Annotated in this window: 49 protein-coding genes and 1 tRNA gene; 22 read left to right on the top strand and 28 right to left on the bottom strand. The window is 69.4% G+C overall.

The window, feature by feature from the left end; genetic code table 11:
* Window positions 1-252: 252 nt before the first annotated feature.
* A complete protein-coding gene (locus tag DJ019_RS16175; RefSeq protein WP_111277110.1) occupies window positions 253-1260 on the bottom strand; it encodes a ligase-associated DNA damage response exonuclease in 1008 nt (335 codons plus the stop codon).
* Between the two features lie 93 nt (window positions 1261-1353).
* Between DJ019_RS16175 and DJ019_RS16180 the strand changes: the two genes are divergently transcribed.
* A complete protein-coding gene (locus DJ019_RS16180) occupies window positions 1354-1785 on the top strand; it encodes a PaaI family thioesterase (RefSeq protein WP_240606518.1) in 432 nt (143 codons plus the stop codon).
* Window positions 1786-1787: 2 nt separating this feature from the next.
* Window positions 1788-2204, top strand: coding sequence for a PaaI family thioesterase (locus DJ019_RS16185; protein WP_111277111.1), 417 nt, complete (start codon window positions 1788-1790; stop codon window positions 2202-2204).
* A gap of 1 nt (window position 2205) precedes the next feature.
* On the opposite strand, the gene phnD is transcribed toward DJ019_RS16185, so the two are convergent.
* Genes phnD through DJ019_RS16205 form a run of 4 tightly spaced genes read right to left on the bottom strand, consistent with a single transcriptional unit; the run spans window position 2206 to window position 8024 of the window.
* Window positions 2206-3195, bottom strand: a complete 990-nt coding sequence (gene phnD, locus DJ019_RS16190; RefSeq protein ID WP_111277112.1) for a phosphate/phosphite/phosphonate ABC transporter substrate-binding protein — start codon at window positions 3193-3195, stop codon at window positions 2206-2208.
* A complete protein-coding gene (locus DJ019_RS16195) occupies window positions 3192-3959 on the bottom strand; it encodes a YncE family protein (protein WP_111277113.1) in 768 nt (255 codons plus the stop codon). Before DJ019_RS16195 ends, phnD begins: the two co-directional genes overlap by 4 nt.
* Window positions 3952-5490: an alkaline phosphatase D family protein gene (locus tag DJ019_RS16200; protein WP_111277114.1), complete on the bottom strand. Its 1539-nt coding sequence runs from the start codon at window positions 5488-5490 to the stop codon at window positions 3952-3954. The genes DJ019_RS16195 and DJ019_RS16200 overlap by 8 nt, the downstream gene beginning before the upstream one ends.
* On the bottom strand, window positions 5484-8024 hold the full coding sequence (locus DJ019_RS16205) for a TonB-dependent receptor (RefSeq protein WP_111277115.1): 2541 nt from the start codon (window positions 8022-8024) through the stop codon (window positions 5484-5486). The genes DJ019_RS16200 and DJ019_RS16205 overlap by 7 nt, the downstream gene beginning before the upstream one ends.
* A gap of 143 nt (window positions 8025-8167) precedes the next feature.
* Here DJ019_RS16205 and DJ019_RS16210 point away from each other — a divergent pair, with 143 nt between their 5' ends.
* Window positions 8168-9865 carry a lysine--tRNA ligase gene (locus tag DJ019_RS16210; protein WP_111277116.1) on the top strand — a complete coding sequence of 566 codons (1698 nt, stop codon included), beginning with the start codon at window positions 8168-8170 and terminating at the stop codon, window positions 9863-9865.
* 10 nt (window positions 9866-9875) lie between these two features.
* Here DJ019_RS16210 and DJ019_RS16215 read toward each other — a convergent pair whose 3' ends face one another.
* Window positions 9876-12305, bottom strand: a complete 2430-nt coding sequence (locus tag DJ019_RS16215) for a zinc-dependent metalloprotease (protein ID WP_111277117.1) — start codon at window positions 12303-12305, stop codon at window positions 9876-9878.
* 210 nt (window positions 12306-12515) lie between these two features.
* Here DJ019_RS16215 and DJ019_RS16220 point away from each other — a divergent pair, with 210 nt between their 5' ends.
* The 3 genes from DJ019_RS16220 (at window position 12516) to DJ019_RS16230 (ending at window position 15327) form a co-directional block, all read left to right on the top strand.
* Window positions 12516-12980: a MerR family transcriptional regulator gene (locus DJ019_RS16220; RefSeq protein WP_111277118.1), complete on the top strand. Its 465-nt coding sequence runs from the start codon at window positions 12516-12518 to the stop codon at window positions 12978-12980.
* A 77-nt stretch (window positions 12981-13057) separates the two neighbouring features.
* Window positions 13058-14842, top strand: coding sequence for an acyl-CoA dehydrogenase C-terminal domain-containing protein (locus DJ019_RS16225; RefSeq protein WP_111277119.1), 1785 nt, complete (start codon window positions 13058-13060; stop codon window positions 14840-14842).
* 11 nt (window positions 14843-14853) lie between these two features.
* Window positions 14854-15327 carry an OsmC family protein gene (locus DJ019_RS16230; RefSeq protein WP_111277120.1) on the top strand — a complete coding sequence of 158 codons (474 nt, stop codon included), beginning with the start codon at window positions 14854-14856 and terminating at the stop codon, window positions 15325-15327.
* A 383-nt stretch (window positions 15328-15710) separates the two neighbouring features.
* Here DJ019_RS16230 and DJ019_RS16235 read toward each other — a convergent pair whose 3' ends face one another.
* From DJ019_RS16235 to DJ019_RS21575, 6 genes are all read right to left on the bottom strand, one after another.
* Window positions 15711-16211, bottom strand: coding sequence for a GNAT family N-acetyltransferase (locus tag DJ019_RS16235; protein ID WP_111277121.1), 501 nt, complete (start codon window positions 16209-16211; stop codon window positions 15711-15713).
* Window positions 16208-16774 (bottom strand): helix-turn-helix domain-containing protein, encoded by a 567-nt coding sequence (locus DJ019_RS16240; protein WP_111277122.1) that lies wholly within the window; start codon window positions 16772-16774, stop codon window positions 16208-16210. Before DJ019_RS16240 ends, DJ019_RS16235 begins: the two co-directional genes overlap by 4 nt.
* 31 nt (window positions 16775-16805) lie before the next feature.
* Window positions 16806-17240, bottom strand: coding sequence for a very short patch repair endonuclease (locus DJ019_RS16245; protein ID WP_276310021.1), 435 nt, complete (start codon window positions 17238-17240; stop codon window positions 16806-16808).
* Window positions 17237-18226 (bottom strand): cysteine synthase A, encoded by a 990-nt coding sequence (cysK, locus tag DJ019_RS16250; RefSeq protein ID WP_111277123.1) that lies wholly within the window; start codon window positions 18224-18226, stop codon window positions 17237-17239. Before cysK ends, DJ019_RS16245 begins: the two co-directional genes overlap by 4 nt.
* 89 nt (window positions 18227-18315) lie before the next feature.
* Window positions 18316-19440: a DNA cytosine methyltransferase gene (locus tag DJ019_RS16255; protein WP_111277124.1), complete on the bottom strand. Its 1125-nt coding sequence runs from the start codon at window positions 19438-19440 to the stop codon at window positions 18316-18318.
* Between the two features lie 73 nt (window positions 19441-19513).
* Window positions 19514-20305, bottom strand: a complete 792-nt coding sequence (locus DJ019_RS21575) for a calcium-binding protein (protein WP_111277125.1) — start codon at window positions 20303-20305, stop codon at window positions 19514-19516.
* Between the two features lie 121 nt (window positions 20306-20426).
* Here DJ019_RS21575 and DJ019_RS16265 point away from each other — a divergent pair, with 121 nt between their 5' ends.
* Window positions 20427-20855 (top strand): COG3650 family protein, encoded by a 429-nt coding sequence (locus tag DJ019_RS16265; protein ID WP_111277126.1) that lies wholly within the window; start codon window positions 20427-20429, stop codon window positions 20853-20855.
* Here DJ019_RS16265 and DJ019_RS21580 read toward each other — a convergent pair.
* The gene (locus DJ019_RS21580) at window positions 20852-20980 is read right to left on the bottom strand and encodes a hypothetical protein (protein ID WP_276310022.1); all 129 of its coding nucleotides are present in this window, start codon (window positions 20978-20980) and stop codon (window positions 20852-20854) included. The genes DJ019_RS16265 and DJ019_RS21580 overlap by 4 nt on opposite strands.
* Before the next feature lie 167 nt (window positions 20981-21147).
* Here DJ019_RS21580 and DJ019_RS16270 point away from each other — a divergent pair, with 167 nt between their 5' ends.
* From DJ019_RS16270 to recQ, 3 genes are all read left to right on the top strand, one after another.
* Window positions 21148-22887, top strand: coding sequence for an N-acyl-D-amino-acid deacylase family protein (locus DJ019_RS16270; RefSeq protein ID WP_111277127.1), 1740 nt, complete (start codon window positions 21148-21150; stop codon window positions 22885-22887).
* Window positions 22884-23639 carry an enoyl-CoA hydratase/isomerase family protein gene (locus DJ019_RS16275; RefSeq protein ID WP_111277128.1) on the top strand — a complete coding sequence of 252 codons (756 nt, stop codon included), beginning with the start codon at window positions 22884-22886 and terminating at the stop codon, window positions 23637-23639. Before DJ019_RS16270 ends, DJ019_RS16275 begins: the two co-directional genes overlap by 4 nt.
* Before the next feature lie 63 nt (window positions 23640-23702).
* A complete protein-coding gene (gene recQ / locus DJ019_RS16280; RefSeq protein ID WP_111277129.1) occupies window positions 23703-25550 on the top strand; it encodes a DNA helicase RecQ in 1848 nt (615 codons plus the stop codon).
* A gap of 55 nt (window positions 25551-25605) precedes the next feature.
* Here recQ and DJ019_RS16285 read toward each other — a convergent pair whose 3' ends face one another.
* A complete protein-coding gene (locus DJ019_RS16285; protein ID WP_165844044.1) occupies window positions 25606-26760 on the bottom strand; it encodes an acyl-CoA dehydrogenase family protein in 1155 nt (384 codons plus the stop codon).
* A 160-nt stretch (window positions 26761-26920) separates the two neighbouring features.
* Between DJ019_RS16285 and DJ019_RS16290 the strand changes: the two genes are divergently transcribed.
* Window positions 26921-27613 carry a winged helix-turn-helix transcriptional regulator gene (locus tag DJ019_RS16290; protein ID WP_111277131.1) on the top strand — a complete coding sequence of 231 codons (693 nt, stop codon included), beginning with the start codon at window positions 26921-26923 and terminating at the stop codon, window positions 27611-27613.
* A gap of 71 nt (window positions 27614-27684) precedes the next feature.
* On the opposite strand, the gene DJ019_RS16295 is transcribed toward DJ019_RS16290, so the two are convergent.
* A complete protein-coding gene (locus DJ019_RS16295) occupies window positions 27685-28227 on the bottom strand; it encodes a PEPxxWA-CTERM sorting domain-containing protein (RefSeq protein ID WP_205854187.1) in 543 nt (180 codons plus the stop codon).
* 151 nt (window positions 28228-28378) lie between these two features.
* Entirely contained in the window at window positions 28379-30805 is a 2427-nt protein-coding gene (gene gyrB / locus DJ019_RS16300; protein ID WP_111277132.1) for a DNA topoisomerase (ATP-hydrolyzing) subunit B, read from the bottom strand.
* A 251-nt stretch (window positions 30806-31056) separates the two neighbouring features.
* On the opposite strand from gyrB, the gene DJ019_RS16305 reads away from it, so the two are divergent.
* Window positions 31057-32658, top strand: coding sequence for a TonB family protein (locus DJ019_RS16305; protein WP_133255319.1), 1602 nt, complete (start codon window positions 31057-31059; stop codon window positions 32656-32658).
* Between the two features lie 31 nt (window positions 32659-32689).
* Here the strand turns inward: DJ019_RS16305 and DJ019_RS16310 are convergent, their stop codons facing one another.
* The 4 genes from DJ019_RS16310 to recF form a co-directional block, all read right to left on the bottom strand.
* On the bottom strand, window positions 32690-33007 hold the full coding sequence (locus DJ019_RS16310) for an antibiotic biosynthesis monooxygenase family protein (protein ID WP_111277134.1): 318 nt from the start codon (window positions 33005-33007) through the stop codon (window positions 32690-32692).
* Complete coding sequence (locus DJ019_RS16315) at window positions 33004-34248, bottom strand: metal-dependent hydrolase family protein (RefSeq protein WP_111277135.1); 1245 nt, start codon at window positions 34246-34248, stop codon at window positions 33004-33006. The genes DJ019_RS16310 and DJ019_RS16315 overlap by 4 nt, the downstream gene beginning before the upstream one ends.
* A gap of 113 nt (window positions 34249-34361) precedes the next feature.
* On the bottom strand, window positions 34362-34883 hold the full coding sequence (locus DJ019_RS16320; RefSeq protein ID WP_133255320.1) for a DUF3617 domain-containing protein: 522 nt from the start codon (window positions 34881-34883) through the stop codon (window positions 34362-34364).
* A gap of 128 nt (window positions 34884-35011) precedes the next feature.
* Entirely contained in the window at window positions 35012-36151 is a 1140-nt protein-coding gene (gene recF, locus DJ019_RS16325; RefSeq protein WP_111277137.1) for a DNA replication/repair protein RecF, read from the bottom strand.
* 124 nt (window positions 36152-36275) lie between these two features.
* On the opposite strand from recF, the gene DJ019_RS16330 reads away from it, so the two are divergent.
* Both DJ019_RS16330 and polA read left to right on the top strand, forming a co-directional pair.
* Window positions 36276-37094 (top strand): isocitrate lyase/PEP mutase family protein, encoded by an 819-nt coding sequence (locus tag DJ019_RS16330; RefSeq protein WP_111277138.1) that lies wholly within the window; start codon window positions 36276-36278, stop codon window positions 37092-37094.
* A gap of 50 nt (window positions 37095-37144) precedes the next feature.
* On the top strand, window positions 37145-40021 hold the full coding sequence (gene polA, locus DJ019_RS16335) for a DNA polymerase I (RefSeq protein WP_111277139.1): 2877 nt from the start codon (window positions 37145-37147) through the stop codon (window positions 40019-40021).
* A 21-nt stretch (window positions 40022-40042) separates the two neighbouring features.
* Here polA and DJ019_RS16340 read toward each other — a convergent pair whose 3' ends face one another.
* Together DJ019_RS16340 and DJ019_RS16345 are read right to left on the bottom strand one after the other, a co-directional pair.
* Complete coding sequence (locus tag DJ019_RS16340; RefSeq protein WP_111277140.1) at window positions 40043-40450, bottom strand: OsmC family protein; 408 nt, start codon at window positions 40448-40450, stop codon at window positions 40043-40045.
* A 99-nt stretch (window positions 40451-40549) separates the two neighbouring features.
* Window positions 40550-40625 (bottom strand) — tRNA-Ala (locus DJ019_RS16345).
* A gap of 95 nt (window positions 40626-40720) precedes the next feature.
* Between DJ019_RS16345 and DJ019_RS16350 the strand changes: the two genes are divergently transcribed.
* The 4 genes from DJ019_RS16350 to DJ019_RS16365 all read left to right on the top strand — a co-directional run bounded on the left by DJ019_RS16350 (window position 40721) and on the right by DJ019_RS16365 (window position 42732).
* Window positions 40721-41026, top strand: coding sequence for a YggT family protein (locus tag DJ019_RS16350; protein ID WP_111277141.1), 306 nt, complete (start codon window positions 40721-40723; stop codon window positions 41024-41026).
* A 7-nt stretch (window positions 41027-41033) separates the two neighbouring features.
* Window positions 41034-41318, top strand: a complete 285-nt coding sequence (locus tag DJ019_RS16355) for a DUF167 family protein (protein ID WP_111277142.1) — start codon at window positions 41034-41036, stop codon at window positions 41316-41318.
* A 178-nt stretch (window positions 41319-41496) separates the two neighbouring features.
* Window positions 41497-42243 (top strand): SIR2 family NAD-dependent protein deacylase, encoded by a 747-nt coding sequence (locus tag DJ019_RS16360; protein WP_111277143.1) that lies wholly within the window; start codon window positions 41497-41499, stop codon window positions 42241-42243.
* 81 nt (window positions 42244-42324) lie between these two features.
* Complete coding sequence (locus DJ019_RS16365) at window positions 42325-42732, top strand: hypothetical protein (protein WP_111277144.1); 408 nt, start codon at window positions 42325-42327, stop codon at window positions 42730-42732.
* Window position 42733: 1 nt separating this feature from the next.
* Here DJ019_RS16365 and DJ019_RS16370 read toward each other — a convergent pair whose 3' ends face one another.
* Complete coding sequence (locus DJ019_RS16370) at window positions 42734-43552, bottom strand: LytR/AlgR family response regulator transcription factor (protein ID WP_111277145.1); 819 nt, start codon at window positions 43550-43552, stop codon at window positions 42734-42736.
* On the bottom strand, window positions 43549-44601 hold the full coding sequence (locus DJ019_RS16375) for a sensor histidine kinase (protein WP_111277146.1): 1053 nt from the start codon (window positions 44599-44601) through the stop codon (window positions 43549-43551). Before DJ019_RS16375 ends, DJ019_RS16370 begins: the two co-directional genes overlap by 4 nt.
* Before the next feature lie 195 nt (window positions 44602-44796).
* On the opposite strand from DJ019_RS16375, the gene DJ019_RS16380 reads away from it, so the two are divergent.
* Window positions 44797-45690, top strand: coding sequence for a LysR substrate-binding domain-containing protein (locus tag DJ019_RS16380; RefSeq protein ID WP_111277147.1), 894 nt, complete (start codon window positions 44797-44799; stop codon window positions 45688-45690).
* A gap of 195 nt (window positions 45691-45885) precedes the next feature.
* Here the strand turns inward: DJ019_RS16380 and DJ019_RS16385 are convergent, their stop codons facing one another.
* Window positions 45886-48888 carry a TonB-dependent receptor domain-containing protein gene (locus DJ019_RS16385; protein WP_111277148.1) on the bottom strand — a complete coding sequence of 1001 codons (3003 nt, stop codon included), beginning with the start codon at window positions 48886-48888 and terminating at the stop codon, window positions 45886-45888.
* A gap of 502 nt (window positions 48889-49390) precedes the next feature.
* Between DJ019_RS16385 and DJ019_RS16390 the strand changes: the two genes are divergently transcribed.
* The 3 genes from DJ019_RS16390 to DJ019_RS16400 all read left to right on the top strand — a co-directional run bounded on the left by DJ019_RS16390 (window position 49391) and on the right by DJ019_RS16400 (window position 52454).
* A complete protein-coding gene (locus DJ019_RS16390) occupies window positions 49391-50173 on the top strand; it encodes a response regulator transcription factor (RefSeq protein ID WP_111277149.1) in 783 nt (260 codons plus the stop codon).
* Between the two features lie 88 nt (window positions 50174-50261).
* The gene (locus DJ019_RS16395) at window positions 50262-50783 is read left to right on the top strand and encodes an SRPBCC family protein (protein WP_205854188.1); all 522 of its coding nucleotides are present in this window, start codon (window positions 50262-50264) and stop codon (window positions 50781-50783) included.
* A gap of 348 nt (window positions 50784-51131) precedes the next feature.
* On the top strand, window positions 51132-52454 hold the full coding sequence (locus DJ019_RS16400; protein ID WP_111277150.1) for an MBL fold metallo-hydrolase: 1323 nt from the start codon (window positions 51132-51134) through the stop codon (window positions 52452-52454).
* Here DJ019_RS16400 and DJ019_RS16405 read toward each other — a convergent pair.
* The 3 genes from DJ019_RS16405 to DJ019_RS16415 all read right to left on the bottom strand — a co-directional run bounded on the left by DJ019_RS16405 (window position 52447) and on the right by DJ019_RS16415 (window position 56370).
* Window positions 52447-53175 carry a GNAT family N-acetyltransferase gene (locus DJ019_RS16405; protein ID WP_111277151.1) on the bottom strand — a complete coding sequence of 243 codons (729 nt, stop codon included), beginning with the start codon at window positions 53173-53175 and terminating at the stop codon, window positions 52447-52449. The two genes, DJ019_RS16400 and DJ019_RS16405, sit on opposite strands and share 8 nt — an antisense overlap.
* A 71-nt stretch (window positions 53176-53246) precedes the next feature.
* Window positions 53247-54401, bottom strand: a complete 1155-nt coding sequence (locus DJ019_RS16410; protein WP_111277152.1) for a site-specific integrase — start codon at window positions 54399-54401, stop codon at window positions 53247-53249.
* 325 nt (window positions 54402-54726) lie between these two features.
* A complete protein-coding gene (locus DJ019_RS16415) occupies window positions 54727-56370 on the bottom strand; it encodes a hypothetical protein (RefSeq protein ID WP_133255321.1) in 1644 nt (547 codons plus the stop codon).
* Window positions 56371-56398: the final 28 nt, after the last annotated feature.

The following is a 56398-nucleotide window of genomic DNA, read 5'->3' on the forward strand; positions in this document are numbered from 1 at the left end:
GCTGGTGCTGCGCAGCGTGGACGACGCTGCGCGTACGATCTGGGCTCGGCTGGAAGAGGAAGACTGAGACGCCGCGGGCGTGAACCCCCTCCGGCCCTTTGGGCCACCTCCCCCTGTGGGGGAGGATTTTTGATCCGCAAGCGAATCCGAGAATTGCTACCTGAGCCTAATGCGGACCTAGGTATGAGATCCGGAGCCTGGGGAACGCGCAACGTCCCGCATCATCTGTGGAGAGATCGGGGAATCCGCCCCCTACTCCTCCTCGTCCTCGTAGCCCACCAGCGCCAGAGCGCGGGCGGGGATGTCGTGGAGGTGGGCCCAGCGGGCCAGGGCTTCCTCGCGGCCGTGGGTGATCCAGAGTTCGCCGGGGCGCAGTTCGTCGACCGTCGCGGTCAGCTCGTCCCAATCGGCGTGGTCCGAGATCACCAGCGGCAGCTCGACGCCCCGCTGGCGGGCCCGGGCGCGGATCTGCATCCAGCCCGAGGCGAAGGCGGCCACGGGGTCCGGGAAGCGGCGGCTCCAGCGGTCCTGCATCGCCGAGGGCGGGGCTATGATGATCTGGCCGGCGAACTCGCGCTTGTTCGCCGTGGTGGCCGGGGCCAGCGGGCCGAGGTCGACGCCATGGCGCGCGTAGAGGGCGTTCAGCCGCTCCAGCGCGCCGTGGACATGGATGGTCCGGTCCCATCCCGCCTCGCGCAGCAGCCGGATGATCCGCTGCGCCTTGCCCAGGGCGTAGGCGCCGATGATGTGGCTGCGCTCCGGGAACTGGGTCACCGAGCGCAGCAGGCGGGCGATCTCCTCGCGGTCGTCCGGATGGCGGAACACCGGCAGGCCGAAGGTGGCCTCGCTGATGAAGACGTCGCACGGGACCGGCTCGAAGGCCGGACAGGTCGGGTCGCGCCGGCGCTTGTAGTCGCCGCTGACGACCATGGTCAGGCCCTTCCAGCGCACCACCGCCTGGGCCGAGCCCAGCACGTGGCCGGCGGGAACCAGCGTCACCTCCACGTCGTCGCGCGCCACCGCCTCGCCATAGGCCGCCGCCTGGGTGGAGGCCGCGAAGCCCGCGCCATAGCGCTCGCCCATGATGTCCAGGGTCTCGGGCGTCGCCAGCACGGCGCCGTGACCCGCGCGGGCGTGGTCGGAGTGGCCATGCGTCACCACCGCCCGCGGCACGGGCCTGACCGGGTCGACGTAGAAGTCGCCGGGGGCGCAGTAGAGGCCCTCGGGCTTCGGACAGAGCAGGTCCTGAGGCCGGATCATGTGGCATCAATGTAGGCGCCGGCCGAAGGCTCCGCCCAGAGGCGACCGTCCGGCCGGTTGACTTCCCTGCGGGTCAGGTCCCTACCCAGCGATATGGCCGACAATTACGACACCGCGCCGCTGCCCGACCGGATGACCATGATGGTGCCCCACGCCGCGTCGCTGGGCCTTAGCCTCGTGGAGCTCGGCAAGGGGCGCGGAAGCATGCAGGCGCCCTGGCGCGAAGAGCTGGTGGGCGATCCGGATACCGGGGTCATCGCCTCGGGCGTTGTGACCGCGCTGATCGATCACACCTGCGGCCTGGCCATCAACTCGGCCATGACGGAGGCGACGCCGATCGCCACCCTGGACCTGCGCATCGACTACCTGCGGCCGGCCGCGCCGCGGACGGGGATCACGGCCGAGGCCCACTGCTATCGCCTGACCCGCTCCATCGGCTTCGTCCGCGCCCAGGCCTGGGACGTCAGTCCCGACGATCCGGTCGCCACGGCCCAGGCGGCCTTCATGCTCAATCCGCGCGGCTGACCATGGAAGACCAGTTCCAGACCCTCGAGGCCTTCCTCGCCCGCATCCCCTACATCCGCTTCCTCGGCATGCGGGTCGAGCTGGCCGGCGACGAGATGACCGCCGTGCTGCCGTTCGCCCAGCACCTGATCGGCAACCCGATGCTGCCGGCGCTGCATGGCGGGGTCACCGGGGCGTTCATGGAGATGACGGCCCTGGCTCAGATCTCCCTGGCCCGGCCGGGGAGCCGCATCCCCAAGACCATCGACATCACCATCGAGTACCTGCGCTCGGCCGCCCCGCGCGACATGTACGCCCGCGCCACGGTGCGCAAGCTAGGCCGCCGGGTCGCCAACGTGCAGGTCGAGGCCTGGCAAGAGACGCGCGCCAAGCCCGTGGCCGGCATGACCGGCCACTTCCTGCTGCGCAACGACGAATAGGTCAGGAGGGCGGAAGCGCCGCCCGTTCCTTCTGGACCTGGGCGAGGGCCGCGTCGGCCTTGGCGATGGCCGCCGCATCGCCGCGGTTCCGCGCCTCGATGAGCTGGCCCGTGGCCTCCATCTCGCGCACCGGGATCAGGTGGCTGTCGTTCGCGGCCACGAACGGCTTGGTCTGAATCTGCTCCAGCACCGCCCGCTGGCGCGCCGCCTCGGGCGTGTTCCCGACCCCGTAGCTGAACATGAAGTCGGCGATCTGCTTCTTCAGCTTCGGGTCCAGGTCCTTGCGCCAGACCAGCGGGTCCTCGGGGATGCGCGGGGAGCGCCAGACGATCTCCACGTTCGCGAGCGTCCGCCGGGCGACGTCGGTGTCGAGCAGCCGCAACCGGTCCATAGAGGCCGTGTTGTTGGTCGCCGCGTCGAGCAGGCCGCCCGAGATCGCGAACAGGTTGGTCTCGTGGTTCGCCGAGCGGACGGTCTTGAAGCAGGTCGCCGGATCGATTTTCCGCGGGGCGAACAGGTAGGTCATCGGCGCCAGGGTGCCCGAGGTCGACTTCGGGTCGCCCATGCCGAAGCTAAGGGTCCGGTCGCAGGCCAGGATCCGGTCGAGGGTCACGCCCGAGCCCTTCTTGACGATGATGACCGCCTCGTAGCCGTCGATCCCCGTCGGATTCACCGACCGGGCGAAGACTTCGGCGTTCGACCGGCGCACGGTCTCCAGGCCGGACTGGTTGGTGAACCAGCCGAGATCGCTCTGCTTGAAGCGCATGGCCTCGACCAGGGCGGTGTAGTTGGAGCCGTAATAGGCCTTCACCGGCCGACCCAGGGCCTTGCTCATGTCGGCCAGGAAGGGCGCCCAGTCGTCCTCGGCGCTGGCCTGGCTCTCGGCCGAGAGGATCGAGAAGACGACCTCCTTGCGCTCGGGCTCCTTCGGCTGGCCGCAGCCGGCGAGCAGGGCCGCGACGGCCAGGGCCAGGATCATCCGACGGTTCATTCTTCCTCCACGGCCGGCAGCTTCATGGCCACCACTTCCCGGTTCGCCCGGCTGATGCCGAAGAGAACACGATCCGCGGCCGGATCGAAGGCGATCGCCTGACCTTCCACCTGGACCGCGATGGTCGCCACGTGGCGCAGCACCGATCCCGTGGCCGGAACCTCCAGCACATAGACTTCCGGCAGGTCGTGGCCGGTGACGTACAGGCGCCCGTCGGCGCCCCAGACGCCGCCCGAGGAACTGCGCGGGGCGAAGCGCGCGAGCACCGTGTCGGGGAAGGTCCAGCTCCCCGTGGCGCGCCACGCATCGTCGAACCGCACCAGGGTCGTGAAGCGATGGTCGCGGCCCGGCTCGCCGCCCCGTCCGTCGTAGTTCGCGAATCCGGCCCACCAGGGGCCGTCGCGGCGATCCACCCAGGTCAGAGAGCCGGGCTGCGGCCCCAGGGCGATGCTGCGGGTGTGGACCATGCGCTCGGGATCGAACACCTCGACCGAGCTCGCCATCGGCGTCGACGGATAGTTGGAGCTGGCGCACACCAGTTCGCGGGCGATCACGGCGCAGGAATTGAGGTGCGGGAAGCGGTCCGGGTCGCCCTTCCACGTGGCGACCTTGGCGCCCGTGGCCTTGTCGTACTTGCCGATCTCGGAATTGCCGACGGCGTAGACGTGGCGGGCGTCCACGGCCACGCCCTGGTTCGCCTCGGGCGCCGGCAGGCGGGACAGCGGTTGGGCGGCGAGCGCCGCGGCGGCCAGGATTTCAAGCACGCTTCATGCCCGCCTCGCCGTCCTCGACCACGAACTTCGCCAGGTCGCGCACCGGCGAGCCCTGGACCAGGGCGTTCTCCACCCCGCGGAAGGTGACCTCGCAGGCCTTCGGCGTGATCTCGACAACGCCATAGCCCCGGGTGTCGCCGTCGCCGAACTTCAGGTCGGGCTGGATGGCCAGCATGCCCTGGACGATCTCCTTCGAGCGGCCGAGGGAGGCGATCGAGCCGCCGACGAACTCGCTGGCCACCGGCTTGCCGCCCGGCTCGAAGGCCAGGTCGGCGGCGAAGAAGGTGTGGACGTCGCCGCCCAGCACCACCGGGTTCGACGTCTTCGCGTCCCGCCAGCCCTCGAGCACGCGCCGGCGGGTCTGGGCGTAGCCGTCCCAGCCGTCGTTGCTGACCCGGCCGTCGGGGGCGATCACCTCAGCCATCAGGGTCTGTTGGCCCAGGAGGTTCCAGCGCGCCCCGGTCTGGCGAAGCTCGCGCTGCAGCCAGGCCTCCTGCCCCGCGCCGAGCAGCGAGCGGTCGGGATCGGTCCGCGCCGGGCAGGCCGCGGGGATCATCTTGCCTCTGGAAAGCTCATCGCAGGTCCGGCGATCGCGGTATTGGCGGTCGTCCACCACCGCGAGCCGCGCGAGACGGCCCCACCGCAGGGCGCGGTAGAGCTGCATCTGCGGGCCGACGGGTTTGGCCAGCCGGCGCAGCGGCATGTTCTCGTAGTAGGCCTGGTAGGCCGCCGCGCGTCGCTTCAGGAACTCGGCCGGCGGCGTCGGGCTGCGATCCTGGTCGTTCCCGTAGTCGTTGGAGACCTCGTGGTCGTCCCACATCACCATCCATGGCGCGGCGGCGTGGGCGGCCTGGAGGTCGGCGTCGGCCTTATACCAGGCGTAGCGCTGGCGGTAGCTGGCGAGGTCCAGGCAGGCCACTTCGGGGTGTCGGCGCACCCCGGCGTCGCTGGCCGCCTTCTCATAGATGTAGTCGCCCAGGAACAGCACCAGGTCCGGCCGCTCGGCCGCCAGGGCTCGATGGGCGGCATAGAAGCCGGACTCGTATTTCTGGCAGGAGCCGTAGGCGAGCCGCAGCTTGCTGACGTCGGCGTCCGGCCGCGGCGCGGTGCGTGTGCGGCCAAGCGGGCTGGCGTGGCCGCCCGCCGTGAAGCGGTACCAGTACTCGCGGTCGGGCCTCAGGCCGCCGACCTCCACGTGGACCGAATGGCCCGCCTCGGCCACCGCCATCCTCTCGCCCCGCGCGACCGTGCGCTTGAGCCCCTCGTCCTCGGCGATCTCCCAGCGCACCTGGACCGGCGCCCGGGTCATGCCCGCGTCCATGGCCTTGGGGTCCGTGACCAACCGCGTCCAGAGCACCACGCCGTCGGACAGCGGCTCTCCCGAGGCGATCCCGGCCCGGAACGGATAGGCGGCGAGGCGGGTCTGGGCGAGCGCGCTCGTCCAGGCCGCCGGCGTCAGGGCGGCCCCCGCCAGGGCGGCGGCCTGGGCCAGCAGCAGGCGGCGGGAGGGCGCCCCTACCACCGCGCGGACAGGCCCACGTAGTAGGTGCGCTTGTACCGCTCGTAGTTGGTCAGCCAGTCCTTGCGGCCGGCCTGGTACTCGCGAAGCACCTCGTCGGTCAGGTTCTGAAGGTCCACGAACACCTCGATCCGATCCGTGAGAGCGTAGCTTACCTTGGCGTTCAGGCGGCGATAGTCGTCATCAAAGGTGTCGGCGTCGGTGTTGCCGCCGATCGACTGCGGCGCCTTGCCGGTGTGGTGATAGGAGAGCGCCGCCTCGATCCGGCCCTTCTGGTAGAAGAGCTGGGCGCCCCAGAGCAGGTCCGACTGCCCAAGGAACGGCAGGTCGCCGCGCCCCGGAACCGTCAGCTCCGAGTCCGAGAGCGTGAGGTTGGCGGACACGCCGAAACCGCTCCACAGGCCGGGCAGGAACGTGAACTGCTGCTGGTACTGCAGTTCCAGGCCGCGGATCTCGCCGTCCTCGGCGTTTCGTGGCTGGGTGTAGGCGAGGCGCGTGACCGTGCGGCCGTCCAGCACCACGCCGGTCTGCGTTTCCCGGAAGGTGAAGATGGGATCGTCGATCCGCTTCAGGAACGCGCCGGCCGAGAGGATGCCGCCGGGGGCGAAGTACCATTCCACCGACAGGTCGAAGTTCTCCGACCGGTAGGGCTTCAGGTCCACGTTGCCTTCCGACAGGTCGCCGTCGACCGTGCCGTCCGGATTGGTCACCAGCGTCAGCAGGCCGCCCGGCCGAAGCTGCGGGTATTGCGGGCGGCCGACCGTGTGGGTGTAGGCGGCGCGGACGATCACGTCCTCGCGCGGCTCCCAGCGCAGGTGCACGTTCGGCAGGAAGTCGGTGTAGTCGCCGTCGCGGGTCACCGGCGTCACGACGCCGCCGGTCAGGCGGAAGCCGCGGACGTCGGTCTTGGTGCGCTCCGCGCGCCAGCCGGCGAGCAGGGTGACCTGGCCGAAGTCGATGTTGGCCATGGCGTAGCCGGCGAGGACCTGTTCGGTCAGGCTGTAGTCGCTGAGCGTGTCGTTCGACAGGCTGGTGGAATTGTTGCGGACCATCCGCACGCCGCCGAGATTGTCAGCCGTGAACGCCCTGATGGCGTCCTCGTCGATCGCGAACTGGCCGATGTAGGTCGCCTCGCCCAGGGAGACTTCCTGGTTCGGTCCCTGCAGGCCGAAGTCGGCCAGGGTGAAGCGGTTGGCGGCGGCGCTGGCGCGCTCGAAGACGTCGGTGCGGCCGTCGAACTTCTTGTCGGTCTCGCGGATTTTCATCCCGACCTTGAAGAAGCTGTCCTCGCCGATCTCGATGCTGCGGCGCAGGTCGAAGCGGGCGGCCTTGTTGGTCTCCTCGCCGGTCTCGTCCTGGCGGGTGTACTGGCGGAAGCCGAGGTCGCGGGCGGTCAGGTTGCGCGGGACGGCCGTATAGAGCAGCGGCGTCATGTCGAAATCGACGGTGGCGGCCCCACCCCGGAAAAGCCACGCCTCGTTCGGCTCGATCAGCTCGTTGTAGCCGAAGGAGACATCGTACTCGACCTTCCAGGGTCCGCGCTCGTGCTCGGCGCCGAGCTGGAAGCTGGAGATCGATTTCTCCTTGTATTCCGTCCGCAGGTCCTGGCGCGCCTCGACGTTGCGCGAGACGCCGCCCGTGCCGCCACTGTTGAGCGTGACGTTGGCGAGGTTGGAGGCGAAATCCAGCCGGAAGCGCTGCCGGTACTCGTTCTCGGTGAAGCGCGACCAGAGGCCCCGGAAATAGAACCGGCTGCCCTCTTCAGGACGGTATTCCACCGCGCCGCTGACGCCGATGCGCTCCCGCTCCAGGGTGTAGTTCGTGTACTTCAGATTGATCGGCAGACCGCCGCGGGCGACGCCCGGCACGGTGCGCCAATCGTCCGGGAAAAGGCCGTCCGAGCGATAGTCGCGGTGCTGGTAGCTGACGCCCAGGAGGGCGCCCCAGTCGCCGATCACGCCGCCCAGGGTGATGTCGCCCTGCACCGGCGTCTTCTCGTTGAATTCCTGATAGCCGACCTGGCCCGAGACCTGGGCGATGCGATCCTTGCCGAACGCGAACGGCGACTGGGTGACGAGGTTGATCGTGCCTCCGATCCCCTGGGCGTCACGATCCGGCGTCACGGCCTTCAGCACCTCGAGTCGCCCGAGAAGCTGGCCGCTGATGACGTCCAGCGGCAGGGCGCGGCTGTCGCCGTCGGGATTGCCGACCTCGACGCCGTTGAGCGTCACGTTGTTCAGGGCCGAGGGCGTGCCGCGGACCGAGACGTAGCGGCCCTCGCCCTGGTCGTAGGCGACGCCGACGCCGGGTAGGCGCTCCAGGTTCTCGGCCACGTTCTTGTCGGCGAGCCGGCCGATATCGTCGGCGGAGATCGCGTCGACGACGCCCAGCGCCTCGCGCTTGGTCTCGATCGCCCGCTGCTGGGAGAGGCGCTGGCCGGTGATCACCAGCTCATCCACCGCCTGCGCCGCGGCCGGCCCTGCCGCCATGGCGGACGCGATCACGAGCGCGCTCGCCGAAGCCTTGAATCCCCGCATTGTCCTATCCCCCGCTTGACCCGACTGCGGGCGGCTTAGGGGGCTCGGGTGTCAGCGGCGTCACGGACCTGCGACGATCGCGTGACGGCCGGATCGACCGTTTACGCTTGAGCCGGGGCGCGCCGGGAGTTAGGCCGCCCCCCATGACGCAAGGCCCGAACCTCCAAGGACTCTCCCATCAGGCGCGTGAGGCCAAGAGCTGGCCGTTCGAACAGGCTCGCCTGCTGCTCGACCGGATCACGCGCCTGCGCCTCAACGACGCCGAGCGCGACCTGGCCGCGACGCTGTTCGCCCAGGGCAAGTTCGCCGAGGCGGTGCAGACCCTGCCGGCCCTGCAGAAGCCCGTCGTCTTCCAGTGCGGCTACGGCGCCTCGGGCCTGCCGCACCTCGGCACCTTCGGCGAGGCCACGCGGCCGACCATCGTGCGCAACGCCTTCCGGGCCCTGACGGAAGACACCATCCCGACGCAGCTCATCGTCTTCTCCGACGACATGGACGGCCTTCGGAAGATCCCGGACAACGTGCCCAACAAGGCGATGCTGGAGGAAGACCGCGACAAGCCGGTCACGTCCGTCCGCGACCCGTTCGGCGAGTACGAGAGCTTCGGGCATCACAACAACGCCCGCCTGCGCGCCTTCCTCGACAGCTTCGGCTTCGAATACACCTTCATGAGCTCGACCGAGACCTACAAGTCCGGCCGGTTCGACGAGGTGCTGCTGCGCATCCTGGCGCGGTTCGACGCCGTCCAGGCGATCATGCTGCCCACCCTGGGCGAGGAGCGCCGGGCGACCTATTCGCCGTTCCTGCCGATCAGCCCGAAGAGCGGCAAGGTGCTGCAGGCGCCGACCGTGGAGCGCAACGTCGAGAAGGGCACGATCGTCTTCCCCGACGAGGACGGGACGCTGACCGAGGTTCCGGTCACCGGCGGCCACGTGAAGCTGCAGTGGCGCCCCGACTGGGCCGCCCGCTGGACGGCGCTGGAGGTCGACTTCGAGGCCTCGGGCAAGGACCTGGTCGACAGCGTGCGGGTCTCGAACAAGATCGTGAAGGCCCTGGGCGGCGAGCCGCCGGAGGCGTTCCACTTCGAGCTCTTCATGGACGAGAACAACCAGAAGATCTCGAAGTCCAAGGGCAACGGCCTGACGATCGAGGAGTGGCTGCGCTACGGCGCGCCCGAGAGCCTGACCTACTACATGTACCAGTCGCCGAAGTCGGCGAAGCGGCTCTACTTCGATGTGATCCCCAAGGCGACCGACGAGTACCTCCAGCAGCTCGACGCCCTCGTCCGCAAGAAGGCGGAGGGGGACAACGCGGCCCAGCTCGACAATCCGGCCTGGCACGTCCATCGCGGCGCGCCGCCCGCCAAGGGCTCGCCCGTCAGCTTCTCGCTGCTGCTGAACCTGGTCTCGGCGGCGGACGCCTCGACCAAGGAGCTGCTGTGGGCCTTCATCGGCCGCTACATCCCGGGCGCGACGCCGGAGAGCGAGCCGCTGCTCGACAAGCTCGCGGGCTATGCGATCAACTACTACGAGGACTTCGTGAAGCCCTCGAAGACGTTCCGCGCGCCCACCGACCAGGAGCGGGCGGCGATGGAAGCGCTGGTGGGCAAGCTGAAGGCCCTGCCGGCCGGCGCCGATGCCGAGGCGATCCAGAACGAGGTGTTCGAGGTGGGCAAGGCGGCGGGCTTCGAGCCGCTGCGGGCCTGGTTCTCCGCCCTCTACGAGGTGCTGCTGGGCCAGAGCCAGGGGCCCCGCTTCGGCAGCTTCGTGGCGATCTTCGGCGTCGACCGCACTATCGAGCTGATCGAGAAGGCCCTGGCCGGAGAGCTGGTCGCCGCCTGAGGCGGCGACCTCAGTCCTCGTCTGAGCCGATCGGCATTCCGGGCGGCGCCTCGGGCCGGCGCTTCGGCTGGCCGAGCACGCGGACCAGTTCCTCCTTGTCCTCCAGGAGCGCCGCCAGGGTCAGCCGGTGCGCCCGGTCGGAGCCAGCGCCCGGCTGGCTCTTCAGCTTGGTGGCGAGGTCCGCCAGCCGCTGGCTGATTTCGGCCTTCGCCGCAGGTGAAACGTCGGGGCGGCGCGTGGTGGCCGCCAGCTCCAGGACCGTGCGGGTCTGCACCCGCCGCGCCACCTCGGCCAGCTTGCCGCTCGCGGGCGCGAAGGCCTGGGCGATCAGCCTGTCGGACACCTCGCCGACGCCCGGCTGGGCCGGATCGCGGCGATGCTGCTCGACCAGGCGGGCCAGCCTCGGTGGGGCAAGGATAGCGTCCAGGACCATCCCCGCTCCGACATCCGCGGCGTTGAGCGCGTCGAACACCGGCCCGCCCGCGCCGTCGAACACCTCGATCTGGTGCTGTCGGTCCGTCTCGCCCGACTGGCCGGACGAGAGATACGGGATGAGCGCCTCGGGCGTGTCCAGTTCGGCCGGCGACAGGGCCGCCAGCAGACCGGCGAGCGCGGCGCGCTGGCGGTCGGCCGGGACGACAGCCGCCTTCATGTTGGCGTCGCCGCGGACCGCATAGCTGAAGTCCACGCCGCCCAGCACCTTGGCCGCGGCCTCGAGCTGGTAGCGGTGCAGCAGGTAGATCGGCACGTACTTGCGCCTGAGCGCCTCGGCCGCCTCGCCGGGGCGCAGCGCCTGCGGGCCGAAGCGGTCCACGGCCGCCCGGCGCACGGTCATGACCCGGGCCAGTTCGGCCACCGGATCGGCGCCGTCGTCCCAGATCGCCGCGTTGGGTTGACCCGAGCCAATGGGACGGGCGTCCTGGTCGGCGATGTAGCGCTGGGTCTCCAGAGCCGTCTTCGCCTTCGCGGACGCATCGCCGTCGCCGTCGCCGTACAGCCAGTCGACGGTGAACCTGTCCCAGGCCCCGATCCCCACGCCGTAGGCGTCGGAGAGGTCGATCTGCCCGCCCGTCAGCTTCACCCGCGGCGCCGGGTAGTCCATGACCGAGGCGCGGTCCTGCGACGAAGCGGCGAAGTTGTGCGCGAAGCCCAGCGAGTGGCCGACCTCGTGCGCGGAGAGCTGGCGCAGACGGGCCAGGGCCACCTGCACCGGATCGTTCGGCCCGCCCTTGCCGCTGGCGTCGGCCCCGACGAGACCTTCGAAGATCAGCATGTCCTGGCGCACGCGAAGCGAACCCAGCAGGACGGATCCCTTGACGATCTCGCCCGTGCGCGGGTCGGTGACCGCCTGGCCATAGGACCACCCCCGCGTGGCGCGGTTGACCCAATTGATGACGTTATAGCGGACGTCGAGCGGGTCGGCGCCCTCGGGCAGGACTTCCACCCGATAGGCGTCCTTGAAGCCGGCGGCCTCGAACGCATCGGCCCACCAGCGGGCGCCTTCCACCAGGGCGGTGCGCACCGGCTCGGGCGCGGCCCGGTCGACGTAGAAGACGATCGGCTTCTTCACCGGCGAGACGGCCGCCGAAGGGTCGGTCTTCTCCAGGCGGAAGCGGCGCGCGAACCGCTGGACGATGTCCTGGTCCAGCGGCGCCGCATAGTCGAGCACGATGCCGTCGAAGGCGCCTGAACGCGGATCGAAGGCACGAGGCTGGTAGCCGGACTCGGGCAGCTTCACCAGGCTGTGGCGCACCGTCAGGGTGACCAGGCGCGGATCGGGCGCGATGTTGCGCACCTCCGGCCCCGGCGTATCCGAGACGAAGGTCTGCAGCGCCTCGAACTCGACGTTCTCAGGGAAGACCTTCACCGCCGAGGGATCGGCCATCGAGAGGTCGGTCGACAGCTTGAAGCCCGCTTCTCCGCCCTGCTTCAGCGCATCGGCGATCCCGATCACGTCGCGGGTCAGCAGGCCTGTCAGGTCGACCAGCAATCGTCCGTCGGACGTGGTCCCCTCGATCTTGCCGCTCCAGACCACAGAGGTGGCGAAAGCCTCGCGCGCCGCGGCCTGCTCGGCGGCGGGCGCCCCGCTCGCGCGGAACCTCGGGTTTTCGAACTCGGCGACGATCCGTCCGCCGATCCGGCGGAACGCCAGCACCTGCGTGTCGCCGAGACGCGCCCGGTCCAGACCGATCGGCGCGGACCCCAGGCCGGTCTTCAGCGCCGATACATAGAGGTAGCGGCCAGCGACGCCTTGCGCGTCCGGCGCCGGCAGGGCGACCAGCACCCGGCCCTTGGTCGCATCCACGTAGACCGGGACCAGCCCGTCCTGTCGCGCGAGGCCGGCTGTCACCTCCGGCGCCGGCGGCGCCTTCGCGGCCAGGGCAGGGCCCGCAGCCAGGAGTGTCAGCGCCGTCGCGCCCGCCAGCCAAACTCGTTTCACGATGAATCCCCAGCAGCGTTCGCGCGGAGCCTATCGACGGCATGGCCCGGTAGCCAGCGATGCGGCCCCGCGCAGGGTGGCTTTTCGGAGTTGGGGAAATGTCGGTCACGCTGCGTCATGCGGCGCCCCAACGGAACGCTAGTGTCCCTTGACGTAAACGGAAACCGGACCCTAGTGTGTTATCAACGATAACCCAGGGAGGACGTCACCATGGCGAGTGACCTGCGCCGGCCGGCCCGGACCTATACGATCCGGCAGCTGTGCCTCGAGTTCAAATGCACCCCGCGCGCCCTGCGCTTCTACGAAGACAAGGGCCTGCTCACGCCCGCGCGCGACGGGATGAACCGCGTCTATTCCTACCGCGACCGCGCCCGCCTCCAGCTCATCCTGCGCGGCAAGCGCGTCGGCCTGTCCCTGTGCGAGATCGGCGAGATCCTTGACCTCTACGAGGTCGACGAGAGCGGCGCCCAGCAGGCCGCCAAGAGCCTGCGCAAGTTCCGCGAGCGGATCGTCGCCCTGGAACAGCAGAAGCAGGACATCGACGACGCCATCGCCCAGCTCCAGACCGGCATCACGGTCATGGAACAGCGCCTGGCCGAGACGCGCCCCGACCTGCTGCCGCGGGCCGCCGACTACGACCAGACCATGCGCCGGCAACTCGACGGCGTCGCCTGACTCCTGCGTCATGGTCGGGACAAGCCCGGCCATGACGGTCTAAAGGGTGTCCGATCTCATCCGATTTCGGAGCACCCATGAGCTACCAGGCCCCCGTTCGGGACTACCTCTTCCTGCTGCGCGACGTGCTGCAGCTCGACCGGTACGCCAACCTTCCCGCCTTCGCCGACGCCTCGATGGACACCGTCGAGGCGATCCTGGAGGAGGCCGGCAAGTTCACCTCGGAGGTCCTCGCACCCCTCAACGCCGTGGGCGACAAGCAGGGCTGCGTCTGGAGCCCGGACTTCAGCGTCAAGACGCCTGACGGCTTCAAGGACGCCTACGCCAAGCTGGTCGAGGGCGGCTGGCCCGCCCTCGGCTCTGACCCCGCCTATGGCGGCCAGGGCCTGCCCCACGTGGTCAACGTGGCCTTCTCCGAGATGAGCTCGGCGGCCAACATGGCCTTCTCCATGTACCCAGGCCTGACCCACGGGGCCTATTCCGCCATCCACGTCGGCGGGACGCAGGAACAGAAGGACCTCTACCTGCCCAAGCTGGCCTCATTCCAGTGGGCCGGCACCATGAACCTGACCGAGCCGCACTGCGGCACCGACCTCGGCCTCCTGCGCACCAAAGCCGTGCCGCAGGCGGACGGCACCTACCGGATCTCGGGCCAGAAGATCTGGATTTCGGGCGGCGAGCAGGACCTGACCGAGAACATCGTCCACCTCGTCCTGGCGCGGATCGAGGGCGCGCCGGCCGGCGTACGGGGCATCAGCCTGTTCATCGTGCCGAAGTTCCTGCCGGACGCGAAGGGCAATCCCGGCCAGCGCAATTCGGTGAAGTGCCTGGGCCTGGAAGAGAAGATGGGCATCCACGGCAACGCCACCTGCGTCATCAGCCACGAGAAGTCGGTCGGTTGGCTGATCGGCGAGGAGAACCAGGGCCTGCGCCTGATGTTCGTGATGATGAACGAGGCGCGGCTGGGCGTCGGCCTGCAAGGCATCGCCCAGGCCGAGGCGGCCTACCAGGCGGCGGCGGCCTTCGCCAAGGACCGGCTGCAGGGCCGCTCGCTCACCGGCCCGAAGAACGCCGACGGCCCGGCCGACCCGATCATCGTCCACCCCGACGTGCGGCGGATGCTGATGGACGCCCGCGCCCTCGTCGAGGGCGGCCGCGCCTTCATGGCCTGGACCGCCCTGCACGGCGACCTGTCCCACGCCAGCCCGGACGAGGCCGTGCGACAGAAGGGGCGCGACTACATGGCCCTGATGACCCCGGTGGTGAAGGCGTTCCTCACCGACCGCGGCTTCCAGGTGTGCTCCGACGCCATGCAGGTGCACGGCGGCTCGGGCTTTACCGAGCACTTCCCGGCCAGCCAGTATCTGCGCGACGTGCGCATCGCCCTGATCTACGAGGGCACCAACGGCGTGCAGGCCCTGGACCTCGTGGGCCGCAAGCTGGCGGCCGACGGCGGCCGGGGCGTGATGAGCTTCTTCGCCGAGCTGGACGCCTTCATCGGCGCCGAGCACGACCCGGCCCTGAAGCCCTTCACCGACGGCCTCGCCAAGGCCAAGGCCGAGCTGCAGGAGGCCACCATGTGGCTGATGCAGAACGGCCTCGCCAATCCGGACAACGCCGGCGCGGCCTCCACCGACTACCTGCAGCTCTTCGGCCTCACGGCGCTCGCCTACATGTGGGCGCTGCAGGCCGAGGCGGCGCTGAAGCACATCGCGGCGGGCGACGCCGACCCGTTCTATGCGACCAAGGTCACGATTGGTCGCTATTACGTTGAACGGATCCTGCCTGAGAGCTCCAGTCGCCTGGCGAAACTGAAGACGGGATCCGAGCTCTTGATGAAGCTCCCCGCCGAAGCCTTCTGAGGGAGACCGCCATGGCCAGCTACCGCGCGACGATCGAATGGGCGCTGGCCGAGGCGCCCGAGGACTTCCTCAAGGGCCGCTACATGCGCGGCCACACCGTGCGGTTCGCCGAGCACGTCGTGCCCGCGACGGCCTCGGCGCACGTGGTCGGGAACAAGTGGGCCGTGCCGGGCGCGGTGGACCCCGAGGAGATGTTCGTGGCGGCGCTCTCCAACTGCCACATGCTGACCTTCCTCCATAGGGCGCGGCTAGCGGGCTTCGTGGTCGTCCGCTACCGCGACGAGGCGGTGGGGGTGATGGAGAAGACGCCCGAGGGCCGCATGGCCGTGACCCGCGTCACCCTGCATCCCGAGATCACCTACGACGGCCGCCGCCCATCGCCGGACGAGGCCGAGCACCTCCACCACGAGGCGCACGAGGAGTGCTTCATCGCCAATTCGGTGAAGACCGAAGTGGTGGTCGAGGAGCGCGACCCGGCGATCTAGTTCCGCAATTGTTCTTGCGCGTGCCAGCCTGGCGCGCCATGGTGCAGCTCTGGATTGCATTGGGGGCGCACGTGGTAGGCGAACACGGCCTCGCTCCATCGTGCGGACATCCGCCCGGCGCCCGGGAATGGATGTCGATCGGCGGCAGAAGGAGGCCTCATCCGCGGTGTCATCCCGGTTTGGGCGAAGCCCAAGACCGGGACCCAACCTTGTTCCGGGCGCCTGGGGGCCGCCAAGTGGAGCTTAGGGCCGCCATCAGCTTGCGGCCGCCCGGAGCGGGCGTCGGGTTGGGTCCCGGTCTTCGCCTGCGGCGAAACCGGGATGACACGGAAAGTGCGCGCTTCACCCCCTCCGCGCCGTGGCGAAGGTGAGATTCCCAACGCTCACCCCACGGCCTTGTAGTAGATCGCCGTGCCCACCAGCCCGCCCTGGGGCTTGTAAGCGTAGTCGGGGATGACGCCGGCGCGGGTCCAGCCAAGGCTTTCGTAGAGCTCGGAGGCGCCGCCCTCGGTGGCGGTGTCGAGGTTGAGGAGGGTGCGGCCGTGCTTGGCCGCCAGCTGTTCGGCCTCGCGCATGAGCGCACGGGCGAGGCCCTGGCCGCGCGCGTCCGGGTGGACCATCAGCTTCCAGATCTCGCCCCGGAACGGCTGGTTCGGCGGGGTGTCGAGCCAGAGGGTCACGGTGCCCTGGAGCGTTCCATCCGCGAAGGCGCCCAGGACGATACGGCCCGGATCGGCCACCGCGCCCGACCAGTAGGCCGCCGCCGCGCCGGGCGGCACGGGGTCCATGAAGTGCACCGAGCCGCCGGAGGCCACCGTGGCTTCCAGGATCTGGGCGAGGCGGGGCACGTCGGCCTCAGTGAGCGGACGGATCTCAAGGGTCATTGGCGGGCCACCGCGACGAGGTAGACGGCCGGCTCGGCGCCGGGATTGACGAAGGCGGAGTCGGCCGGCGGGCCGAAGGCGTAGGAGTCGCCGGGCGCCAGCGCCGTCGTGCGCCCGCCCTCGACGATCTCCAGCGCCCCGCCGATCAGCCACACCACCTGACGGATGAAGGCGTAGGACGAGGCAGGCAGGTCCACCCGTGCGCCGGCCGGCAGCTCCACCTGCACCAGTTCCACCGGATGGTCGCCGCGCGCGAAGACCTGGCGGCGCAGGTAGCCCGTGCCGGGGTCGCGCCAGCGGGGCTGGTCGGCGGCCGCCATCTTCCGCCCGCCGCCCGCCTCGGCGCGGGTGAGCAGGGCGGCCAGGGTCAGCTCGAAGGCGCCGGAGAGTTTCGCCAGCAGCGCCGCCGTAGGGCTGGCCTCGCCGCGCTCGACTTTGCTGATCATCGCCTTGGAGACGCCCGAGCGCGCGGCCAACTCGGCCAGGCTCCAGCCCCGGGCTTCCCGCTCCAGCCTGAGGCGCTGAGCGAGGCGCAGCGTCGTGTCGTCTTCTAAGATATCCACGCGTCTACTATTGTGGACGCCCGTCTACCGGTCAAGCCGGCGCCAGCAGCCCCCGCAGCCGAGCCTCCAGGGCCTCGGCGTCCTTCAGCTCGCATTCCCAGATCGTCTCGACCCGCCAACCCAGAGCAGCGAGCTCAGCTTGCGTGCGCGCATCCCGCGCCCGGTTGCGCCCCACCTTGCCCAGCCAGTAGTCGCGGTTGGCCTTGGGCACGCGCGCGCCGCGCGCGCAATCGTGGCCGTGCCAGAAGCAGCCGTGGACGAACAGCGCCAGCCGCCGGCCGGGCATGACGATGTCGGGATTGCCCGGCAGGTCCTTCCTGTGGAGACGGTAGCGGGCGCCGAGCCGGGTCAGCGCCCGGCGCACGATGAGTTCGGGCGTGGTGTCCCGTCCCTTCACCCGGCGCATCACCGCCGAGCGCTTCTCCGGCCCGTAGACGTCGGTGGTCTTCGGGCTCTCGCCGCTCACAGCCCGTCGAACAGGGCCGTGGAGATGTACCGCTCGGCGAAGCTCGGAATGATCGCGACCACCGTCTTGCCCGCCATGTCCGGCCGGCTGGCGAGGTCGAACGCCGCCACCAGCGCCGCGCCCGACGAGATGCCGACGGGGATGCCCTCGTCCTTGGCGATGCGGCGGGCCATGGCGAAGGCGTCGTCGGCCGGGACCTGGACCACCTCGTCGATGATCGCGCGGTCGAGGATCGACGGCACGAAGCCCGCGCCGATGCCCTGGATGGGGTGCGGACCCGGCTGGCCGCCCGACAGCACCGGCGAGGCCTGCGGCTCGACCGCGACCATCTTCACCGACGGCTTGCGGGCTTTCAGCACCTGGCCGATGCCGGTGATGCTGCCGCCCGTGCCGACGCCGGCCACCACCGCGTCGACCTCGCCGTTGGTGTCGTTCCAGATCTCCTCGGCGGTCGAGACCCGGTGGATCAGCGGGTTGGCGACGTTGTCGAACTGCTGCGGCATTACCGCGCCGGGCGTGGCCTCGACGATCTCGGCGGCGCGGGCGACGGCGCCCGACATGCCCTTCTCGCGGGGGGTCAGCTCCAGCTTGGCGCCCAGGATCGCCAGCATCTTGCGGCGCTCCACCGACATGCTCTCGGGCATGACCAGAATGCACTTGTAGCCCTTGGCCGCCGCCACGAAGGCCAGGGCGATGCCGGTGTTGCCCGACGTCGGCTCGACGATCGTGCCGCCGGGCTTCAGGAGGCCCTTGGCCTCCAGGTACTCGACCATGGCGACGCCGATCCGGTCCTTCACGGACGCCAGCGGGTTGAAGAATTCCAGCTTGGCCAGCACCTCGCCCTTGGGCTTCAGCGCAGCGGTCAGGTGCGGCAGCCGCACGACCGGCGTGTCGCCGATCAGGTCGAGGACGGAGTCATAGACCTTGCCTCGCCCGGTGCGGCGGTAGCGCGCGGCGTCGTAGGCCTTGTCGGGGGTCGCGTCCATTTGCGGGCCTCGTCGTCAGGAGAATTGGCCCGAACCTAGTCCTTCCCCGGCGGATTGGAAGCCGGCTCGGGCTCTCGGCGCTGTTAGATTTACTCAGCGGCCAGGATCGCGGGACCGTCCAGCAGCGGCTCCAGCAGGCGGCTCGCCAGCCATCGGACGACCGGCACGGCCACGCCATCACCGGCCACATGCAGCGCCCCCGTCGTGGTGGCCGGCAGGCGGTAGCCGTCGGGCAGTCCCATCAGCCGGGCCGCCTCGCGGGGCGAGAGCAACCGCGTGCGCGCCTCGCCGCCTTCCACCACCACGATGGCCTGGCGCGAGGAGCCTCCACGCGGCGTGCGGAGGCAGCCGGCGAGGCCGTCGAAACGCACCTCGGCCCGCTGGCGGCGATGGCCGTCCTCGATGCGCGTGCGCCGGAAGATGGCCCCCACGGCCCGGCCGGTGGCCGCCTCGAGCCGGGCGCGGTGCAGCGGCCCCATCAGCGCGAGCAGGCGCGCGGTCTGGGCCGGCGTGTGCCAGTCCACCGCGTCATCAGGCTCGAGCAGGGCGGCAAGGTCCGTGTTGCGGGCCGGCGGCGCGGCGAGCCCCCACCAGACCCAGGCGCGGGCGACCTCATCCGGCAGGGCGGCGTGGGCGGCGCGCACCGCGCGGGTGTGGAACGGGCTGTCCCCCATCAGACCCGGCGGGACGTCGCGCGCGGCGACGACGAACACCCGCGGACGCGACTGGGGCAGGACGCAGGCGGCGTCGATCTCCAGCGCCCCGAAGCTGTAGCCGCGGGCCGCGAGCGCCCGACCGAGGGCCACGAAGTCGGCGCCGTCGCGCGAGGTGAGCAGGCCGGTGACGTTCTCGATCACGATGGCGCGCGGCGCGCGGCCCTGGTCGTCCAGGGCCTCCATGAGCCGCCAGAACCCGAAGAAGGCCGACGAGCGCCCGCCGCCCAGGCCCGCGCGGGCGCCGGCGAGGCTGAAGTCCTGGCAGGGGCTGGAGGCCCAGGCGAGGTCGGCCTGGCCGGGCAGGTCGTCGGGGGTCAGGGCCCAGACGTCACCCTCGTGGAAATGGTCGGCGGCGTCGGGGAAGTTCGCCCGATAGGTCGCCGCCTTCACCGGATCGAAGTCGTTGGCGAAACCGCAGGTCCAAGCGTCGCCCAGGCCGAGGCGGGCCATGCCGCCGCCGGCGAAGAATTCGTAGAAGACGCGGGGCGGCCGACTCATCGGAGGACGAGTCTAACCTGCCCCGCGCAGAGCGGAAGCGCCGGGGAGGCGGGCGCTTCCGGTGGTCGGCGGATCAGCCGATGTCGCCGAAGCCGACGCCGTCCAGGGTCTTGCCGACCAGGACGACGGCCGTGTCCGACCCGGCCACACCATCGGTGTCGGCGAAGACGATCACGTCGCCGCCGACCTGCACCGCCACGAAGTCGACCGTGCCGTCGGCCATCGCCGCGTTGGCGGCGGCCAGGGCCGCCTCATAGTCGGCCGCCTCGCCGGTCGCGAAGTTCTCTTCGGTCCCGGTCAGGCCCTGCCCGAAGTCCAGCGTGTCCTCGCCCGTCGTGAAATCCAGGATGCTGTCCAGGTCGCCCTGGCCGCTCTCGGAGGAATCATCGCCGTCGTCAGAGTCGTCATCATCATCGTCGTCGACGTCCGCGTCGGAGTCGTCGTCGTCATCGTCATCATCGGCGTCATCACCGTCATCGTCGGAAGCGTCGTCAGACGCACTGGCCACATCTCCGACCACGAAGGTGTCGGCGCCCGCGCCGCCCGCCATCTGGTCCGCGCCATCGCCGCCGGTGATGGTGTCGTCGCCCGCGCCGCCGTCGATGCTGTCGGCCCCGGCGCCGCCCGCCAGGGTCTCGCCCGCGTCGGTCCCGGTGATGGTCTCGGCCTGGGGCGCATCGTCATCGTCATGCTTCTTGTCCAGCCCCGGAGGCGTCTCCGGACGACGGCTATGTTCGTTGTCCTCCTGGCCCGGCGGATCGACGCGCCGACCGCCCGTCTCGGTCTTGCCGGCCAGCGGCGTGTGCTCGCCGCGCCTGGCGTGCGGCGCGTCGTCGTCGGCTCGGACGGTATTGGGTTTGGCCATGGGGTCTTCCTCCTGCTGGACAGTGCGCCGACCATTGCCCTCGACCCTTAACTGGTCCGAAACCTGTCAGGTTAATTCGCGGCGGCCTTGCAGCCCGAGGGCGACCCGTGATCCTTGGAGCATGCGCTTCCTCCTCGCCGTCCTGCCGCTCCTCGCCGCCTGTCAGCCGCAGGCGCCGGATGGAAGTCCGGCCCCGCCGCCCGCCGAAGCGAAGCCGCCGGCCGGAAACATGGACATCAGCCACCCGATCACCGCCCTGGGGACGGAGCCGTTCTGGAGCGTGAAGGTGGAAGGCACGACGCTGAGCCTCACACGCCCGGACGCGGCGCCGGTCGCGTTCAAGGCGCCGGGGGCCGCGATCCAGTCCGGTCGCGCGACCTGGGTGGCGAAAGCGGACGACGGCGCCCAACTGACGCTCACGATCTACGCCAGCGAGTGCTCGGATGGCATGAGCGATCGGGTCTACCCCTGGGCCGCGGAGGTCGCCGTGCTGAACCAGGACCTGCGCGGCTGCGCGGTCAAGACGGCCGAGATGCCGCCTGGAGGCTAGTCGCCTACCTCCAGGGTCGCGATCTGGCCGGGCGTGTTGACGCCCGAATGATCGGGCTTGGGGATCGCGACGGTGGCGGTGGCGACCGCGGCGGCCGCGACGGCCAGGATGACGCTCCAGCGCATGACTTTCCCTCCTTCTGGAGGACTCGATTGTCCGGGCGGTGACAATCCCTCGAGCGCCCGGGGGTTCCACATCCGTGGGTTCCGCGAGGGCGCCCTTGACCGTCCCCTGCGACAGGGCGGCAAGATGGAGCCAATCAACAAGAACGTACGCGTTGCGGGAGACGCCCATGGACAAGGCCTTCGACCTGGTGGTGCGCGGCGGCACGGTCGTCGACGGGACGGGCGGCCAGCCCTTCGAGGCGGATGTCGGGGTCAAGGACGGCCGGATCGCCGCCGTCGGCCGGATCCAGGGCGCGGGCGCCGAGGAGATCGACGCGCGCGGCCAGCTCGTGACGCCCGGCTTCGTGGACGTCCACACCCACTACGACGGCCAGGCCACTTGGGACGAGCGGATGCAGCCGTCGTCCTGGCACGGCGTCACCACGGTGGTCATGGGCAACTGTGGCGTCGGCTTCGCGCCTTGCCGCCCCGACGACCACGACCGCCTGATCCGCCTGATGGAGGGCGTCGAGGACATTCCCTTCCCGGTGCTGAGCGAGGGCCTGCCGTGGACCTGGGAAAGCTATCCCGACTACCTGGACGCCCTGGCCAGGCGGCGGTTCGACGTGGATGTCGCCAGCCAGTTGCCGCACGCGGCGCTGCGCGTGTTCGTCATGGGCGAGCGCGGCGCCAACCGCGAGCCGGCCACCGAGGCCGACATCAACGCCATGGCCGCCCTGGCGAAGCGGGCGATGGAGGCCGGCGCCTTCGGCTTCGCCACCTCGCGCACGCTCAATCACCGCACCTCGGATGGCCAGCCGACGCCGACGCTCACCGCCGCCGAGGACGAGCTGATGGGCATCGCCATGGGCATGGCCGCCGCGGGGCGCGGGGTGCTGCAGGTGGTGTCCGACTTCGCCGATCCCGAGGCGGAGTGGGCGATGCTGCGGCGTCTGGTGGAGAGATCGGGCCGGCCGCTGTCGTTCTCGCTGCTGCAGAGCCCGCGCGCGCCGCGCAGCTACCAGCTGCTGCTCGAGCGCCTGCATGAGGCGACGTCCGCCGGCCTCAAGATGCGCGCCCAGGTGGCGAGCCGGCCGGTCGGCGTGCTGTTCGGCTTCGAACTGACCATGAACCCGTTCAGCCAGCACCCCGCCTATCAGGAGATCGCCGGGCGGCCGCTGGCCGAGCGGGTGGCGGCGCTGCGCGATCCCGCCTTCCGCCACCGGCTGCTGAGCGAGGAGTTCGCCGCCGAGCGGGGTTTCGCCGGAACCCAGCCGCGCGCCTGGGGCAACATGTACCTGATGGGGGAGGAGCCCGACTACGAACCCACGGCCGACCAGACGGTCGAGGCGGTCGCGGAGCGTCGCGGCAAGACGCCGGCCGAGGTGGCCCTGGACCACATGCTGACCAATGGCGGCCGGGGAATGTTGTATCTGCCGTTCCTGAACTACGCCGACGGCAACCTCGACCCGGCCTATGAGATGCTGACCCATCCGGACTGCGTGCCCGGCCTGTCGGACGGCGGCGCCCACGTGGGCATGATCTGCGACGGCAGCTTCCCGACCACCAACCTGGTCCACTGGACCCGCGACCGGACGCGCGGCCCGAAGATCCCGCTGGAGCGGATGATCAAGGCCCAGTGCCGGGACACGGCCGAGACGGTGGGGCTCTACGACCGCGGCCTGCTGCAGCCCGGCTACCGCGCCGACCTCAACGTCATCGACTACGGCCGGCTGAAGCTGAAGGCGCCGCAGGTGGCCTACGACCTGCCCGCTGGCGGACGGCGGCTGATCCAGCGGGCGGAGGGCTATACCGCCACCATCGTCGCCGGCGAGGTCACCTATCGCGACGGCGAGCCGACCGACGCCCTGCCCGGCCGCCTGCTGCGTGGCGCACAGTCGGCCCCCGCGCGGATGGCGGCGGAATGAGCGCCCTGGTCCTGCGGCAGGACAGGGACGGCGCCGCGACGCTCACCCTGAACCGGCCCGACAAGCTGAACGCGCTCAACGTCGAGGTCTTCCGCGAACTGGACGCCCACGTGCGCCGGCTGGCGAGCGAGACCGAGACGGTCGGCCTCGTGATCCTGCGCGGCGCCGGCCGCTGCTTCTCGGCGGGCCACGATCTCGGCGACATCGCCGCCGGCGAGAAACTGCCCGAGCCGTTCTACCAGTCGAAGGTGATCGAGCGGCTGGCCGACCTGCCGCAGCCGGTGATCACCGCCGTCCACGGCCATTGCTACACCGGCGCCCTGGAGCTGGCCCTCGCCGGCGATATCGTCTTCGCCGCCGAGGGCGCGAAGTTCGCCGACACCCACGCCAAGTGGGCCCTGACGCCCGTCTGGGGCATGAGCCAGCGCCTGCCCCGCCGGGTGGGGACCTACAAGGCGCGCGAGATGATGTTCACCGCCCGCACCATCGGCGGTCACGAGGCCGAGCGGATCGGCCTGGCCAACATCTGCGTGGCCGACGACGCCTTCGACGCCGAGCTGGACCGGCTGGCCGCCGACATCCTGGCCAATTCCTGGTTCAGCCATCGGGCCAACAAGCGGCTCGTGCGCGAGACGGACGGCCTCCCGCTGGAGGCCGGCCTCGCCCACGAGATCTTCCGCGGCGAGGGCCGTGGCCCGGACATGGAGGCGCGCATCGCCGGCTTCCAGAACAAGACGGTGAAGCAGGGGTAGGGAACCGGGGAAAACCCCTTCCGCCGCATGGCGCCCCCCGGCGGCGCGCGGCATATAGGGCCGATGAGTCCCGCAGACGTCGAAGCCGCCCTCCGCCCGATCGACGCGGCGCGCGACATCCTGCGGCGCACCTTCGGACACAGCGAGTTCCGCGGCCTGCAGGCCAGCGTGATCGAGGAGATCCTCGCCGGGCGCAACGCCCTGGCCGTGTTGCCCACGGGCGGCGGCAAGAGCCTCTGCTACCAGATCCCGGCGCTGGTGCGGCCAGGTCTCGGCCTCGTGGTCTCCCCCCTGATCGCCCTGATGACCGACCAGGTGGCGGCGCTGGTGCAGTCGGGCGTGGCGGCCGCCCGTCTCGACTCCAACGTCGACCCGGCCGAGCGGGCCGAGACCTGGCGGCGCATCGAGGCGGGCGAACTCGACTTGCTCTACGTCTCGCCCGAGGGGCTGATGCAGCCCTGGATGCTGGACCGCCTGGCGCGCACGCCGCTGTCGATCCTCGCGATCGACGAGGCGCACTGCGTCAGCCAGTGGGGCCACGACTTCCGGCCGGAGTACCGGATGCTGGGTCGGCTGGCCGAGCTGTTCCCGGGCGTGCCGAGGCTGGCGGTCACCGCCACCGCCGACGCCCGGACCCGGGACGACATTCGCCACGAGCTGCGCCTGGAGGGCGCGGCGGAGTTCGTGGCCAGCTTCGCCCGCCCCGAGCTGATCCTCTCGGCCGAGCGCAAGCGCGGCAATGTGGAGAAGCGGGTGCTGGAGCTGGTCGCCGCCCGTCCCGAGCGCTCGGGGGTGATCTACGCGGGCTCGCGCGACAAGACCGAGAGCCTGGCCGCGGCGCTGCGCACGGCCGGGGTTCCGGCCCTCGCCTACCACGCCGGCCTCGACAAGCGCGTGCGCGCCGAGCGGCTGGAGGAATTCCTCGAGGCCGACGCGGCCGTGATGGTGGCGACCATCGCCTTCGGCATGGGCGTCGACAAGCCCGACGTCCGGTTCGTGATCCACGCCGACCCGCCGGCCTCCATCGAGGCCTACTGGCAGGAGGTCGGCCGCGCCGGCCGCGACGGCGAACCTGCCGAAGGGATCACCCTCTACGGCGCGGCCGACATGGCCTGGGCCTTCCGCCGCATCGCCGAGCGCGATGTGGACGAGGGCGTGAAGCAGACGCAGGGCCGCAAGGTGCGCCAGCTCTACGCCATGCTCGACGGGGTGAACTGCCGGGCCGCCGCCGTGCGCCGATACTTCGGCGAGGAGGGCGTCGAGGCCTGCGGCCAGTGCGACATCTGCACGGGCGAGGTGGAGACGATCGATGTGACGGTCGCGGCCCAGAAGGCGCTGTCGGCGGCGCACCGCCTGGGCGGCCGGTTCGGGCGCGGCCGCGTGGTCGACCACCTGCTGGGCAAGACCAAGGACGTCAGCGACTGGGAGGCCGGCCTCTCCACCTGGGGGATCGGCCAGGATCTCTCAGCGCCCCAGTGGCGCGACCTTACCGAACAACTCCTTTTCGAGGGCCTCTTGAAGGAAGACCCCAACGACGGCCGTCCGCTGGTGGGGCTGGGCGATGCCGAAGCGGTGCGCGCCGTGTTCCGCGGCGAGCGGGCCGTGTTGATGCGCAAGCCTCCCGAGGGCGCCGAGGCGAAGGGCGGCCGGGGTCGCAAGCCGCGCCGCGAGGCCACCGCCGTGGGCGAGGCCGACCGGCCGCTGTTCGAGGCCCTGCGCGCGTGGCGGGCCCGCGAGGCCAAGTCCCAGCATGTGCCGCCCTACGTCATCTTCCACGACCGCACCCTGGCCGAGATCGCGGCGGTCAGGCCCGGCTCACGCGCCGCCCTCGCCGCCCTGAACGGCGTCGGCGAGGCCAAGCTCGCCCACTACGGAACGGCGGTGCTGGAGGTCGTCGGCGACTTCGCGTGACGGACAGCATGAGCGCCGGCCCATTGGGCGGCGCTCATGCCACAACGCGCGGCGGTCAGCCGTCGATGTCGAGCCCCAACGCCAGGCGTCCGGCGTAGCGGAGCTGCGGCTTTTCCTGCAGCGGGTGGAACCGGGCGCCCTGCACGTCGCGGAACGCCCGCTCCAGGCCGAAGGCGCGGTGGAAGGCCGCGCCGCCCACGGCCTCCATGGCCCGCTCCACGGTGCGGATCGCGGCCTGACCCGCAAGGGTGCGCCCGATCATCGCCCGATTGGTGGACTCCGGGCCCGGCCGCGAGGCCTCGGCGTTGTCGATCATGGCCTGGACCGCTAGCTCGGCCGTGGCGAAGGCGTTCTCCATCTCGCCCGTCGTGAGGATCAGCCCCTCGTCCGGGACCCGACGCCGAAGCGCCTCCAGCGCCCTGGCCCGGGCGCCCTCCGCGACACCCAGGTAGGCCGAGTAGATGATCGGGAAGGCGAGCTGGCTGATGGCGTGGAACAGCGGGTGCCACTTGCCCTGGGGCCGGCGGCCCGAGATCGCGGCATCGGCCAGGAAGAAGTCGCGGATCTCCACATCGCCCGACCCGGTGCCGCGCATGCCCATGGCGCGCCACGTATCATGGCGGCTGACCCCCTCGGCCGTGAGCGGAACCGCGAAATGCAGCACCGTGGGACCGGCGTCGGGATCGTCGTGGACGGCGCTGGTCATCAGCAGGTCGCCGGCAGGCGAACCGCTGGAAAAGCCCTTGCGGGCGGTGATCCGGAAGCCGCCGTCGACCTTCACGGCGACGCCGGCGCCCTGCAGCCAGTCCGAGCCGCCGCTCGACACCAGCACAAGATCCTCGGCCGCCACCCGGCGCAGAAGTCCGTCCGTGGGCGCGCCCTCGTTCCGCCAGCGCCAGACCGCGACGGCGACGAGGTGGCAATGCATGGAGAAGGCCAGGCCTGTGGATCCGCATGCGCCCGCCAGGATCCGCACGATCCGGCAGAGCTCCCCGTAAGATGCACCGCCGCCCCCCAGCTCCACAGGCACGTGGGCCTTGAAGAAGCCCTCGCGCTTGAGCAGCCCGTAGCCCCCGGCCACGAAGCTGTCGTCGGCGTCGTGTTCAGCCGCATCAAGCGCCAGCTCGGCGGCTACACGCTGGGCGCGAGCAATCCAGTCGATCCCGGGCCCGGTCTTTCCCCGCGTCATGGTGGTGGTTTCGTCCTTCATCGTCGTCTCCGTACCTCGTGCGGCCGCGCCGCCTTGGCCGGAGACATCCCAGACACCCACGTTCTCGGCCAGTTCAGGAACTGAAGTGGGCCGGTACAGGAACTGAACTGGCGGTTGCGTCTCCGCCGGCTTAGGATACCGCCGATATGGGAGGAAAGGCATGGCCCAGGCCGGCTACAGCCAGTTCTGTCCCGTGGCGATGGCCGCGGAGATCATCTGCACACGATGGACGTTGCTGGTCCTGCGCGAGCTGGGCGCAGGGACCACGCGCTTCAACGACCTGCGCCGCGGCCTGCCTCGGATGTCGCCCGCCCTGCTGTCCCAGCGGCTGAAGGAGCTGGAAGGCGCGGGCGTGATCCGCCGGTCCATGCAGGTGGGCGGCCCGGGCGAGTATCACCTGACCGACGCGGGCCGGGACCTGATCCCGATCATCGAGGCGGTGGGCGCCTGGGGACAGCGCTGGGTCGACCCCGAGGTGTCGCTGCAGAAGCTCGATGCGCAGCTCCTGATGTGGGACATGCGCCGCAACCTCGATCCCGACCCGATGCCCGACCGTCGCTGCGTGATCCAGTTCCAGTACCCGGAACAGCCGGTCGGGCTGCGGGCCTGGTGGATCGTGGTCTGCCCCCGTGACGGCGTCGACCTGTGCTCCGCCGATCCCGGCCACGACGTCGACCTCTATGTCAGCGCTGACCTGCGGACGATGACCGCCATCTGGATGGGCGCCGACACCGTGCGGCGCGCCCAGGACGCCGGCCGGCTGCGCCTCGTCGGCGAGCGCGGCCTGATCGACGACATGCAGGCGTGGCTCGGCCTCAGCCCCTTCGCGCGGCCGCAGAAGCTGGCGAGCTGAGGACCGGAATCGAAAGCGCCGCCCGCCTTGCGGCGGACGGCGCATCGGACCTCAATGAGGTCGATCCTGGATCAGGCCAGGGCGGCCTTGCGGCGGCGGACCGTTGCGCCGGCCATGCCGAACCCGCCGATCATCAGCGCCCAGGTCGCCGGCTCGGGGATAGCCCCGACCGGACCGAGGCCGTCGTCGCGGAACGCATAGTTGGTGTACCGCGAACCGATGGCGTTGTCGTTCACGTAGGCCGATGCGGCGTTGGTGTCCTTGTACTCGACGCCACAGCACTCGTAGCCGAGGTTCTGGTCGTAGTACTTGCCGCCGGTCTTGTTGCTGTAGTCCTGGGCGAACACGAAGCCGTCCGACACGCCGATGACCGAGTACCAGGCGCTGTAGTTCACATCGCCGGCGTTCTGGCCGTTGGTCGAGATCACATAGTCGCCGGCGTTTCCGCCGAACAGCAGAGCGGCGGCTTCCTGGCCCGTATAGGCCAGCGGCCCCGAGCTCCAGCCCGGACCTTGGTCGACTTGCCAACTGCCCACGAAGACCAACGCCGCATTGGCCGCACCCGCGCCCATGACGGCCACAGCGGCCGTCGCCGCCGCAATCCACTTACGCATCTCAACTACCCCAGAAGACGCCGCGCACCCGAAGCGCGACCAATCATGGGGTTAAGCGGAAGTGAATCATCGACGCGATGGGTTTCTCCTGGCTGAGGAAAATTAACCGTTCCCCGCTCGCATCGGATGAGCAACCGACGCGCGCTCGGCGCTAGACGTCAACCTCCGCGTCCAGGGCGTTTTCCTGGATGAACTCGCGGCGCGGCTCGACCAGGTCGCCCATCAGGCGGGTGAACATGTCGTCGGCGTCGTCGGCGTGGTTGACCTTCACCTGCAGCAGGGTTCGGGCCTCCACATCCAGGGTGGTTTCCCAGAGCTGCTCGGCGTTCATCTCGCCCAGCCCCTTGTAGCGCTGGATGGAGAGGCCGCGGCGGCCGTTGTCCATGACGGCGTTCACCAAGTCGAGCGGACCGCGGACCTTGGCGGTGCGGTCCCTCCGCGTGAACGTCGCGACGCCCGAGAAGATGGACGCCAGCTCCTTGGACCGCTCCGACAGGCGGCGCGCGTCGGCGGCGTGGAGCAGAAGGTCGTCCAGGACCACGCGCTCGGAGACGCCGCGCTTGATCCGGCTGAAGGCGAAGCCGCCGCCGGCCGCCGCCTCGCCGCTCCAGGGGCCGTCGCCCTCCTCGGCATAGAGGTCGAGGCGCTTCGCCGCCGCGGCGGGATCGCCGCCTTCGGCCAGCAGCCCGGCCAGGGCGGCCTGCTCGATGGCGAAGGCCGGGGCCCGAGCCGACAGCCGCTCGATGTTGGCCTTGGCGCCCCGCGCGGTCTGCACCAGCGCCAGCAGGTCGGCTCCCGTGAGACGCTCGCCCGAGGGCAGGTCGAGGGTCGCGCCGTCGGTCCCCTCGTCGATGAGGTAGACCTCGAGTTCGGCGTCGTCCTTGAGATAGCGGACCGACTTGCCCTTGGCCGCCTTATAGAGCGGCGGCTGGGCGATATAGAGGTAGCCGCGCTCGATCACCTCCGGCATCTGCCGGTAGAAGAAGGTCAGCAGCAGGGTCCGGATGTGGGCGCCGTCGACGTCGGCGTCCGTCATGATGACGATCTTGTGGTAGCGCAGCTTGTTGATGTCGAAATCGTCGCGGCCGATGCCGGCGCCGAGCGCGGTGATCAGCGTGCCGACCTGTTCGGACGACAGCATCTTGTCGAACCTCGCCCGCTCCACGTTCAGGATCTTGCCGCGCAGGGGCAGGATCGCCTGGTTCTCGCGGTTGCGTGCCTGCTTGGCCGAGCCGCCGGCCGAGTCGCCCTCCACCAGGAAGATCTCGGATTTCGCCGGATCCTTCTCGGAGCAGTCTGCGAGCTTGCCGGGCAGCGAGGTGATGTCGAGCGCCGACTTGCGGCGCGTCAGCTCGCGGGCCTTGCGCGCGGCCTCTCGGGCGGCGGCGGCCTCGGCGATCTTCTGGACGATCATCTTGCCTTCGTTCGGGTGCTCCTCGAACCAGGTCGAGAGGCCCTCGCTGACGAGGTTCTCCACCGCGGGCCGCACTTCCGAACTGACCAGCTTGTCCTTCGTCTGCGACGAGAACTTCGGATCCGGCACCTTCACCGACAGCACGCAGGTCAGGCCTTCGCGCGCGTCCTCGCCCGACACCGAGACCTTCTCGCGCTTCGTGGTGCCCGAGCTCTCTGCGTAGCTCGTGATGATCCGGGTCAGCGCTGATCGGAAGGCCGCCAGGTGCGTGCCGCCGTCACGCTGCGGGATGTTGTTCGTGAAGCAGAGGACGTTCTCGTGGTAGCCGTCGTTCCACCAGAGCGAGAGGTCCAGCTCCACGTTATCCTTGCGGCCGCGGACCACGATCGGCGCCTTCATCAACGGCGTCTTGGCCTTGTCGAGGTGGCGCACGAAGGCCTCGATCCCGCCTTCGTAGCTCATCACCTCCTCGAAGGGCTCGGCCTCGCGGAAGTCCTTCAGCCAGATGGTGACGCCGGAGTTCAGGAACGCCAGCTCGCGCAGCCGGTGCTCCAGGGTCTTCCGGTCGAACTCGATGAACGAGAACGTCTCCGTCGACGGCAGGAAGGTGACTTCGGTCCCCGTCAGGAACTCGCCGTTGTCCCGCTTCGGCGACACGCCGGTCACCACCAGCGGGCTCACCGCATCGCCGCGGCGGAACTCCATCTCGTGGACCTGGCCGTTCCGATGGATCTTCAGCTTGAGGAAGTCGGAAAGGGCGTTCACTACCGACACGCCCACCCCGTGCAGGCCGCCTGAGACCTTGTACGAGTTCTGGTCGAACTTGCCGCCCGCGTGGAGCTGGGTCATGATGACCTCGGCGGCCGAGACGCCCTCGCCCTCGTGGATGTCGGTGGGGATGCCGCGGCCGTCGTCGGTGACGGTGCACGACCCGTCGGCGTTGAGGATCACCTCGACGCGGGTCGCATAGCCGGCCAGGGTTTCGTCGATGGCGTTGTCCACCACCTCGTACACCATGTGGTGCAGGCCCGAGCCGTCGTCGGTGTCGCCGATGTACATGCCCGGCCGCTTGCGCACCGCGTCCAGGCCCTTCAGGACCTTGATGGACTCCGCGCCGTACTCGGCTGCGCCGTTCCCGTTGGTTTCGGTGTTCTCTTCGCTCATCTCGCGTCCAGCTGGGGCGCTCTTCCGGACCTGTGGGCCCGCGGGGTGTCTAGCGCCTGAGGCAGGCCGCCGCGCCGCGCGCGGAGCCTACGGATATCCGCTCTCTATATAGAGTTCCGGGCTGATTCTGCACGTGTTTCGGCGCCGCAGCAGGGGGTTGCGGCGCCGCCATCTTCACAAGCCCACTCTGATGCTCAATCCTGGCGCGAAGCTGCGACCTACGCGCCCTTTGCGGCAGCCACGGGGGATTGATGTCCAGATTCGCGTACGGCCCGGGAGTCGCCCTGGCGTTGGCCCTGGCTGGGGAGGCGCACGCGCAGCCGGGTATGACGATCACGAATCCGGACTGGGTAAGACAGCCCGAGGCCAAGGACCTCGCCGGCCACTATCCGAAGATCGCCAACCGCTTCAACATCGAAGGACGAGCCACGCTGTCCTGCAAGGTCGATGTCAAAGGCAGGCTCAACAGCTGCTCGACCAGCGGCGTCAGCCCTTCCAACCTGGGGTTCGCCAGCGCGGCTATTGCAATGAGCGAACTGTTCGAGATGCGCCCGCAGACTCTGAACGGGCTGCCAGTGGACGGCGCTGAGGTTCGCATTCCCCTCAGGTTCACCTTGCCGACCGATCCTCCGCCACCCACGGCCCCACGCCCGATGTCCTCCGCGGCGCTCGTCCAAGCTTATCGGCTGGTCGATGCGCAGAAGCTGGCGGAAGGGGCCATCGAGAACACTCTCAACGAGGCACGTCGTCTGGAGACGAGTCGGGACGCTGGCACGCCGATGTCCACCCGTACCGCCGCCGGGGCCGCGCTGCGATCGGCGACCGAGAAGCATCGGGCGGCTTTCCGGGACGCGTACGCCAACGCCTACGCTGCTGTGTTTAGCGACGTAGAGCTCGAGACCATGGCCAACTTTGCGCTCACCCCGGCATCGCAGGCCATTTCGACTGGTGATGTTCTCAGGGCCGTGGCGCCCGCGATCGCCTCGCGCGGCCTCAACGTCCTGCGCAGGCAGGCCGCCGAGACCTACTGCTCGGGCCAGCCGTGCCTGACGCCGAAAGACGCGGCACGCGTCTGGAGACCCGTGAGCATGGCGTCCGGCGAATTGCTGGACGCACCGATCTGGGATCAGACGCCCAGCCGCCGCGATCTTGACAGGAGCCTGCCGCCGATTCCGGCTCTGCTCGGCCTTGCCGGCGCGGTGAGGATGACCTGCTATCTCACCGACGAAGGCGAATTGACGGATTGCAAAGCCGACGAGGAAGTCCCGGCGGGCATTGGTTTCGGGGACGCGGCGGTAAAGCAGGCGAAAGAGTACCAGCTGAACGCCGTGCAGCTATCGCAAGGCTTCGCCGGGCGAAAGGTCACGGTCCGCGTCGGGTTCCGCGCGCCGCCGCCGCTGGAAACATTCGCCCCGCCTGAACCGCAATCGGATGAAGGCCTCGCCCTAGCCCGCGAACTCGTCACCACCTTCGAAAACGAAGCGAACCTTCAGGAAGCGATCGACGCTCGTCTTTCCGAGCTCAATATCGGAACCTCAACCCCGCAGGCACGAGCAGCCCAGGCGGCCATTGCAGGTGGCGTCGAGCGGGCGAAGGGCGAAGTCTACGACCAGATGGCGAAGTCCATCGCCGGGGTGATACCTAAGGATCAGCTCAAGGAAATCCTGGCCTTCCGTCGGTCCCCGGCAGGTCAGGCGCAGACGCGGCGATCCAAGGAGCTCACCGAAGCAACGATGGCGGCCCTCACGCACGTATTTCTGCAGGTGTCGGCAGACGCCCGGGCCGAATTTTGCCGTAGCCAGGCCTGCGAGCCCGAAGCGCCTAAGGCGTCGTCTTCCGTTAGGGTTCGCTAATCGGCGAACTGCGTCGATCAGGGAAGTTCGATTACTCGGCTCGAACCGTGACGAATCCCCGCCCCGGGGCCGGATCCACCAGCGTGTCGACCAGCCGCCGCAGCGCTTCGCGCGGGGCGTCCGCCATCGAGACGGCTTGCCATCCCGCATAAGCCTCCGCCGACGCCCAGCGGCCCAGCACCAGGTACTCGCCGGGCGCATCCGTCGCTCGAACGAGATCGGCCCCGAGATAGCCCGACACGGCGCGCGGACGTGTGAGCATGCCCGCGTCGCGGAAGGCCGCCTCGAAGTCCGCCTCCCGCCCCGGCTTCACCTGGAAGCGGATGACGCTGTGGAACGCGGCGCTCACGCGACAGCGTTCTTGGCGATGGCGCCGCCCCGGACGATCAGCGCCAGCCTCTCGCCTTGACCCGCGAGCACGCCTACGTCCGCCAGCGGGTCGCCGTCCACCAGCAGGAAGTCCGCGTGGGCCCCCGGCTTCAGCACGCCCAGCTCGTCCGGTTTGCGCAGCAGCTCGGCGTTGATGCTGGTGGCCGATCGCAGGATTTCCAGGTTCGACAGCACTTCGCGCCGGAGCACGAACTCCTTCGATTGCTGCGGATGGGTCTCGCCCAGGAGGTCGGTGCCGAAGCCGATCTTCACGCCGGCTCTGCGGGCGATCTCCAGAGCGCCCACGCCGGCATGGAGCACGTCGCCAAGCTTCTTCTGGCTCTCGGGCGGGAACTTCAGCGCCTTCCCCACCTCGGCGATCTGGTCGTAGGTGACGAGGGTCGGCACGAGGAAGCAGCCGGCCTCGGCCATCGCCTTCGCCGATCCCGCATCGATCAGGTTGCCGTGCTCGATGGAGCGGACGCCGGCGCGCACGGCGCGCTCGATGGCCTCGGGAATGTAGGCGTGGGCGAAGGCGTAGGTCCGACGCGCCGCAGCCTCCTCCACCGCCGCCCGGATCTCGGCCTCGGTGTACTGCACCATGTCGATGGGGTCCGAGGGCGTGGCCACGCCGCCGCCCGCCATCACCTTGACCTGGTGCGCGCCGGCCTTGAGCTCTTCGCGGGCGGCGCGGCGCACGGCGTCGACGCCGTCGGCCACGTGGCTGAACCAGTTCGTGCGGATGTTGCAGGCGCAGAGCTGGGGATGCTCGGCGACTGGATAGCTGTCGCCATGGCCGCCGGTCTGGCTGAGCACGCGGCCCGAACGGAAGATCCGCGGCCCCTTCACCAGCCCCCGGTCGAGGGCGTTCATGATGCCGAGGTCGAGGCCGCCGGCGTCCCGGACGGTCGTGAACCCCCGCTGCAGCATCCCCTCGAGGATGAATTTGGTCTCGATCGCGACCCACGACGCTTGTCGCCGCCCCATGGCGGCCAGGTCCATGGTGGTGATCGCGGCGTGGACGTGGGCGTCGATCAGGCCCGGCATCAGGGTCCGGCCGCCGGCGTCGATCACCTGCACCCCATCCGGCGCCGTCAGTTCGCGCCCCGACTCGGCGACCTCGACGATGCGCTCGCCCTCGACCCGCAGGGAGGCGCCGTCGCGCAGCTCACCCGCGGAGAGGTCGAGGAGGCGCGCGTTGCGGATGATGAGGTCGGCCATCGGTCACCTGCGAAAGGCGCGGGAGCGCGCCGCCGCCTGGGTAGCCGCAAGCTGGACCGTAAGTCCACCAGGAGGCGGTCGCCGGGGCGCGAGGCGACCACCTCTTTCAGGCTCTATTCTTCGACTTCGTCGCCCGGCTTCATGCCGGCGGGACACGCGCCGACCCACTTGGCCTTCAGCGTCGTCTCGCCGCCCTCCCGGGCGCCATCGGCCTGGATGAGATAGAGGCCGAGCTTCACGTCATAGGCGGTCTCCGAGCCGGTCATGACCAGGCTGGTCTCGGTCTTCATGCCGCCGGCCTGCTCGCAGACCGCGTTGACCTTCAGGCCCGTGGAGCTGGCCGACCGCTGGGTCTTGCAGGTGGGCGTTTCGCGGGTGAGCAGCTCGCGCATTTCGCCGTCGATCTCGGCGCCCACGCAGCGCTTCGACGTCTCGCTCTGCCCGTCCTCGGTCTGGACCATTTCCCAGAGGCCCTCGCGGAAACGGGGCAGGTTGTCGGCGCCCAGCTTGAGGGCGGAGTTGGTGGCCGGCGCGACGGCGGCGGTGTCCACCGGCTGGCCGGCGTCGGCGGCGGGCTTGGCGCCGCAGGCGGCGACGCTGGCCGAGGCCAGGAGGACGAGGGTGAGCATACGCATGGAACTGACCTTTTCTTTCGGAGCGCGCCTGTTGGGGAGACCGGCATCGGCGACCGCAAGCAGGATGCGATGGAAGCGCTGCGCAATGCGGCAGACGCGCGGGGCGCGCCTCTTCGGCCACTTCGGGCTCAGCCGATAGAGGCCAGTCCCGAAGTTTCGGCCCGAAATCCCTGGGCGCGGCCGGCCAGACCCTCGAACAGCATCTCGTCCGTGCCGGTCAGGAAGGCCTGCAGGCCCAGGGCCTCGATCTCGTCGAACAGGGCCGCGCGGCGGCGGGAGTCGAGGTGGGCGGCCACCTCGTCCAGCAGCAGGAGCGGCGCGGGCTGCCCCTCGGCGCGCGCCAGCCGGGCGGCCTGGGCGAGCACCAGGTTGAGGATCAGCGCCTTCTGCTCGCCGGTGGAACACTCCGCCGCCGCCCGGTCCTTCTCGGCGTGGATCACCGACAGGTCCCCCCTGTGCGGCCCGGTCAGCGCGCGCCCCGCCGCGCCGTCCCGCTCCCGCGCCGCCGCCAGCGCCTTCGCCAGCCGCGCCTCTATCTCGGCGAAGTCCACACCCTCGCCGGCCATCCGCTCCCAGTCTCCGGTCAGCGACAGCCGCGCCTGGGGGAACGGCCGCTCGCCGCGCGTCCCGATCTCGGCCGCCAGCGCCGCGAGGGTCCTGGCCCGGGCCTCGGCCATCAGCGTCCCGGCCTCCGCCAGCCGCGCCTCCAGGGCATCGAGCCAGGCCGGGTCTGCGGGGCCATCCGTGAGCAGGCGCATCCGCTCGCGCATCGACTTCTCATAGGCCGCCACGTGGGCGGCATGTTGCGGCTCGGCGGCGAACACCAGCCGGTCGAAGAAGCGCCGCCGGTCCGCCGCGCCCTCCAGGAACAGGCGGTCCTGCGCCGGGGTGAGCCAGACCTGCCGGACGTGCTCGGCCAGACGTCCGGGCGGCGCCGGCTCACCGTCCACCCGCACGATGCGCCGCGCGGCGCCCGGCTGCTCGACGCCCGTACCCAACCGCACCTCGTCGTCCCCGGCCCGCACCAGCGCGGAGACCGCCCAGGCCCTGCCCACCTTCTCCCCCGGCATCCGCCGCCCGACCTCCGCAAGGCCCGAGCCCCGCAGGCCGCGGCCCGGGATCAGGAAGCTGACCGCTTCCAGCAGGTTCGTCTTGCCCGCCCCGTTGGGCCCGGCCAGCCAAACGGGCCGCCCGTCGAGCTCGAGCGCACAGGCCTCGTACGAGCGGAAGTCGGTCAGGGACAGGCGGATGAGGGCCGTGGCGGTCACATGAGGGTCTTAGCCTGCATCGTCCGCGACGCGAACCGGCGCCGACCATGTCCGGATTCCGCCAGCGACGTGTCACAGCCGGCCCCATATCCGCGTCCTACGAACCGAACCCAGGGGGACGCCCGTGAGCCAGACCGCCAAAGCCGAACTGTTCCGCAAGCTGCACGAGGGGCCCGAAGTCCTGGTCCTGCCCAACGCCTGGGACGCCGCCAGCGCGGCGGTCATGGCGGACGCGGGGGCGAAGGCGGTGGCCACCTCCTCGGCCGCCGTGGCCTGGGCCCATGGCTATCCGGACGGCGACGTGCTGCCGGTCGATCTGGTGATCGCCACCATCGCCGCCGTGGCGAAGGCGGCGGGCCCCACGCCCGTCACCGCCGACATCGAGGGCGGCTTCACCGACGACCTCGACCAGCTCTCCGATCTGATCGGCCGCGTGATCGACGCCGGCGCCGTGGGGATCAACCTGGAGGACGGCGGACGCGATCCCGAACTCCACGCCCGCAAGATCGCCGCCGTCCGCGCCGCGGCCGCGAAGCGCGGTGTCCCGCTGTTCATCAACGCCCGCACCGACGTCTACTTGCGCGGCCTGGCCGAGGGCGAGGCGGCGTTCGCCGAGACCGTGCGACGGGCCGAGCTGTACCGGCAGGCGGGCGCCGACGGCGTGTTCGTGCCCGGCCCGGCCGACCGCGAGCTGATCCGCCGGCTCGCCGCCGAGGTCCGCCTGCCGCTGAACGTGATGGGCCGGGGCGGCGTGCCCGCGGCGGCCGAGCTCGCGGGCCTGGGCGTGCGGCGGCTGTCGTCCGCCACCAGCCCGTTCCGCGTCGCCTATGCGGCGATGGCCCGCGCGGTGGAGGCCTTCTTGCGCGACGGCGATCCGGACGCCCTGGCCGCCGCCGGGGAGGGCGCCCCGGCGCTGCAAACGCGTTTTGCCGAAAGCGGCTGAGGCGGTCGGCGGCGGGTGACCTTCCGCGCCCGCCGCCCTATCTTGCGCGGATGACCGACACGCTCGACGCCGCAGCGCCGCCGCTGCCCGATGTGGACCGCCCCAACACCCAGGACGGGCCGCCCATCCGGCTGTACCTCGTGGACGGCTCGGGCTTCATCTTCCGGGCCTTCCATGCCCTGCCGCCGCTGACCCGCAAGACCGACGGCCTGCCGGTGGGCGCGGTGAGCGGCTTCTGCAACATGATCTGGAAGCTGCTGGTCGACATGAAGTCCCAGCCCGACGCGCCGACGCATCTGGCCGTGGTGTTCGACCACTCCGAAAAGACGTTCCGCAACAAGCTGTACGACCAATACAAGGCCCACCGCCCGCCGCCGCCCGAGGACCTCGTCCCGCAGTTCCCCCTGGTGCGCGAGGCGACGCGGGCGTTCGGCGTGCCGTCGCTCGAGCTGCCAGGCTACGAGGCCGACGACATCATCGCCGCCTACGCCTGCAAGGTCCGCGACATGGGCGGCGAGGTGGTGATCGTCTCGTCCGACAAGGACCTGATGCAGCTCGTCGGCGATCGCGTCTTCATGCTCGACACCATGAAGAACGTGAAGATCGGAATTGATCAGGTCGCCGAGAAGTTCGGCGTAACGCCGGACAAGGTCGTCGATGTGCAGGCACTCTGCGGCGATTCGGTCGACAACGTCCCTGGCGCGCCGGGGATCGGCATCAAGACGGCCTCGGCCCTGATCAACGAATACGGCGACCTCGACACGCTCCTGGCCCGCGCCGGCGAGATCAAGCAGCAGAAGCGTCGCGAGACCCTGATCGAGTTCGCCGACCAGATCCGCCTGTCGCGCCAGCTCGTCCAGCTCGACTGCGACACGCCCCTGCCCGAGCCGCTGGACGCCCTGGTCGCCGACGACCCGAATCCCGAGGAGCTGCAGGCCTTCCTCGAGAAGATGGAGTTCCGCACCCTCGCCCGCCGCGTCGGCGACGGGAAGGCGGGGACCAACGGCGCCGCGACCGCCGGGGCCGATACACCCGCCGGCGAGGCCAAGGCGCCCGCCAGGCCGCAGCACAAGGCCATCGACGTCAACGGCTACGTGTGCGTGCGCGACGTCCCGACGCTCGAGGCCTGGATCGCCCGGGCGATGGACGCCGGCGTGGTCGCCTTCGACACCGAGACCGACGCCCTGTCGGCCACCAGCGCCGGCCTCTGCGGCGTGTCGCTGGCCGTGGCGCCCGGCGAGGCCTGCTACATCCCCGTCGGTCACTGCGAGGCCGAGGGCCTGCAGCTCGACGCCCCCGCCGACCTGCAGCAGATCCCGCTGGACGAAGTTATCGCCCGCCTGAAACCGATGCTGGAGGACCCGTCGGTCCTGAAGGTCGCCCAGAACGCCAAGTACGACCTGGCCGTCCTGTCGCGCTACGGCATCGACGTCGGCCCCATCGACGACACCATGCTGATCTCCTTCACGCTCGAAGGCGGCCTCCGCAAGAGCCACGGCATGGACGAACTCTCCAAGACCTGGCTGGAGCACGAGCCCATTGCCTTCAAGACCGTCGCGGGGACGGGAAAGGCGCAGAAGAGCTTCAAGCACGTGGGGCTCTCCGAGGCGACCTGCTACGCCGCCGAGGACGCCGACGTGACCCTGCGCCTGTGGGAGCACCTGAAGCCCCGCCTGGCGCACGAGCACCTTTCCACCGTCTACGAGCGGCACGAGCGGCCGATGCCGCAGGTGCTGGTGGGCATGGAGCTGGCGGGCGTGAAGGTCGACCCCGACCGCCTGCGCCAGCTGTCCAACGACTTCAGCGTCCGGATGGGCGAGCTGGAGGCTGAGGCCCACCGCCTGGCCGGCCGCCCGTTCAACCTGGGCAGCCCCAAGCAGATCGGCGACATCCTGTTCAAGGAGATGGGCCTGGCCTCCGGCAAGACGACAGCCACGGGCGCCATGTCCACCGACGCCTCGCTGCTGGAGGACCTGGCGAACCAGGGCCACGAGCTCCCGCGCGTCCTGCTCGACTGGCGCCAGCTCTCGAAGCTGAAGGGCACCTACACCGACAACCTGGTGGCCGCGATCGACCCCAGGACCAATCGCGTCCACACCTCCTATGGCCTGGCCGCGGCCACCACCGGCCGCCTCGCCTCGTCCGACCCCAACCTGCAGAACATCCCGATCCGCACCGAGGAAGGGCGGAAGATCCGCAAGTGCTTCATCGCGGAACCCGGCCACGTGCTGATCAGCGCGGACTATTCGCAGATCGAGCTGCGCCTGCTGGCCCACATCGGCGACATCCCGCAGCTCAAGAAGGCTTTCGCCGACGGCCTCGACATCCACGCCATGACCGCCTCCGAGATGTTCGGCGTTCCGGTGGAGGGCATGCCCGCCGAGACCCGCCGCCGGGCCAAGGCGATCAACTTCGGCATCGTCTACGGCATCTCCGCCTTCGGCCTCGCCAACCAGCTCGGGATCAGCCGCGACGAGGCGGGGGCCTACATCAAGACCTACTTCGAGCGCTTCCCCGGCATCCGCACCTACATGGACCGGATGCAGCAGCAGGTGCGCAGCCAGGCCTTCGTCACCACCATCTTCGGCCGCAAGGTCCACATCCCGGCGGCCCGCGGCAAGTCGCAGGCCGAGCGGGCCTTCGCCGACCGCGCGGCCATCAACGCCCCGATCCAGGGCGCCGCCGCCGACGTCATGCGACGGGCGATGATCCGGATGCCCGCCGCGCTCAAGGACGCCGGCCTGAAGGCGAAGATGCTGCTCCAGGTGCACGACGAACTGGTCTTCGAAGCCCCCGAGGCCGAGGCCGAGGCCGTCATCGCCGTCGCCCGCCGCATCATGGAGCGCGCGGCCGAGCCGGCGCTGCAGATCTCGGTGCCGCTGGTGGTGGAGGCCCGCGCCGCCGCCAACTGGGACGATGCGCACTGACGGCGGTACGTCCGAAGGCGTCTATTCGACCCGCCGGCTGATCCGGCCCGTGAGCGAGGTGGCCGCCGCGGCCGTATTGTAGATCGTCCCGTACTTCTGGACGTTCTTATGCAACAGCTCGAGCCGCTGGTCGGTCTCGTCGGTGTCGACGATCAGTTCGTAGTCCACCGAGAGGATCTTGGGCGGACTGTCCTGTCGAACGCCATGGAGCTTCACCTCCACGCCCCGCAGGTCGAAGTGGAGCACGGGCGCGACCCGTTCGATCCCCTTGATCATGCATGCCGCGATCGACGCCAGGAAGAGTTCGGCGGGATTGAACGCATCCGGGCGCCCATTGACGTCGGTGTCGAGGATGACCGCGGCCGCCTTGGTCCGCGCCTCGCTGCCGTGCTGATCGAGCCGCCTGGCGACCACGTTGTATTCGAGCATGCCGTGGCCCCTCTGGAGCTGCGCCGAGCCGTCATCAGGCTACCGCCATACAGAGCGACGCGCTCTCGAAATGGCCAAGGTCAGCGAAGCAAAGGTTCCTGGTGGAGCCGAGGGGAGTCGAACCCCTGACCTCCTCATTGCGAACGAGGCGCTCTACCAACTGAGCTACGGCCCCAGGAAGGCGCGGAATAAGTCGATTGGAGCGGGGTCTGTCAAGCCGCAAAGCGGCGTCGCCTTGCCACAGCCGCAAACGCCGGTAGAACCGGGGCAATGGCCAGCTTCCTCTACGCTATCATCTCCGGGCTCCTGCAGCTCCTGATCTTCGCGATCATCGCCAGCGCCGTGCTGTCATGGCTGGTGGCGTTCAACGTGATCAACCTGCGCAACCAGTTCATCTACAGCGTGGTGCGCTTTCTCGACGCCGTGACGACGCCGGTGCTCCGTCCGTTCCAGAAGCTGATTCCGCCGCTGGGCGGCGTGGATATCAGCCCGATCATCGTCATCCTCGTGCTGCAGGCGGCCAACGCCTACCTGCTCCCGTGGCTGTTCCGCCCGCTGTTCGCGATGCTGGGCTAGCAGCCCCTTGGCCCGCCTGACCGTCCGCGTCACGCCCCGGGGCGGCCGCGATGCGGTGGAGGGCTGGAGCGCTGACGAGGCCGGACGGCCGATCCTGAAACTGCGGGTGAGCGCCGCCGCCGCCGAGGGCGCGGCCAACGCCGCCGTGATCGTTTTGCTGGCCAAGGCGCTGAAGGTCCCCAAATCGGCCGTACGCATCGCCTCGGGCGACACGGCCCGGATCAAGCGGCTGGACATCGACGGCGTGGACGACGCTGTGATCTTCGCGGCGTTTGGCGCGCCGGCGGGCTGAGCCACAGGAACCCTCCGGCGCGTGCGAGGTTGTAGGGGCGATCGCCCCAACGGCCTGCCTCCAGGCTTCCGGGCGGTCCGGATCGGCCCGGCGCACCCCTGGCATCCCCCCGACCGAGGCCGGGCCGATCCCCCCGCAAGGCGCTTCGCAGGCGCGCACCGTGCGCTAAACTCATGCAATGAGCTCCGCTGCCGACCTGGCCCGCCTGATCGCTGAATCCCGCCGCCTCGTGGTCTTCACCGGCGCGGGCATTTCCACCGAGAGCGGCATTCCGGATTTCCGTAGCCCGGGCGGCGTGTGGAGCAAGATGAAGCCGATCTATTTCCAGGAGTTCGTCGCCAGCGAGGAGAAGCGGCGCGAGGCCTGGGACCGCGCCTTCACCGGCCGAGCCGGTTGGGTGGGACGCGAGCCAAACTCCGGCCACCACGCCGTCGCCCGACTGGTCGCCTCGGGCAAGTGCTCGTCGGTGATCACGCAGAATGTCGACAATCTGCACCAGGCCTCGGGGGTGCCGGCCGAGCGGGTCATCGAACTGCACGGCAACGCCAGCTACGCCTCCTGCCTGGAATGCGGCGATCGGCACGAGCTGGAGGAGCTCAAGGTTCTCTACGAGGCCACCGGCGACCTGCCCGCCTGCCGCCGGTGCAGCGGCATCGTGAAAACCGCCACCATCTCGTTCGGCCAGTCGATGCCGGCCGGTCCGATGGCGCGGGCCGAGGCCGAGACCCTGGCCTGCGATCTGTTCCTGGTCCTGGGCTCGTCGCTGGTGGTCTATCCGGCGGCCGGATTCCCGCTGCTGGCCAAGCGCAACGGGGCGCGCCTGGCGATCGTGAACCGCGAGGCGACAGAGCTCGATCCCTACGCCGACCTCGTCCTGCACGACGAGATCGGCCCGGTGATGAGCCGCGCGGCGCCGGCCGAATAATTCCCCGTCCCTGTCGTTTGGTCACACAGCCGCCGCTTTCGATGCGCTAAGGGCTGCGCACCTGAGTCATCGGAGTGTTGCGTGCTGAGAGTCTTCGCCGTCGCCGGCCTGTCCCTGACCCTTCTGGCCGCCTGCAGTCCGGGCGCCGACAAGGCCGCCTCGGCCGATCCCAATGCGGGCCTGGACAGCGAGATCCTGGCCTGGCGGACCGACCTGGAGGCCAGCCACCCGACCTGCGCCGCCAAGGTCGAGGGCAAGGGCTGCCAGGACTTCCAGGTCATGTGCAAGGGCCTGCAGGAGATCAGCGCCGACGAGACCGCCAAGGGCGTCGCCTCGAAGGTGGTGGCGGCCATGACCTTCGCCAGCCGCAACCCCGACGGCTCCACCGGCAAGTCGGGCTCGGCCTTCGCGGTGTTCACCAAGGCGAACGGCGCGTGGGCGCGGGCGGAATCCCCGCCGGTCAACATGCGGACCTGCGCGCCGCTGTAGGCTAACCCGCCCGCGCGCCGACCAGCTTACGGACGATGGCGGCCTGGCGCCGGGCGACCGGCACCTCGGCCCCGGTGAGCAGCACCACGGCCGCCGGCCCGCCCGGCCGCCGCGCCAGCCGCACGATCCGGTCCCGGCGCACCAGCGCGCCGCGGTGAACCCGCACGAACTCGGCCGGGTCGAGCTCGTCCTGCAGCCGTCGGATCGGCTTGCGCACCAGGAAGCTGCGCCCGCGGCTGTGGATCCGGACGTAGTCCCGCTCCGCCTCGACCCAGTCGATGAGGTTGACCGGCAGGCGCACCCGGTCGCCGCGGTCGGGCACCCAGATCTCCTCGGCGTAGTCGCCCTCGGGCGCCTCCGCGGCGCGAAGGGCGGCGACCACCTCCTCCAGCTCGGCGATGCGCGAGCGCGCGGCCCGCGACTGCAGCACGCCCCTGGCCCGCTCCAAAGCCGCGTGCAGGCGCTCGAACTCCACCGGCTTCAGCAGATAGTCCACGGCGGCCAGCTCGAAGGCGTCGGCGGCGAAGCGGCTGAAGGCGGTGACGAAGATGAAGATCGGCGCCCGCTCGGGATCGACGGCGCGGGCCAGTTCCAGGCCGGACAGGCCCGGCATCCGGATGTCCAGCAGCACCACGTCCACCCCGCCGCGCCGGATCAGCGCCAAGGCCTCCTCGCCGTTGCTGGCCTGACCCACCACCTCGGCGCCGGGCGCCTTCTCGATCGCCAGGCTGAGGCGGCGCAGGGCCGGCGGCTCGTCGTCCACCAGCGCCACGCGCAAAGGTCGGGTCATCTGCTCTGAAGCGATGGGAACCTGGTTCATGCGCGCTCCAGGGGGATTTCGACCGCGGCCAGGAAGCCGCTCGGCTGGCGCGGTCCGCAGGTGAGCTCGGCGGCCTTGCCGTAGATGAGGTCCAGGCGACGGCGGACGTTCTCCAGGCCCAGGCCCAGCTTCGGCGGGGCCAGGCCGCCGGCCGTGGAGCCGCCGTCGTCGGCCACCGTCAGCCGCAGGCGGCCGCCCTCGACTACGGCGCGGATCTCGATGGTGACGGGGGCGTTCGAGCGGGCCACGCCGTACTTCACGGCGTTCTCCACCAGCGGCTGGAGGATGAGGCTGGGCGCCAGCACATCGCGCAGCTCGGCCGGTATATCCTCGACGTAGTTGAGCCGGTCCTCGAAGCGCGCCTGCTCGATCAGCAGGTACTGGCGCTGGGCCTCGATCTCGTCGGACAGCGGCGCCTTGTCGGGCAGCTCCTTCTCCAGGGTATGGCGCAGGAAGCTGGACAGCGACAGCACCACCCGCTCGGCGCGCTCGTTCTCCTTGGCCAGGATCAGCGACGACAGGGCGTTCAGCGTGTTGAAGAGGAAATGCGGGTTGATCTGGTAGCGCAGCATCCGGTTCTGCGCGTCCATGGCCAGGGCCTGGGCCGACACGAGCCGCAGGTTCTTCTCCTTCAGCTCCGCCTCGTAGCGGATGGCGAAGTAGAGGGCGCACCAGGAAATGAAGGTCCAGAAGAACGTCGAGGCCGTCACCGCCACCGAGACCGGCGACAGGGGTTCGACGCCCCAGAGAGGATCGAACAGATAGAAGGCGGCGTAGTTCAGGACCGAATAGGTGAGGCCGCCCGCCGCGGAGAGCGCCACAGCCGCGATCAGACGCCGCCAGATAGGCTGGTCGGCCAGGGCGGACAGAATCCTGCCGATCAGCAGGCAGGCGAGGAAGCCGAACGCGGCCATGCCAAGCCGCCGCAGCGCCATCTCACCGGCATGGGGCATCGGGTCGGTCATGACCCGCGCCGAGACGATGACGTAGGTCAGCGCCCAGAGGACGAAGTTCGCCACCAGATAGTTGTTCAGGCGCGGCAGACGCATGTCCCCTCCAGACGAACGGCATTCTGCGACATTCGGCCCGACGACCAAGGCCGTTCATCGTCTTCGTTGCGCCGCTCGCCGCAAATCGACCCGATTGGTCGGACGGCCGGCCCCCTTCGCCGCAATTCGCATGAAGACCGCGACGCGTCTGCCATCCTGGCATGAACGAAGTCCATTGAATGGGAGCATCCGCCCGTGGCCGTACGTCCGCCTTCACTGAGGGCCATCGCCGCCTTCGAAGCGGCGGCCCGGCACGAGAGCTTCACCAAGGCCGCCGACGAGCTGAACCTGACGCAGAGCGCGATCAGCCACGCCATCCGCTCGCTGGAACTGCGCCTGGGCGTCGACCTCTTCGACCGCTACGGCAGGACGGTGACGCTGACCGAGGCGGGACGGGCGTTCGTCAGCCGACTGCGTCTCAGCCTGAACCTGATCTCGGAGGCGTTCGAAGCCCCGGCGCGGCCCGGCCGGACCCGTCTGGTCGTCGCCGCCACCGCTGGCGTCGCCGAGCGCATCCTGGCCATCCGCCTGCCGGCCTTCCTGGCCCGGTCGCCCGACCGCGAGATCGAGCTGCGCACCGTCACCAGCGCCGCCGAGGTCACCGCGGGCGAGGTCGACGTCGCCCTGCTCTATGGCGCGGGGGCCTGCGCCGGACTGACCCAGCGACGACTGGCGGGAGAAGCCCTCTTCCCGGTCGCCGCGCCCACGCTCGACCTGCCGCGGCGCCCCGAGGACCTCGTCCGCGCGCCGCTGATCCATCAGCCGGAGCATCCCTGGCGACTGTGGCTGGAGCAGGTGGGCCTCGCCGAGCTGCCCACGCCCGCCACCCTGACCGCCGACAGCCCGCTGGCGGCGCTGGAGCTGGCGCGGGGCGGCGCGGGCGTATGCCTCACGCGCGGCCTGCTCGCGGACGAGGACCTTCGCACCGGCCGCCTGGTCCGGCTGTTCGACGCCCAGGCGATCCTGCGCGAGGAATATACGGCGGTCTGGAACCCGGCCTCGCCACGGGCCGACATCATCCGCCCGTTCGTCGACTGGCTGGCCAGCGTGCTCGAGCCTGCGCCCGCACCGGTGCTCCACGCCGCCTGAGGCGTCGCCCCTGAGGCCTCCGGCGCCTCCATTCCATTCAGACTGAAGCGTCATCGCGGTTTCGCGATGCAGGGACCCGCACCTGCGGCGCGCTCTCTTCGGCCGCTGGCCCAGGCCGAATCATCATGGCGAGCGATCATGCGAAAAGGGCCCCCGCTTGCGCGGAGGCCCCGATCGTCTGCCTGGACGGCCGCCCTAGAAGCTGGCGGTGACGCCCACGAAGATCTTCCGGCCCAGCAGGTCGTAGGTCGGATAGGTGTTCGGCGAGCCGGTCTGGGAGATCCGGTTGTTCACCAGCGGCGGATCCTGATCGAGGATGTTGTTGATGCCGCCGCGGACCGCGAACATGTCGTTCACGTTCCACACCGCCGACAGGTCCAGATAGCTGCGCTGGGGCAGCTTGTGGTTGAAGGCGTTGCGGCCGCCGGTCCCGATGGTCGGCTCGTCGGTGTCCTGCTCGTAGGTGCTGCTGTGGATGTAGCGCCAGGCGAGCGAGGCGGTCACATCCCAGGGCGTGTTCCAGTTCACCCGCAGGGTATGACGCCAGCGCGGGCTGACCGTCTGGCACTGCGGACCGAACAGGCCGGCGCAGTCATAGGGGTCATCGCCGGGCAGCGGCGTCACGGTCTGCTTGAGCAGGTACGAGCCCGACAGGTTGACCGAGACGCTGCCCCAGTTCTCCAGGCCCCAGTCCTCGATCGGCAGGACGTAGCTCGCCTGCAGGTCGATGCCCGAGGTGACGCCGGCGCCGACGTTCACGTTCGTGCCGTTGATGTAGCCGCCCTGGGCCTGGGTGTTGCCGAACAGGATGCCGTTCTGCGCCCGGACGATCTGGCTGCAGAAGGTCTGGTCGCCGGTGTCCAGGCACCGCTGCAGGATGACGCCGAGCGGGATGGCCCCGATCACGTCCTTCAGGTCGACGTGGTAGTAGTCCACGCTGGCCGTGAAGCCGCGGATGAACGACGGCCGGCCGGTCACGCCGATGGTAAACGTCTTGGCCGTCTCCGGCGCCAGCAACGGGTTGCCGCCGTTCAGCACCGCGCACTGGCCAGACGGGCACTGCGGGATGACCCCGTACTGCGCCGCGGTGATGCCGGTGTTCTGGCAGGCCTGCAGCGAGGCCGGGTTCTGGGCGCCGGCGGCGCAGGGGTCTTCCGCCACCTGGCTGGTGTTGGTCACCGCCTGCGGAGTGTAGAGCTCCAGGATGCTCGCGGCGCGGATGGCCTTGTTGTACGAGCCGCGGAACTTGAAGTCCTCGGTCGGCGCCCACGACAGGCCCAGCTTCCAGGTCTTGGCGCTCTGGTCGGTCGAGTAGTCCGAGTAGCGGTAACCCACCTCGGCGGTGATGTCCTTGGCCCAGGGCATGTCCTGCACCAGCGGAACCCGCGCTTCGCCGAAGAATTCCTTCACGCTCAGGCTGTTGTCGATCGGGGTCGACGCGCCGCCGGCGCCCGACAGGTCGCCGCTGAGCTGGGCCGAGTCCGGCTGGTACTCGAGGTGATCGCGCCGGTAGTGGAAGCCGGCCGCCACGCCCACGCCGTCCTGCGCCCACGGCGACTTGACGCCATAGTCGCCCAGGTCGCCGGTGATCACGCCCTCGATGATCCGCTCGGCGATCGAGCCCTTCGAGGTCCCCTCGATATCGAGGTAGGCGAGCGCCGCGTCGGTGACCTGGCCATCCTGGAAGATGTTGTACGGGACGCAAGAGCCGCCAGAGATACAGACCGGTCCGTTTGGTCCCTGTACGACCTGCAGGGCGTTCTGCAGGCGGGAGATCGACAGGTAGTTCTGCGAGGCCGTGTACAGGTTGGTGTAGTAGTAAGAGCCGTAGAGGTCATACTTCCACGAGCCGGTGATCTCGCCGCGACCGCCGAAGACCGCGCGGTAGTTGGTGTGTTCATAGAGCTGGTTGCGCCCGCCGCCCTCGATGTTGCGGCGGCCGATCAGCAGGTCCTTGCTGGCGCCCGAAGCGATGTCCGCCGCCGAGCAGCCGATCACGCTGCGCTGCTGGGCGCTCATGAACGGGTTGTTGCAGTTGATCAGGAAGCCGCCGCTGGCGGAGACGCCCGCGCCCTGGAACAGGCCGGTCGGCGCGATCAGCACGTTCGAGCGGTCGTTCATGAAGCCGAAGTCGCCGTAGAACTCGAGGTGCTTGTTCACCTCGTAGCGGGCGAGGAAGCCGGCCGTGTAGCGCGTGCCCTGCTGCATCAGGTAGGCGTAGTCGTTCGAGTTGAACAGCGGCGGCGGCGTGGTGTTGGCCGTCCCGCTCCACGGCGCGAAGGTGTTGCCGACCACGGCCACCTGGGTCGGCGCGCCCGGCAGGTTGAACCCGCCGCCGGCGCCCAGCACCCATTGGTTGGAGTTGGGCGAACCGGCGCAGCTCGCCACGCCCGCCGCCGTCGCCACGATCTGGCAGGCCGAGTAGTCGCGCTTGGCCTGCGTCACCGGCTCCTGGTCGTGATAGGTGAAGTAGCCCGTGACGTTGCCGCGGCCTTCCTCGAAGTTCGCGCCCATGATGATGCTGATGTCGCGGGACTCGCCGTCCCAGACATTGTCCTTCGGCCCGGCGATGCCGCGAGCCGCCAGCAGGCTCTGGGCGAAGTCGTTGTGCTGGTCGTGCTGGAACACGCCCCATTGGGCGTCGATCTGCACGCCCTCGAAGTCGCGCTTCATGATGAAGTTCACGACGCCGGCGATGGCGTCGGAGCCGTAGGTCGCCGAGGCGCCGCCGGTCAGCACGTCCACGCGCTGGATGAGCTGCGAGGGGATCTGGTTGAGGTCGGGCGAGGGATTGGTGTTGCCCGTGTTCGGATCGCCGATGCCGAGGCGGCGGCCGTCCACCAGCACCAGGGTGCGCTGTTGGCCGAGACCGCGCAGGTCGACGGTGGCCACGCCGCCGGGACCGGACAGCGGGTTGGAGGTGGTCGACAGCGCCGTCTGGCTGTTCTGGCTCACCTGCGGGAGCTGGTTCAGGATGTCGGCGGTGACGGGACGGCCGCCCAGGACCACTTCCTGCTCGCCCACCACCTGCACGGGGCTGACGCTTTCCAGGTTCGGCGACGGAATCCGGGTTCCGGTCACGACGACCTCGGCGACCTCACCCTCCTGGGCGGCCGCGGGCGTGGCCAGGGCGACGAACGCCGCGCCACAGATCATCGAGGACGCCAACAGGCGCTCGCGCATGCTCTTGATGTTCAAATCAAATTCCTCCAGCGGCCAGCGGCGAAAGCCGGCTCCGGCCGATCCCCACAAGAAGCAGGCCCCCGGCGCGGCCGGAGGTGTCCGGCTGCGCGATCAGACGCCGCTGAAGGAAAACTATTGTCGCGTGTAGCGCCGCTTTACTGAATTCATCTTATGGGACTCATGAATTCAACTCATGAATCGGAACCGAAGGAGCGCATCACACGCTCCAAACAATCCACATAACTCCAATATTTTCCGTTGCTTAGGAGCTCTTCGCGGCAAGCGGCGCTCGGCGGGGGCGCGCCATATGCCCTGACATTCGCGACAGTCTTTCATGGAATAATGTTGCAAAAAGAAAACAGGCCCAGCGCGCCGTAACAACGACAGATCCAGAGATACACATGAGATCACTTCATACTGTGTATGACAAGAAGTCGTCACGAACGCTCGTCTATCTCGCGTATTGTCATCTCGATCGGGCCTGGGCGCCCGACGCCGCTTGCAGACGAGGACTCCAATGACCACCGTCGCCATCGAATTCGCCGCCGGCGCCACGCCGGTTCGCCCGGCGACCGCGCAAGGTTCTCCCCGCGTGCTGTGGATCGACGCGGACCCCTCCGCCATCGAGGCAGGCGTCGAGATGCTTCGCCGCCACGGCTTCGAGGTCGAGCAGGCGGCGACGGCCGACGCTGCCCGGACGGTCCTGGACGGGCCCGGCGGCGCGGACCTGGTGATCCTGGAGACGGCCCTGCCCGACGCTGACGGCCTGGCCCTGTGCCGCCGCCTGTCCGAGGCCGAGACCGCCCCGGTGATGGTGGTCGCGAGCGCCGCCGATACGCTGGACCGCGTGGCCGGCCTGGAGTTCGGCGCCGACGACGTCCTGCCCAAGACCATCCACCCCCTCGAACTGCTGGCCCGGGTGCGCGCCCTGCTCCGCCGCGCCGCGCGTCAGGCGCGCCAGGCGAGCGAGGCGGAGCTGGCCACCTGGCGCTTCGACGCCGAGCTCGGCTACGTAACCTCGCCGTCGGGCCGCACCGTTCGCCTCAGCCCCGCCGACGCCGCCCTGCTTCAGCTGCTGGCGGCCCGCCCCGGCGAGGTGCTGCCGCGCGACGCCTTGGTGGCCCAGCTTCACGGCGGCGACCGGGCCGCCGCGGGCGGTCGCTCGATCGACGCCCGGGTGGCGCGCCTGCGCCGCACCCTGTCGGCGTGCGACGGCGCCGGGGACCTGATCAAGACCCTGCGTGGGGGTGGCTATCTCTTCCAGGCCCAGGTGATGGCGCGCCCCGGCCTGGCGGCCTGAGACGCATTCGCGCCTCCGGACGCGTTTGACGCAGGTCAAGGCCCCGCCCGGGCGGAGGGACCAGCGTGCGGCGACACGAGGAGACCGCATGACCGCCACGCCCGCCTGCACGGCCACCTTCAGCCGCGTCGACGGCACGATGAGCGCCGCCTTCGAGCGCCGTTTCGATCACCCCGCCGCCGAGGTCTGGCGCGCCCTGACCGATCCGGCCCTGCTGCCGCAATGGCTTGCGCCCGGCGAGATCGAGCTCAGGCTCGGCGGCAAGGTGAAGCTGGATTTCAAGGACAGCGGCATCGCGATCGATTCGACCGTGACCTCCTTCGTCGAGGGTCGGCTGCTGGAATATGCATGGGGCGGCTCCGGCGACCCGCCCCGACCGGTCAGGTGGATCCTGGAGCCGGATGGCGACGGTTGCCGCCTGACCCTGCGGATCACCGTTCCGGCCGACGAAGATGTCGGGCGTTCGGCGGCCGGCTGGGAAGCTCACCTGGAGATGCTGGCGGCGACGCTCGAAGGCGTCTCGATCCATTTCCCGTTCGAGCTGTTCAAGGCCGCCCGCGACACCTACCGCGCCCGGCTGGCCGCCGCCGACTTCGCACCACAGGCCTGAGATCGTCTCCGCTTGCGCCTCGCCCGCGGGCTTCGCCCGAAAGGGAGGAATGGTGCCGCCTAGGTGACTCGAACACCTGACCTACGCATTACGAAATAGACTAAGATTGTCGGGAAAAACTGTGCCTTCATATCCGCTTAGGCTGAATTCGGCGCTGGTCCGACACGACAACCCAGACACTTCCCAAACTGGGCGCTGCGGGCGGCTTCGTCGTCTCCTACTTTGAGCGCTTTGGCGTGGGAATCCCGGAAAATTCGACCTGCGCCATACCTGCGGACAGATCACTCGTGGCCCGCAGCATACGCCGGCTTCTAGGCCAGTCCATGAGCAGGCTCTACCGTAGACCGCATGATTATTCACACGCGTCGCCAACACGCAGTTGGGCAGGGTTGCTTCCACTCTGGAAGTGTCGGAGCAGGCCCGCCGGAAGCGTATGATCCGAGCCACCTGCAGTATGTCTACGACTGCGGGGCCATGGGTCCATACGGCGCCAGCCTGCGGGCCGAGGTTAATCGCTTCCTGGCCGCGGGCCGCGGTGGTTCGATTGACCTCCTCTTCATCTCACATCTGCATCTCGACCACGTCAGCGGCGTCGAGCAACTCTGCTCCGGCTCAATGGCCGTGGGCACGGTGGTGCTGCCCCTGCTCAACGATATCGACCGCCTAGTCTGCTTCGCGCGAGCGGCCGCGGAGGCACCGGGTGCCATTACTGACTTCTACCGGGACCTTATCGCCGACCCCACCGGAGCTATCACGCAGCGCCTGAACCCCGACCAGATCCTTTACGTCCGACGTGGCGAAGGTCCGGCGCCGGGTGGTGGCGAACTCGACGTTCCTGAACGGCCGGATTTCCCTAGAGACCCAGGACGTACGCGAGGCGAGGAGCGGACCTCCAAATGGCGCTTGGTCGGTCGCGGCTACGCCGGATCGGAGGGTCCGCAAGCGAATGGCAACGTTGCGCAGTCGCCAAGTGCGGCAACGCCGCTGATCGGGACCATAGACGACACGAACGGCTTCGAGATCGTCACCGCGGGCGAGAGTGCAGCCTGGATTCTGGCCCCTTATGTGGATGTTGAAGTAAGCGCTGAGCGGCAGTCGTTCATCCACACGGTGGCGAACTTGTTGGGCCTCTCGCCGCATGAGTTTGAGCAAATGGCCTCAGACCCTCACTTCCTTCTGCTGCTCATCACTAATTGCCGCGAGGAATTGGCTGCGGCCTACAACGCCGTTGCGAACCTGAACGTCACTTCTCTCTGCCTGCTGTCAGCGCCCTACGAGGTTCAGGCTGGGAGTGTATGGCGGCTACATCGGCCGAATCCTACCTGGGCTTTTGGCTACGTCCGGCGCGGACAGAAGGTAGGCTGGATCGGCACGGGCGATGCTGATCTTAAGAAGCTGGCGCGACGCAAAGCATTCCTTGACCACTACGCGGCGCGACTAAAGCAGATCGCGACCCTGCTGCTGCCGCATCACGGTTCGGCGCACAACTTTCATGAAGAGCTACTCGACAGGATTCGCCCGATGGTGTGCATCGCAGCGGCCGACGCCTTCAGCACCTGGCAGCATCCCGGCGCAAGGGTGATCCAAGCCGCCAACTCGCGCGGCATTCCTCTTTGGGTGACCACTGGCAGTCCGAGGTCGAGGACCTGGGAAGCCGCCGTGTCTAGGTAATAACCCGATCGATGTAGAGATGCCCATGCGGGTCAGTGGCTACGCCGTGATCCCGCCCGTATTTGGCTCGGCCAAAATATAGCTCATCGCCGTCGACCACGATTTTGATGTGATTGTCGGTGTTGCTGGTTAGCGAGGGGTCGTGGCCATGAAGCCGTTCGGGCAGCTGGATCGAACCATCCGGAAGGCGCTCGCCCATTGCTGCGTATCGCGCAAAGGGCGCTCCCCATCGAGCCTCTTTCTCGTCGTAGAACTCGATTTCAACTTCGACGCGCTGTCCCTGTCCTAGAGAGAATTGCCGTTCGAGCGCCAGGGTGGCGTAGAGGCCATCCCTATACGGCATGCGGTGGGGCTTGAAGCCTTGGCGCACCCAGAAGGGCTCAGCCGTAGCGGGCGCGATCTCAATTTCGAGGATGCTGAAGCCCTTGTCGGAAGCGCGCCTGACCATAAAATCCGACAGGAGGACGCCGTAACTGCGCCCGCGATGATCGGGATGAATCTCTAGAATGTCCGTGCCGTACAGGAAGCCCACCGCCTTACCGCCGACCACCAAGACGTCGACTGGCCTCTCGCCGCATCCCCATGATTTGCGCACGGTGTCCCAGTTGCAGCGGAAGCCTCGTACCGCGGCGTCGCCCGCATTGTAGGCGCGCTCTTCGGCATCGAGCCAAATCTCGATCTCGTCCATGAGGTCAGGGGTGGCGGGGAGAATCTGAGTCATAGCCCATTCTACCGCAGCCAAAGCCCCACCTGCACGCCGCGTCGATGCAGCATGAGGTGGGGTCAGCTTTGCTAGGGGAGCTCCTGCTTCGCCGCGGCGGCTTCGACAGCGGCGAGTAAGGTGTCGTTCGCCAGATGCGAGTAACGCTGAGTCGATTGGTAACTCGCGTGGCCAAGCACCTTCCCGACCGCGAAGAGATCGACCCCGCTGTTGACCATAAACGAGGCTGCGGAGTGCCTCAGATCGTGGATCCGCAGACCCGGCAGTCTCGCAACCCTTGTGGCCCGTAACCATCCGTGCCTGATGGACACGAAGGGTTTCAGGGTTTCCGGGTTCGGGACCAACCAGGGGCAGCCCTTGAACCGCGGCAGGGTCTCCACGATCGCCAGAGCGGCGGTGGAGAGGGGCACGTACCGGGCCTTTCCGGTCTTGCTCGTCGGGATGAGCCAGGCGCGGCGTTCGACATCGACGTGTTCCCATCGGGCGTCGAGCAACTCGCGCACCCGAGCCCCCGTCAGCAACAGCAATCCCACGATATGCCGGAGCTGAGGGTTTTGAGACTGCGCCACCGCGAGCCGAAGCTGCGCGGCCTCCTCCGCCGACAGGAAGCGTTCACGGGCATTGTTCAGGGGCTTTCGGGGTATGCCGCGCGTCGGGTTCTTGTCGCAGCCCGGCACATCCCAACGGGAGCCCAACACAAACGATCGGCCGAAGATGACCCTGATCTTCTCGACGGTGGCCGGCGCGAACCCCTCGGCTTGCTTCTCGCTAAGCCATTGAGCCACTCCCCGGCTGCCGATGTCGGTCAGGCGCACCTTGCCCCACCTCGGGAGGATGTGCCGGCGCATGTACATCTCGGTGTCGCGGAACGAACGCTGATGCAGCTTGGCGTCCGCGAGGTGCATCTCGGCCAGCTCCCGGTAGAGAGGGATGGACTTCGCCAGCGCCTTCTTCGCGCCGGGGTCGCCGCCCATCACCACCTCCGCCCGCAACTTCTGAGCCTGCTTCTTCGCCAAGTGGAAGGGCACATCCTCGTACCGACCGATCTTATGCTGCCGCAACCGGCCGCCCTGGTCGCTGTAGCGCAGGTAGTAGGTCCGCCCGCCGGTGGACCGACATTCGAGAATGAAACCGGTGATGGTGACGTCGTAGTAGACGGTCTTCGATTGTCCGGGTTCGCACTCGGCGGTGGAGGCGAACGCATGGTCAAGTTTGGCCTTAGGCATGGGTGGTCTCTTTCGGTGATTTGAGGATCGGCGCGCGAGCGCCAGGGAGCCGCCGCGGGGCGCGGCGGGGGTTGGGTGGTTGAGAGGGGGTTCAGGCGGCCCCTGAGGCGGCCGCTAGCGCAGCGCGCCGGGGTGGCGATGGGAGGGGTCAGGGAGGCTCCGAACCAGCCCAGGCGGGCAACGGCGGGAGCGCGGCCGGACGGCGACAAGGAGGCGGCCCAGAGGCCGCGCCGAAAGAGGCAAAAGGGGCGGTTACCCCTTTCACCCCTTTTCGGGCGGCCCCCGGGGCCGTCAGCGCTCCCGGCCGCCTAAGGCCGGGCTGGCCTCACATCACCCGCCAACTGCGACGTTCCTTGCTGTCGCCTGGCTCGATCCGCAATCCGCCCGCCTTGCGGCCGCGGTTCTTGTTCAGGAACCAGCCGAGCCTGCCCGGACTGACGTGCCGACCGTCCATGACCGGGAGTTCGGTAAGGACGTCCATGAGGTTGGGGTGATCAATCGCCGTGGCGACGACCTTCCTCACGGTCATGGTCCGGGAGCCGAAGACTTCCGACCAAGCGGTCAAGAACTCTTCGAGCAGCTGCTGATCCGGATCATGGGTCACCTGATCGATCAGGCTCTGCGCCGGATCGGGCAAGCCCAGCCAAAGGAGCGGCTGCCGGCAGAACGTCGACCACCCATCGTAGGTGCCGATCGGCTTCACGTCGGCGAGGGGCGCGCCCGCCGCCAGATATGCGCCGATGATCGTCAGCGCATCCCCAACAGCAGCCTTCCTATGCCTGCGCAGGTGCTCGACGGGGTCGTCCTTGCGGTAGCGGCGAAAGGCCGGCGTCTCACTACGGGGTTCGAGGCGGATCGAGATCACCCGACGCCGCATATCCCGCTCGGGCTCGATGTTGTTGCCCGTCCCCAGCATGAGCACGTTCGTCCGCGCCGTGGCGGTGCGGGTCGAGCCGAGTATGCGCTCGGTGACCGTTGGACTCGTCAGCGCCTTGTTGATTGCGCCGAACGATCTCCAGTCCGTCTGCATGTCATCGAACAGGATGACCGCAGGCTTCTCTAGCAGCATCGCCACCACGACCTTCGTCGCCTCATCGGCCTTGGTCGGGTAGCTGGTGATGTAAGGGTCGCCCGGACCCGCAAACGCCGCGATGATGTTCGCCAAGTAGCTTTTGCCGCTACCCGACCTTGAGGCCGTAAGGCTGAAGGCTGGGGCTTGGGCAAGCGACGGGCGAATGGCAGCCGTCAGCATGGCAGCCAAAGCCCCTGATAGGTCCGCTTCGGAGGCGAAGGGGACCTCTTCGATGAGCCACTTCAGGCATTCGAGCGCGTGTTCCGCCTTCTCCCTGGTTGGCTCCTTCAGATCGTAGTCGTCGCCGTTGAAGGCCGCATAGATGCCCGTCTCGGCATGATAGCCGGGTGAGGTGATGAACCTTCGATCTGGCCCGAGGTATGGCTGACGGGCCAAACCCTGCAGCGCCTTCAGGTGGGGGCGGTTCTGCCCCCGCATCAGGTTCTGCACGACGCCTTGGGGCGGGTCGCAGCGGACCCACTCTCCACGCTGCCCCCTCTTCTCCCAGCAGATCTTCGAGGACAGCTCCGTCACCAGGGCCTGGTCGTTGATCGCCTCCGACATCACGCCACCTCCCGGCCGGTCGATCACACGGACGATCGGTCCTCCCGCGTGGAAGTAGGCTCCATCGACGGCCAGCACCCGCTCCGCTGCAGCAGCGATTCGATGAAGCTCGCCGGGCGAAACGCGGATGCGCGGCTGAGCGCCAGGCGACGCAGGCGTATAGACGTCGTCGCCCTCGTCAGTGACCGCCCCAGGCGATGTCGCATGAGGCTGAGGCTCTGTTGGAGGCAACGGTGAGGTCTGGGTTTCGCCGCGCCGCTCGCGCGCCAGATCCTTGGGCTTCGGCAGAGTGAGATTAGGTGGTGGTGGTCGCTTTGGTGGCTGGTTTGCCATGCATCTTTCCAAACGTAGGCGCTCCCCT

It is taken from the genome of Phenylobacterium kunshanense (genome assembly GCF_003254525.1).
Lineage (GTDB): Bacteria > Pseudomonadota > Alphaproteobacteria > Caulobacterales > Caulobacteraceae > Phenylobacterium > Phenylobacterium kunshanense.

Bases quoted from the DNA above. Each gene is read 5' to 3' on its own strand.
- polA (WP_111277139.1), top strand. From the start codon at position 37,145: ATGACCGACACGCTCGACGCCGCAGCGCCGCCGCTGCCCGATGTGGAC.
- DJ019_RS16395 (WP_205854188.1), top strand. From the start codon at position 50,262: ATGACCGCCACGCCCGCCTGCACGGCCACCTTCAGCCGCGTCGACGGC.
- DJ019_RS16180 (WP_240606518.1), top strand. From the start codon at position 1,354: ATGGCCGACAATTACGACACCGCGCCGCTGCCCGACCGGATGACCATG.
- DJ019_RS16205 (WP_111277115.1), bottom strand. From the start codon at position 8,024: ATGCGGGGATTCAAGGCTTCGGCGAGCGCGCTCGTGATCGCGTCCGCC.
- DJ019_RS16415 (WP_133255321.1), bottom strand. From the start codon at position 56,370: ATGGCAAACCAGCCACCAAAGCGACCACCACCACCTAATCTCACTCTG.
- DJ019_RS16220 (WP_111277118.1), top strand. From the start codon at position 12,516: ATGGCGAGTGACCTGCGCCGGCCGGCCCGGACCTATACGATCCGGCAG.
- cysK (WP_111277123.1), bottom strand. From the start codon at position 18,226: ATGGACGCGACCCCCGACAAGGCCTACGACGCCGCGCGCTACCGCCGC.
- DJ019_RS16265 (WP_111277126.1), top strand. From the start codon at position 20,427: ATGCGCTTCCTCCTCGCCGTCCTGCCGCTCCTCGCCGCCTGTCAGCCG.
- DJ019_RS21575 (WP_111277125.1), bottom strand. From the start codon at position 20,305: ATGGCCAAACCCAATACCGTCCGAGCCGACGACGACGCGCCGCACGCC.
- DJ019_RS16255 (WP_111277124.1), bottom strand. From the start codon at position 19,440: ATGAGTCGGCCGCCCCGCGTCTTCTACGAATTCTTCGCCGGCGGCGGC.
- DJ019_RS16360 (WP_111277143.1), top strand. From the start codon at position 41,497: ATGAGCTCCGCTGCCGACCTGGCCCGCCTGATCGCTGAATCCCGCCGC.
- DJ019_RS16225 (WP_111277119.1), top strand. From the start codon at position 13,058: ATGAGCTACCAGGCCCCCGTTCGGGACTACCTCTTCCTGCTGCGCGAC.
- gyrB (WP_111277132.1), bottom strand. From the start codon at position 30,805: ATGAGCGAAGAGAACACCGAAACCAACGGGAACGGCGCAGCCGAGTAC.
- DJ019_RS16320 (WP_133255320.1), bottom strand. From the start codon at position 34,883: ATGCGTATGCTCACCCTCGTCCTCCTGGCCTCGGCCAGCGTCGCCGCC.
- DJ019_RS16340 (WP_111277140.1), bottom strand. From the start codon at position 40,450: ATGCTCGAATACAACGTGGTCGCCAGGCGGCTCGATCAGCACGGCAGC.
- DJ019_RS16185 (WP_111277111.1), top strand. From the start codon at position 1,788: ATGGAAGACCAGTTCCAGACCCTCGAGGCCTTCCTCGCCCGCATCCCC.
- DJ019_RS16230 (WP_111277120.1), top strand. From the start codon at position 14,854: ATGGCCAGCTACCGCGCGACGATCGAATGGGCGCTGGCCGAGGCGCCC.
- DJ019_RS21580 (WP_276310022.1), bottom strand. From the start codon at position 20,980: ATGCGCTGGAGCGTCATCCTGGCCGTCGCGGCCGCCGCGGTCGCCACC.
- DJ019_RS16370 (WP_111277145.1), bottom strand. From the start codon at position 43,552: ATGAACCAGGTTCCCATCGCTTCAGAGCAGATGACCCGACCTTTGCGC.
- DJ019_RS16315 (WP_111277135.1), bottom strand. From the start codon at position 34,248: ATGGCCGACCTCATCATCCGCAACGCGCGCCTCCTCGACCTCTCCGCG.
- DJ019_RS16235 (WP_111277121.1), bottom strand. From the start codon at position 16,211: ATGACCCTTGAGATCCGTCCGCTCACTGAGGCCGACGTGCCCCGCCTC.
- DJ019_RS16305 (WP_133255319.1), top strand. From the start codon at position 31,057: ATGTCCAGATTCGCGTACGGCCCGGGAGTCGCCCTGGCGTTGGCCCTG.
- DJ019_RS16410 (WP_111277152.1), bottom strand. From the start codon at position 54,401: ATGCCTAAGGCCAAACTTGACCATGCGTTCGCCTCCACCGCCGAGTGC.
- DJ019_RS16405 (WP_111277151.1), bottom strand. From the start codon at position 53,175: ATGACTCAGATTCTCCCCGCCACCCCTGACCTCATGGACGAGATCGAG.
- DJ019_RS16285 (WP_165844044.1), bottom strand. From the start codon at position 26,760: ATGAAGGACGAAACCACCACCATGACGCGGGGAAAGACCGGGCCCGGG.
- DJ019_RS16295 (WP_205854187.1), bottom strand. From the start codon at position 28,227: ATGCGTAAGTGGATTGCGGCGGCGACGGCCGCTGTGGCCGTCATGGGC.
- phnD (WP_111277112.1), bottom strand. From the start codon at position 3,195: ATGAACCGTCGGATGATCCTGGCCCTGGCCGTCGCGGCCCTGCTCGCC.
- DJ019_RS16210 (WP_111277116.1), top strand. From the start codon at position 8,168: ATGACGCAAGGCCCGAACCTCCAAGGACTCTCCCATCAGGCGCGTGAG.
- DJ019_RS16175 (WP_111277110.1), bottom strand. From the start codon at position 1,260: ATGATCCGGCCTCAGGACCTGCTCTGTCCGAAGCCCGAGGGCCTCTAC.
- DJ019_RS16275 (WP_111277128.1), top strand. From the start codon at position 22,884: ATGAGCGCCCTGGTCCTGCGGCAGGACAGGGACGGCGCCGCGACGCTC.
- recQ (WP_111277129.1), top strand. From the start codon at position 23,703: ATGAGTCCCGCAGACGTCGAAGCCGCCCTCCGCCCGATCGACGCGGCG.
- DJ019_RS16350 (WP_111277141.1), top strand. From the start codon at position 40,721: ATGGCCAGCTTCCTCTACGCTATCATCTCCGGGCTCCTGCAGCTCCTG.
- DJ019_RS16290 (WP_111277131.1), top strand. From the start codon at position 26,921: ATGGCCCAGGCCGGCTACAGCCAGTTCTGTCCCGTGGCGATGGCCGCG.
- DJ019_RS16390 (WP_111277149.1), top strand. From the start codon at position 49,391: ATGACCACCGTCGCCATCGAATTCGCCGCCGGCGCCACGCCGGTTCGC.
- DJ019_RS16375 (WP_111277146.1), bottom strand. From the start codon at position 44,601: ATGCGTCTGCCGCGCCTGAACAACTATCTGGTGGCGAACTTCGTCCTC.
- DJ019_RS16270 (WP_111277127.1), top strand. From the start codon at position 21,148: ATGGACAAGGCCTTCGACCTGGTGGTGCGCGGCGGCACGGTCGTCGAC.
- DJ019_RS16400 (WP_111277150.1), top strand. From the start codon at position 51,132: ATGATTATTCACACGCGTCGCCAACACGCAGTTGGGCAGGGTTGCTTC.